Origin of the sequence: Microseira sp. BLCC-F43 (genome assembly GCF_041929235.1) — a bacterium.
Classification (GTDB): Bacteria; Cyanobacteriota; Cyanobacteriia; order Cyanobacteriales; family Aerosakkonemataceae; genus Microseira.
The window spans coordinates 1-57671 of record NZ_JBHFNP010000315.1 but is presented as its reverse complement, the minus strand read 5'-3'; the positions used below and the strand labels follow the sequence as shown (position 1 = coordinate 57671).

Genomic DNA, 57671 nt, shown 5'->3' with positions numbered 1-57671 from the left:
AAAGGCTATAAGTTTTCCACCTACGCAACTTGGTGGATTCGGCAGGCAATTACGCGAGCGATCGCAGACCAGTCTCGCACGATTCGCCTACCCGTTCACCTGTACGAAACGATTTCCCGCATCAAGAAAACTACCAAGTTGCTCTCCCAAGAAATGGGACGCAAACCAACTGAAGAAGAAATCGCCACTCGCATGGAAATGACGATCGAGAAGCTGCGATTCATTGCTAAATCCGCTCAGCTGCCTATTTCTTTAGAAACGCCCATCGGTAAAGAGGAAGACTCCCGATTGGGCGATTTTATTGAGTCGGATGGGGAAACGCCTGAAGATCAAGTCTCTAAAAATCTACTGAGAGAAGATTTAGAAAGCGTCCTCGATACCCTGAGTCCTCGCGAACGCGACGTACTGCGACTGCGTTACGGATTGGATGACGGTCGAATGAAAACCTTAGAAGAAATCGGTCAAATCTTCAACGTCACCCGCGAACGCATCCGCCAAATCGAAGCTAAAGCACTTCGCAAGCTGCGACATCCCAATCGCAATAGCATTCTTAAGGAATATATCCGCTAAGAATTTAGATTTTACCAGATTTAGACCCCGATTTCAAGAGTTATCGGGGTTTTTTATCATAGTTTGGCTCCAGAAACCCGGTTTTTCCAAAAAACCGGGTTTCTGCTGTAGCTTATAACCAAAAAATTGGGAGTTCTTCAGCGAACTCCCATTAATTAATTTGAGGTTGCCAGAGGTTGTTAAAACGGGCAGATTACATCAAACCCCAGAAGTGCAGCACGCCTTGACCGCTAACGAGTTCGATAATCAAAGCAGCAGCAAAGCCGATCATGGCAAGACGCCCGTTCAAATTTTCGGCTTGGGGAGTAAAACCAAACTTTGCTTCGTTGGGATTTTGACCTTGCATTGTCCGAACTCCGTTTAGTGAAGATTTGTAACTGTCTGTAAATTAGTGTAACTGAAACTTGGCAAAAGTGCAACTATCTGTTTTGAGATAGGCGCAAGTTTCCCGCCGCCTATGTAAACAAATGTAACGAAAGCGGCGGATGAAGAGACGGGGAGAGGGGGAGACGGGGGGAGGCGGAGAGAGTTGTGGAAAAATTCCCTGTCTCCCGGCGTCATCTGGTTGAAAGATTAGAAGATTTTATGATTGGAGGGTTTGGCTAAAGTTATCAGTCCCAGTCTATTTGGCAAAGATGGCGCTGCCAGTTTCGGGGTCAAATAGGTGGATTTTTGCGGGTGCGATCGCGAGCAGAAGTTGCTCGCCAATCCGCGCCAAGCGATCAGGGGGAATGCGGACTTGTAGGGGGGTATCTCCCAAGCGGACGGATAGATAAGTTTCGTTACCAAGCGCTTCCACCAGTTCTACCAAAACTGGTAAATTTTTCGGGGCGGGTAAGCTGAGGCTGAGGTGTTCGGGGCGGATACCCAAGGTTAGCGATCGCCCATCGTACTTTTTGAGCGTTCGTTCCCAAATATCGGGTAAAGTAAGGCGGAATAGGGGATGGGTAATTAAAAGCGGTGCTTGAAACTGCACGGGGATAAAGTTCATTGGGGGCGAACCGATGAATTGGGCGACAAATTGGTTCCCAGGGCGGTTATATAATTCCAAAGGATGAGCAATTTGCTGAATTTGACCTTGATTGATCACAGCGATGCGATCGCCCATTGTCATAGCTTCGGTTTGGTCGTGGGTAACGTAGATGGTTGTGATACCCAACTGACGCTGTAATTTTACAATTTGGGCGCGGGTTTCGGCGCGGAGTTTGGCATCTAAATTAGAAAGCGGTTCATCCATTAAGAATACTTGGGGATTGCGAGCGATCGCGCGTCCCAACGCCACTCGCTGCTTTTGTCCGCCAGATAGCTGTTTGGGGAGGCGGTGTAAAAGCGAGTCTATTTGCAATAATTGTGCAACAGCACGCACTCGTTCTTGGATCGCTTTTTCTCGGTCAGATATGTAGCGCAGACCTTTCGGGAGACTTCGCGTCATTCCCACCAACATATTTTCTGCCAACTGAGAAACTTTCCCCTCTGCTCCTCTGCTCCCCTGCTCAAGAGCTCCCCTGCTCGTGCGTCGCAGTCCAAAGGCAATATTGTCATAAACTGTCATGTGAGGATAGAGGGCGTAGTTTTGGAACACCATTGCGATATCCCGTTCCTTGGGGGGTAGGTCATTGACCAGAGCTTCGCCCACCCAAATATTACCGCCCGTTAATTCTTCTAACCCAGCAATTAAGCGCAGTAGGGTACTTTTACCGCAACCAGATGGCCCTACAAGTACCATAAATTCGCCATCGTGGATAGTCAAGTTGATGCGGCGTAAAACGTTGGTACTTCCAGATGAGGGGGAAGATTTGTCAGATGCGTCAGCTATTTCATCCCCTTGTGGGAGGAGGGGTTCTGCTTGTACTGGAATGACTGCACGTTCCCCTTTACGAGGGGAATAGCTTTTGTAGACGTTTTCTAGAACAACCTGTGCCACGATGGTTTACCGTTCCCTTTGCCAGCGGTGCGAGCTTCGCTAGTCTTTCCCCGATCCAATCGTACTTTGAGATGCATAGCGACCGCACCGTTCGTAGTAGGCGCTTGGGCGCCGTCCCGCACTTGAGTGGTTAAAATCGTCACCTGCTAAGAAACCCGTTTTTTTGAACAATACCTTCGCCAAACCGAAAAATGGACTATTTTGTAGGTTGGGTTGAGGTACGAAACCCAACGCAAAAGTTGGGTTTCGCTTCACTCAACCCAACCTACAAAGAAATGGCGAAGGTGTTGTTGAACAAACCCGGTTTCTTGGTTTTCACGATTTTTTTGGTATAAAAACATGCTAGCAAGCACCGATTCGCGTTAGGACTACGTAGATTGTTTTGGCAATAATTACCCAATCGTACCAAATACTCCACTTTTGTTGGTAACTCAGATCGAGTGCGACTACCGCTTCAAAATCTTGCACCGCCGACCGACCATTGACCTGCCATTCGCCTGTTATACCGGGTTTAACGTTTAACCGCTGCCAGTGATAATCGCTATAGTGAATTACTTCATCTGCGGTGGGGGGACGAGTGCCAACTAAACTCATTTCTCCCTTGAAAACATGCCAAAATTGGGGAAATTCATCCAGACTCGTTTGACGCAGAAATCGACCTACCCTCGTCACGCGGGGGTCTTTTTGGTTCTTAAAAATCAGCCCCTTGGCTTCGTTAGGAATTAGAGCTTTGAGGGCATCCGCATTTTGCACCATCGTGCGGAATTTCCAAATTTTGAAAGGTTTGCCATAAAGCCCGTAGCGCTTTTGGTTGTATAAAATAGAACCTGGACTATCTAATTTTATAGCAACGGCAATTGGAATAAAGAGCAAAGCTAGGATGAGCAATCCGACTAAACTACCGACAATATCAATCAATCGCTTAGAAATTGATTGCGTGGAAGGATGAATAGTTTTTAGTTTTAAAGGGAAAGATAATGTATTCATTGGTACGATCGTTCCATCCAGGTAGATGGTGCTCCAACTTTGCGAAGGTAAGACAACAGAGCAAGTAGGCACGGGTTAAAGGCCAGATGGGTGCCCTCAGAAACCGGGTTTCTTAAAGAAACCCGGTTTCTCGCTGTTCTGGTTATTTACGCCTATCTGCCGAGGATATAGGGTCGTAGGAGCAGGTTTTACAGACAATGTTAGCGTTTTGCAGATATTTCATCTAAAACTCAATCCTAGAAACCGGGTTTCTCGGTAGGGACAGGGCAATTATAAATATTTTTTTTATAAAATATTTTGGATGCCTTGTCCCTAAAACATTTCCGACGATTTTTCAGAGAAACCCGGTTTGTTTGCCTAATATTTCCCATCAATCCGCCTCATTGTAGGCAATATCGATTGTGTTTCAGTTGATTGGGGCAATATTTTTGAGTTTTTGGAGATGAGTTCTAAGTAAGCAAGAGGAAGAACAACAGGCCATAAAACTGTTGATATAATCAAGATTACTATGGCTAGGAACTTCTCTTCTGAAGTTAGTTGAGTATCTTGGTGGAAGACGGCTAGCCAGGTGGTGAAAACAGAACGGGCTATCAACAGGTAATAAACGACAACAGCGACTAGAATGTATTTCAACATTTTGGCTCCTTTTTTGGGTAATTTTGTGAAAACAAATAGGGTGGTATGGGAAAGGTTTTTGAGGTGCGATCGCATCAAGAGCAGGTGTTAGATCGACTGAGTTATCAAGATTCATCAACTGAGTTAGCTGGACAAGTCCAGTAAAATCGCATTCCGGTTAATTGCCCTTTGGCGATCGCACTTGATCCTAAACTAGCGATCGCACACCTCCACAGAAAGGCGATCGCGCTCGGAGCGCAGCTATTTTCGTTAAGATTAGGGGAGGCGATCGTGACATGAGCAAAAGGAAAAAAGAATGAATGTTGAACAAAGCATCGCACTTGAGAGTTTAAGAAACATATCAGTAGAAGAGTTTTTGAACCTGCTACGCCAGAAATCTGCGATCGCTGTGCAATTTGCCAACGGTGAATCGCTAATTGTACAGGCTAAGGTTGAACTAGCACCGTTACCCATATTGGATGGGTATGTACCGGAGGGTTGGAAAAAGGGAATTTACGAGCATTGAAATCACCTTGGTATTTTTAGATGCTGGAATCTTCATCGACGCTTTGCTCAGTATCGCAGTGATAGAATAGAAATATTTAGCCCAAAACATGAGAAAATGTCGATTCAACCTGTAATTTACGAACATATCGAAATCACTCCTGGTGTGTGTGGTGGTAAGCCGCGTATCGCTGGACATCGAATTAAAGTGCAGGATATTGTAATTTGGCACGAAAGGATGGGGATGTCTCCAGACGAGATTGTGTCGCAATATCCCACAATTAATTTGGCAGATGTATACGCCGCTTTGGCTTATTATCACGACCATAGGCAAGAAATTAGGCAACAAATTGAAGAGGGGGAAGCCTTTGCCAGAGAATTACAGGCTAAAACTCCTTCTATACTTCAACAAAAACTAAGGAATCGAAATGTCACAAACGATTCGATTTCACATGGATGAGAATGTTAATGGTGCGATCGCAGATGGTCTACGACGGCGCGGTATTGATGTAACGACCACGCCAGAAGAAGGACTGATCGGTGCTTCGGATGAGGAACATGTGGCATTCGCACTTTCTCAGAATCGGGTAATTTTTACTCAAGACGATGACTTTTTGCGGCTTGATCGTGCTGGTGTAGAACATGCTGGCATTACTTACTGTAAGCAGAATAGTCGATCAATTGGGGACATCTTGCGGACTTTAATTTTAATTTGGGAGGTGCTTGAACCGGAAGATATGCGCGATCGCATAGAATTCCTGTGAGAGTGGCGATCGCATTCAGGTTTCATCTGGCTCTCGTTGCGATATGCCTCCGGCACGCTTCGCGATCGCACTCCAATTGTAGGCAGTGCGATCGCACACCTCTACACAAACGCCTTGAAATCAATTTCAGGCTTAAAGCTAAAACCTGTTAAAGCAGGTTAAATCTGAGAGCGAGCGTGAAATATGACAGAAATTACATCAAGTTTTCCCCACCTGTAATTCCCTTGACTGTTGCTTAACTATACCCGCCATTGCAGCTTGCTGCAAGTTCATAAATGCGTCGATTTCTTCCCAGCCATACTTAGTTGTTTGGAGAAGTTGGCGCAGTCGGTTTTCGGCTTCAATTGTGAGATAACCAGTCAGAAGGGTTTGTTTAACTATTTGGCGAATTGACATCATATTGCTATCTCTCCAGGTCAGTGGAACAAGGGCGATCGCACTCCAATTGTATGCAATGCGATCGCACTCCTCTCTCATCAATCAATTGCAACTGAATTCAAAACTTTCTGTTGCTGCTTGCGTTTCAGCAGAGAAGTAGCACCGAAAGTACCAAATGCTAATAAACCCAATACAGAAGCAGGTTCGGGTACACGAGTAGGTTCTTGGGGTTCAACAGGAACTACGATGCTAGGTGAAGTTGCACCTGCAAAGCCTGTACCAAACCTTCCGTTGCGACCATTACCGCTCAAGTCTGATATCCAGGTACGACCGTTTTGCTGAAAGTAATCTTCTAAATTGAAGTTGTACAAAAGCTGCGTATTTGCATCTGGGGTCAGATCTCCTGTTGGTGCCTCGAAGCTATTGCCGGTGTATCGTGCCACATTGGAAATACTAAATGTGTCCAGGTGTCCGATAAAACTAGACGCGAATTTATCGTATATATTCGATGGAGCGTCTCGGAAAATTGCACCCAGGAAGCCACTGCCATCTGAGTCCCAAATGTCTCCAGTACCAGGGCGACTGCTCACTATCTGACCATTAAGGTAGAGCCGTTGCGTACCTCCACCTTGTACAAACGCAATATGATGCCAAGTATCAGGTGCAAGCGTAGTTCTACTTTTTAAAGCAGTCAGCGGCTCATTAGGATAGTTTGGATAGTTGTAACCAGCCAAACCATCTGGGCCTGCAGACAGCCATTTATCTTCAAACGACCACTTGAATTCGTCGAACACTACCCCGTTAGCACCAATGTCACTAGGAAAGTAAATCCGAGCTTCGTAGGTAGATTGATTACCAAGCACCGTCTGACCAGAAATTTGGATCGTGTCCGTTGGATTATTGAAAAAAATGTTTGGGCGATTGAAAGTTCCGTCAGTCGAATAAATAACATCTCTAGGAAGAGGCCCTTGTGTTAAGGTTGATGCAGTTGCTTCACCCTGCTGAATAACCATTGGAGTTGCCAATGTTAGCACTGCTAGTGTCAAAAGCTTTTTCATGAAATAACTCCTTTACGTTTTTGGAAAGTAGATTTGATGGTGGGGGTATTTTTTGGACCCGCATCCCTTCAAACAAAGGCGACTTCAGATCTTGCGCCGAGTGCTGTCACCCCGCCGTGGAATTAATTCCAAAGGCTTTTAGCTCAAGTCCACTTAAGTGGACTGAAGACACTTTTCTAGTCCTGTTGAGAGGACTTTTGCTATGAGCCAGAGAATTTATTCTCTGGCGGGTGTGAGGTTAGTGCAAGATCTATTGCGATCGCATCTCCTCTAGAAAAGCGATCGCTTCGACCTCTTCAATAACTAATTCGACAAAACCCAAATAGTTTTATGCAAATCAGATAAAATTTTTTCTGAATTGATTAATAATAAAATTTTGTAACAACCTTATATTTCGCAGAAAAACATGGTACAGAGGGGTGGATTTGCCACCCCATCACTATCTGAACACAACCGCCGATACTGATTTAGCTATTGTGGCAACGTATACCTCAAAAGAATACTCACCACTTCACCAGATTCACCCAAATTACCAGCTGCTACAGGTTTACTCCAAAAGTTAGCCTCAGCATATCCCTTGACATGCAACGTTTGAATCGTTCGCTTGACTACTTTGGGAGAGCCAACTAGCAAATGCTTAATCCGCTCTCGGCTTAACTGCACATCATTACCGCCGCCATCTAGGGAGACAAATTCTTCTGCCATAGTTCACCTGTGGATATATTGCCCTTGCTTCGCAAGGGAAGGATTTATTGGAAGCTAGCCACAGCACAACAGCAATAAAGCAATAAAGCAATAAAGCAAGTTAAAGGGGATTTACTTTGCTATGTGGCAAAATTGCTGAGTTAATCTACCGAGGGTAGGATGGCTAAGGCAAAAGTGGTGCAATTTAGGGCGCAAGTACCCCAAGATATCGATTTCCTGATTCGTGCGATCGCGCCTTTGAAGAATGCAGGTAAAGACTGGACGCTGAGCGATGTCGTTGTTGAAGCTCTAGCTGACTGGTTACGCAAACCAGAAAACCGTGAATTAGTTGAAGCGCATAATTTACTGGAAGCCTTGCAGCGTCGAGGTTTAACGACGAATATTTACAATGACCCCTAGTAGAAGCATAAAAACAAACATTTGTAACAAATCGGCGAATTTGCATAAAAGCTCCGCAGCGAACCCGAAACACAAATAGAGATTCTCTCGGCTGCGATCGAAGCCGGAAGTACCCATGACCCCTATTCACCTTACAAACATGGGCATAGTATCTAGAGATCTGAACCAGGGAGCCTACATGGAGAACCATGAAGAAACGCTGAAACAGCTTGCCATACAAGCCCAACAACACCCAGTCCAAAGTACGCAACGGCGGTTAGCTTTGAATAGGCTAGTGGGTGAAATTATGCGATCGCCCAAACTGGCTCGTCCCCAACAAGGAAATTGGCCTCGTCATCTTTACGAAGATTTTTATAATGAGGCACTCCAAAAAACCTTGCTAGAAATTTGTCAAAAGATTGACCAATACAACCCCAACTATCCTGTCATGGCTTGGGTCAACGAACTACTGAAATATCGATTCCTTGATGTTGTGAGAGACTATTATCGGGCAGCACCAACCGTTATTTTTTCTCTAGATGCACTTAATTATGACACTCCAGATAACCGCGAAACAGAGTTTGATGACATAACAGAAAAGCTGGCTCAGTTTCTCAAACAAGACCCTGAAAACCGCTTGCAGGTAGCTATCAGAGGTTATCCAAACGCGCCCGTCCTGCAAAACTTGCTTTGGGCTAAATATGTGGAAGGTAAAACCTGGAAGGAACTCTCGATTGATTGTGGTATTCCCATGCAGACGATTGTCAGTTTTGTCAAGCGTAATTTGCCGAATTTAAACGATTATTTTCCTAACAATTTATAGGGATACTTAACCAAGCAGGGAGATGTTAATGATGAGCCGACTTACCGAACGATTAACTTTTACAGTTCCGCTCTCTTTTGAAGCGCATTCCCTCGCCCAACAGTTGAGCAAACCGCTAGCGAATCAAAAAAAAGCCAAACAAGTTTATCTCAATACCCTCGCCGTGTACGCGGTTAATTTTTATCTCCAGTGCATGGCATTTGAGACGAATTGGGAAATCAGCGATAGTTACAATCCAGTCATGCTGAAATTTTTGGACGTAGCCGATTTAGAAATTAAACAAATCGGCAAAATAGAATGTCGTCCCGTCTTGCCAGATGCAGAAGTTTGTCAGATTCCGCCCGATGCTTGGTCAGATAAAATTGGCTACGTAGCCGTGCAGCTACACCAATCTTTGAAACAAGCAACCATATTGGGATTTACTCAAACTGCCGCTGAAGAAGTACCTTTGAGTCAACTGCGATCGCTGGAAGATTTGATTGAATTTTTGTCTCAAAAGTTACAACCTGAATCTGTCAATTTGAAACAATGGTTAGAGGGAATTATTGAAGCGGGTTGGTTGACAATTGACGAGCTATTAAGTCAAGAACAAATTGCTCTGGCATTTGGGTTTAGAGATGGCGTTAGCCTGACGCGGGGTAAGCAAATTGAGTTGGAAATGCAACTGGAAAAACAGTCAGTAGCATTGATAGTTATTCCCTCACCTGAGAGTGATGAGGAAGTAGATATCCGGGTGCAAGTGCATCCAGTTAAAGGTCAAACTTATTTACCACCGGGGGTGAAGTTGATAGTAAAAGATGCGTCGGGAGAAGCAGTTCTTGACGCTGAAGCCCAAGATGAGGATAATTTTATTCAACAGCGTTTTAGTGCAGAATCAGGAGAAAAGTTCAGCATCACTGTCGCGTTGAAAGAAGCAAGCATAACCCAAGATTTTTGCTTGTAATCTCGTTCCCAGGCTCCCGCCTGGGAACGCATAATTAGAGGCTCTGCCTCGTTATAGTCTCGTTCCCAGGCTCCCGCCTGGGAACGCATACCTAGAGGCAGAGCCTCGTTATATTTACAGGACTTACGCAGCGACACTAAATATGGTGGATGGTGCGTTACGCTATCGCTAACGCACCCTACGTGTATAAATTTTGCGTAAGTTCTAATATATTCTTTTCCTGGGAGGCCGGAGCCTCCAAATAGCATTCCCAGGTAGAACCTGGGAACGAGAATTCCCAGGTTCTACCTGGGAACGAGAAGACGAGAAGTACGAGAAGTGAGAAGCGAGAAGGTTTCTTATATGTCCCACAATTACAGCTACCAAAATCTACAAGGGAAATCTTTTAAAAGCGAAGATATTAGCAATTGCGATTTCTCCTATTCAGATATTCGAGGTGCTGACTTTACAGGTGCTATTCTCACAGATGCCGATTTTAGTTATGCTCAAGCGGGAATGAAACCCCAGTGGGAAATAACTATGTTAATTCTCGCGGCAATTCTATCAGCAGTATCGGGTGCGACTACTGTTTTTGCTGCTTATGAACCAGTCAAGTTTTTAATACCTAGACCTCCCGATCAGAGTCCGAATATTCCAGAATTTATCTGCTTTTTGCTGCTCTTATCTGTGAATTTAGCTTTATTATTCGTTTCGCTGCGCCAAGGCATCCAAAAAGCTTTCTCAATTGTCGCGGTTGCAGTTGCCATAGTCGTACCTGCAATTGGGATTTTAGCTGCTATTGGAACGGATCGAAATCAGTTTTTTAGCTGGGTTAGAGCTTTTAGAACTATCAACTTTATCGAAGCTGCCAGCGGTAGAACGGATGTCGGTATCGCTGCTATTATTGTGCCTTTAGCTATCTCTGTTGTAGCAACGCTGATTGTATTGGCTACTTTGTCTTTAGCCGTGGTTTTGGGAACGGTTGTCGCCGAGAAGTTTGAATTTTTAATTATGGCTGAAGCAATGGCTATTGCTGTCATCGCTACGGGAATTGTTACCCGAAATACAGCTAGATACTTTAACAATCTTCCCTCTCAAATTGGAGTTATTGCTTGAGCGACTATCTTTGCTGGAGTTTTGGCGATATTAAGTTATTATATTGCCCGAAAAGTTCTGGTAGAAGATGAAAATTATACTTGGTTTCGTCAGGTAGCGATCGCACTCACTGTTATCGGCGGAACCAGCTTTCGCGATGCCAATTTAACCGAGGCCAATTTTAGTCATGCTATCCTCAAAAGCACCGATTTCACAACAGCAAATACAACCCGCACTCTCTGGCATTTGAGTAAAAAGCTTGACTGGGCTAAATTAAGCCAGACAATATTAGAAAAGCCACAAATTCGCGATTTGCTAGTCAGCGGCGATGGCTGTAATAAATCTTATAGTAATTTTTCTCTCAGAGGCGCTAATCTAATCAAAGCCGACCTCAGCAATGCTAATCTCAAAGAAGCCGATCTGAGCGAAGCAACTCTCGAAGCTGCCAATTTAGAGAATGCCAATTTAACCCAAGCTCAAGCAATTGGGACTAATTTTAAAGAAGCTAAATTTACTGGTGCTTGTGGTTTGGGAACTTGGAATATTGACAACACTACTAACCTGGAATGGGTTGATTGTCGATATGTTTATTTGCTAGAACATCCCAGACCTCGAACCGACGATCGCGAACGTCGTCCTAATAGTGGCGAATTTAAACCGGGAGAATTTACCATGCTGTTTCAAAAGGTGGTGGAGACTGTCGATTTAATATTCCGCAATGGGATTAACTGGACGGCTTTTACCCGCTCTTTTAGTCAAGTACAAGTTCAAAACGAAGATATTCAATTATGCGTTCAAAGTATTGAGAATAAAGGCGATGGCGTTGTTGTCGTTAAAGTTCGCGTTCCTTCGGAGGCAGATAAATTTAAAATTCATAGCGAGTTTGTGCAAATATACGATACGCAGTTAAAATTAGAGGATAAATTTCAAGAATTAGAAGGATGGAGGCAACGTCAAGAAAGAGAAACTAATCAGATGAAAGCAGTAATTCAACAGATAGAAGCTACTTGTAAAGATAGGGTAGTGATGCTGAATTTAGATTAGGAAAAAGACTTTGTAATAGTTAAGGTACAAACTTGGTAAGATGAAAATCGTTATCCAGTCAAATTTGAGGGAAAATTGCCTGATGCGACAGAAGTTGTGAAGAATTATCAGGATTGGCGGGAAGTTTATTATAAAAATAGGGATGGAAGCGATCGCATCAAACCCAAACCCGCAATAACCAGACATTCCGAAACCGAACATAAGCAAAATTTGCACGAATTAGCCGCTAAATTTCAAACAAACTTTAACCTTTGGCTAAATTCAGAAATCTTTCGTCCAACAGTCAATAAACTCCGGGAAAAACTCAACCCGAATGACGAAATACGGATAATTATCGAAACAGAAAATCTCCAACTGCGACGCCTTCCTTGGAATTTGTGGGATTTTTTTGATAGCTACCCCAAAGCAGAAGCTGCTATCAGTCGTACAGCGGCAGATCGGGCGATAAAATTAGAGCGACACCGAACTAAAATTAGAATATTGGCAATACTGGGAAGCGATTCCCATCTCAACCTTGACGCAGACAAGCGATCGCTTGCTACCCTCCCGAATACAGAAGTTGTCTTTTTAGTCAAGCCTAATCGCGCCGAATTTAATAAATATTTATGGGACGAACAAGGCTGGGACATCCTCTGTTATTCCGGACATAGTTCCAGCACATGGGATGGTAGCGATGGATGGATAGAGATTAACGAAACAGAAAAGCTAACAATTGGTGAAATAGAACATGCTTTAAAAGCTGCGATCGCGCGAGGTTTGCAACTAGCTATCTTTAACTCTTGCGACGGTTTAGGATTCGCGCGTGGGCTGGCTAATTTGTACGTTCCCCAAATGATTGTAATGCGCGAGCTAGTGCCAGATATAGTAGCGCAAGAATTCTTCAATAATTTTCTCAAAAACTTTGCTATCGGTGAATCTTTATACGTCTCAATGCGACAAGCAAGGCAGATTTTACAAGATAAAGACTTTTACTTTCCCTGTGCGAGTTGGTTGCCAGTAATTTGTCAAAATCAAGCCGAAGTTCCCCAAAAATGGCAATACTTAGCTAAACCGTTCGATAAGTAACCGTTTACTTCTTTTGGTTGAGGAAAATATGAATAACTTCAAGCTTAAGTTTTTGCTAATTTACCTGGCAAAAAATCAGAATCAAGGATTTACTTTGCTAGAATTGCTGATTGTCATTTTTATTTTGGGTATTTTAGCAGCGATCGCACTACCTTCTTTCCTCAGAATGGCAGACAGAGCGAGAGAAGTTGAAGCCATAGCAAAAATTAACTATCTTAATAAAAATCAACAGAGTTACTACGGTGAAAATTCAATCTTTAGCAGGTCTATAGATTCGTCAGAAACAACCAATTACATCTATTTGGTTGTAATTTTAAATCGCGGTCAAATAGCGGTTCATGTAGCAATGCCTAAAAATGAACGTCTACCTTATTATGGCGGCGGCGTGTATTTTAAACAGGGAAGTATGGTGACCTGCGGCGCTTGGCCTGCTAAAACGGTAGATGAAGCGATCGCAACTTATTATGCACGATGTCCGTAATCGATGGTTGTAGGGGCACGGCACGAGACACCCTTGGGAAAGCAGGCAAAATCTCTCTCACGCCGTGCCCCTACATCGTTGGAACCCTGCAAAATCAACCTGCAAAACAGACAGGTGGGCGAAGCGCGATCGCTCGCTTCTGGGCTACTGTCGTATAAAAAGCCCCCCGCTGTGTTGGGGGGTTTGGGGGGAGCGATTTTTTCTCACGATTTAAAACCCATGAATACCCAATTAAAAACAGAAATACCAGTCCCAGTCCATGACATTATCGACATAGCCGAGACAACTTGCTGCATCGTCGGGGGTGGTCCTGCGGGTGTGGTTTTATCGCTGCTGCTGGCGCGCCAAGGCATTCCGGTGATGTTGCTGGAGACGCACAAAGATTTTGACCGCGACTTCCGGGGGGATACAATTCACCCATCAACGATGGAAATTATGGATCAACTCGGTTTGGCAGAACGCTTGCTGCAACTGCCTCACGCCAAGATGCGTCATATTACGGTAACAACCCCCAACGGTTCAATCCAATTCGCCGACTTCAGTCGCCTGAAAACTCGCTACCAATACATTACGATGATGCCCCAGGCGAAATTTCTGGAGTTTATTGCACAAGAAGCGAAACGCTATCCCAACTTCCAACTGGTGCTGGGGGCGAATGTGCAGGAATTAATCGAGGAAAATCGACTAATTCGAGGTGTGCGATATCGAGGACATGGGGGATGGCACGAAGTGAGGGCGCATTTAACAGTTGGTGCAGATGGTCGCCACTCCAAAGTGAGACAACTGGCGGGTTTTCAACCGATTGAAACTTCGCCGCCGATGGATGTTCTGTGGTTTCGCTTACCCCGCAAACCAGAAGATGGGGAAGGTGGAATGGGGCGCTTTGGTGGCGGTCGAATTGTAGTATTGCTCAATCGCGGTGATGAGTGGCAGATTGCTTACGTGATTTCCAAAGGCGGGTATCAACAGTTGCGTGCTGCGGGTTTGGAGGTGCTGCGAAAATCGGTCGTTGAGGTGGTACTGGAATTGAGCGATCGCGTAGAACAATTACAAGATTGGTCGCAAGTTGCCTTTCTCTCCGTCGAATCTAGCCGCCTCCCCCGCTGGTATCGTCCCGGACTGCTTTTAATAGGCGATGCTGCCCACGTCATGTCCCCAGTTGGGGGAGTTGGTATTAACTATGCAGTTCAAGATGCAGTTGTAACCGCAAATATATTAAGCGAACCGCTCAAACGGGGTGGATTGCATCTGTGGGATTTAGCCGCAGTTCAACGACAGCGCGAGTGGCCTACTCGGATTATCCAGGCATTTCAGTCTTTAGTCCAGCAGCAACTTCTTGCCCGCGCCCTCGACCCCAATCAATCGTTAACTCCACCAGCATTTTTGCGCCTACCCATTCTGCGCGACCTCCCAGCACGCATAATTGGTTTAGGGATATGCCCTGTGCGCGTTCAATGCTAACCAGAGAAACCCAAGTTGCTAGTTATAAGCTTTCCAGGTGGTAATTGGTAATTGGGTTGGTAGTAGGTGCTTAAGCACCTACTACCAACCCATTCATAAACAAAGGTGATGCGTCGATTTCTCCCTGTCAAACCCACGATTTTGAGCGAGCGCCAAAGTTTCTTTGTCAAAGGATGTAACTAGCAACTTGGGTTATTATACCCTCAGTGTTGCGCGTGGAGAATTTAAGCAAGTTTGGCGGTCATCTACTCCGGGTAATAATCGGGTGTTGGGGAGGTTTGACCCTATGCCAAGAAGCCAATCTTGACAATCATGTCATGTCCTCTTGCAACGGTTGTGTAACTGCTAATAGCTAATCGCTAATGGCTAAATCAGGAAAAATACTATAATTAGCAATTAGCAATTAGCAATTAGCCATCCATACACTACCGATACGTAAGGACATGATATCAACCAGAACCACAAGTTGCTACATGTTTACGCTCTTAGCGATCGCGAGCTATCGTGGACATAAGAGGCTAAAACTTGCCCAATTCCTTTCTCCGGTGTTTAACTTAAATGACCTCCCCAATTTCAAAGAAATCATTCCCCACGGTCAGAAAAGCTGCTGTGTTACTCGCAGCAATTTCGATTGTGACACCATTTGGTGTCAAATCCGCATCGGCACAACCGATTGTACCAGCACCAGACGGCACAAATACGGTTGTCACGCCCGATGGTAACCGTTTGGATATTACGGGCGGGCAAACTTCAGGCGATCGCACCAACCTCTTCCACAGTTTCACTCAATTTAACCTCGACTCCGGTCAAACTGCTAACTTTATATCTATACCTGAAATTCGCAATATTTTAGGTAGAATTACTGGCGGCGATCCTTCCCGCATTAATGGTTTAATTCAGGTTGTTGGTAGCAATGCCAACTTATTTTTAATCAACCCCGCTGGGATTATTTTTGGTTCTAGTGCAAGTTTAAACGTTCCCGCTTCTTTTATTGCGACGACGGCAAACGGGATTGGGTTTGGAAATAATTTTTTTAATGCGACAGGTACTAATAATTATAACATTTTAAATGGTACGCCGAATGCATTTGCTTTCACGATGAGTCAACCGGGAAGCATTATCAACGCCGGAAATTTGACCGTAGGAACTGGGCAAAATTTGGCGTTAGTTGGCGGTACGGTTGTTAATACGGGACAGCTGACAGCACCAGCGGGACAAATTACGGTTCTCTCTGTACCGGGAGAAAGAACGGTGAGACTTTCTCAACCGGGATTTTTACTCAGTTTGGATGTGACAGCACCGGGTGGAAATCAACCGAATCAATGGACGTTACCAATTTTATCTTTGCCGCAATTGCTCACAGGTGGAAGTGGGGGAAATGCCACGGGTGTAACCCTTAACGAAAAGGGACAAGTCATGCTAACGGGTTCGGGAATTTCCATCCCGACAGATGCGGGTACAACGATTGTAGCGGGAAATTTGGATACTTCTGGAAAGACCGGAGGAACGGTACAAGTTTTAGGCGATAAAGTTGGATTAGTTGGTGCCAATATTAACGCTTCCGGGACAAATGGCGGCGGGAATGTTTTGGTTGGGGGAGACTATCGCGGACAAGGCACTGTCCCCAATGCGTCTCGCACTTTTGTAGATGCAAATTCGGCGATTTCGGTTGATAGTTTTACGGTAGGAAATGGCGGCAGGGCGATTGTTTGGGCGGATAAAGCCACGGATTTTTATGGCAGCATCAGTGCTAAAGGTGGCAGCAATTCGGGGAATGGTGGATTTGTAGAAATATCGGGGAAAGATACTCTGTTTTTTGCCGGAAAAGTCGATTTGACTGCACCGAATGGCAAGACCGGGACGCTGTTGCTCGACCCGAAAGATATCACAATCGTCGGCGGGGGTGGAGCAACTAACGATGGCGAATTGGCGGATAAGCAAATCCTGGCAGGTGATAGTCCAGGTGCAACTTTCACCATATCGGAAAACGCACTTGAATCTTTACCAGATGACGCCAACATTATTTTAGAAGCAACCGATAATATTACGATTGAAAGTTTAAGCAACGGCGTTCTTAACCTCAAAGCTATTACTGGGTCGATTGCGTTTAAAGCAGATACAGATAACGATGGAGTTGGCTCTTTTTCGATGAAGTCGGGGCACACTATCCAAACACAGGGGGGTGCTGTATCGATTTCAGGTGCTAGCTTAAATATTGGAGCTATTACAGTCGATAATCGTACCCCTTTGCCCAAGGGCGGCGATATTAACTTGACCGCTACAAAAGGTGGGATTAATATTGCAGGTAAAGTAATTACCCTGGCTGAAGTTACCACCCCTGCTGGCAGTGGGGGTGCGATTACTATTAAAGCTAACGGCGATATTGTGGCAAGCAACCCGATACAATCTCGCTCTAGAGATGTTCCTGGTACAGGTAAGGCGGGCAATGGCGGACCGATTAGCATTACCACAACTAACGGTAACATTATTGTCAATAAATTACATACATTTTCTGCTGTTTATACAGGTGAAAGTACACCAGGCAACGGTGGAAATATTACGGTAGATGCCAGCAACGGCAACATCATCATTAAGGGAGAGATATTGTCTCAATCGCTCAACGTTCCGAATAATAATAGTGGAGAGGGTGGAGCGATTAATTTGACCAGTCGTGGGGGTTCGATTACGATAGATGGGCAAGTAAACAGCAGTGCTGAAAGTGGAAATGGGGGAGCAATTCGGCTCCAAGCTGATAATGATATTACGGTGAATGGTAATATCAACTCGACTTCAATTAGTGGCACTGGAGGCGCGATCGCTCTAACCGCCAAAAACAATATTACCGTCTCTGAACTATCTTCCTACACATCTGGATTGGGCAATGGCGGTAATATTACCCTAATTAGCAAAGCAGGAGCAATTAATGCCAAAGGAAATGTGCTAGCCGGTTTTACCACTAAAGGCAATGGCGGTACAATTACCTTTGAAGCTTTTGGCGATATTACTAATAGCAATATTTTATCAGCAGACACCGATGGTGCTGGTAAAGGCGGCGATATTATCCTTAGTAGCAGTGGGGGAGCAATTAATATCGCTGGTGCGATTTTGTCCGCCGACTCTAACAGCGGCGATGGCGGCAATATTACGATGAAAGCTGCTGGCAATATCACCACAGGTTCGACTCATTCGCGAGCATTTGGTAGCGGTAAGAGTGGGGATATTAATATTATCAGCAGCGGCGGCAATATCGATACTACTGAGGGGAGTTTAGAAACTAAATCGGACAAGGGGAGTGGAGGAGCGATCGGATTAACTGCCACCTCTGGTAACATCACTACAGGTCTGATAAATTCTACTGCTCCTATTAGTGGCGGCAATATTACCCTCAATGCTGGCAATACTATTACCACCGATAGCATCGATGCAACAGGCGCACCCGGTAGTGGTAATATTAGCCTCAAGGCTAATGAAATTGACTTTGTTGGGTTGGCAACGGAAACTACCCCTACAATCAAGGGTAGGGGAACGCTCCAGCTGCAAGCAGCAACCCCAAGTCAAAATATTGCAATTAACGGCATCAGCGATACCGGCAAAGATACCTTAGACATTACCCAATCTGAATTAGCTTCTTTAGTTAATGGCTTTGGGGGTATTATTATCGGTGGCAGCAGCACCAGCGGTGCTATTACTTTAGCCAATGATGTTACCTTCAACGATCCCATAATTTTGAACGCTTCTGGTGCAGGGGGTTCGCTCTCGACGAATAGTTTTACCATTAGCGGACAAGACAACGCCAGCATTCTCCTGAAAGTCGATGGAAATATTACCACTAACAATATTAATAATCCAGGTCGCCCGATTACTATAACCAGCACCAGCGGTAATATTAATACCAAGGCAGGCACAATTAAGTCTGAAATTTCCATCGGCAACGGTGGTTTAGTTTCTTTGACAACTTTATCCCCCACCGGCACAATTACCACCGGCGATATTTTAACTGGTTCTGCCGATGGAGATGGAGGAAGTATCAGCATCACTACCGCTGGCGGTGCTATCTCTACAAGTAATCTAGAATCGCGAACTTTCTTTGTAGGTAGTGGCGGTAACGTTACCTTGGATGCTAAAGGCGGCAGCATCACCACGGGTAATATCGACAGCTATTCTAACGTCAGTTCTAAAGTTGGTGGCGATATCCGGATCAACAATGCCAGTAGGATTACGACAGGCAATCTTAACGCTGCTAGTGGAGGCATTTTAGATGCACCCAAAGGCGGTTTGATTTCCCTCAACGCTACCGATAATATTACAACCGGAAATATCCAAACGCGAGCCAATAATGTTGAATTAAATGCCCCGATTGCTCTAACAAATAATTTAGCCGTTTGTATTATTGGTCCGGATTACATCTGCGGCAACTCTTCGGGTAATATTACCTTTGGCGGTACGGTCAATGGCAAGTATAACCTGCTGCTAGATGCGGGGAAGGGGGACATCACATTTAAAGGTGCTGTCGGTAATACCGTTGCGTTGAACAATTTGATTCTTAACAGCACCGGCACAACTCGCTTTGACAGTACAGTTAATGCTGCTAGCGTCACTACTAATCCCGGTGGAACGACTCAAATCAAGGGTAACGTGACTACAACCGCAGATGCGGGTCAAATTTATAACGATAACGTCGAAATTGTCGGTAATATCATCCTTACGGGTGACGAAATTAACTTTGGCGGTACGGTGGCGGGGAAAGGTAACCTGACTTTGCAACCTTTGGCAAAAGATCGAGCGATCGCACTCGGCAGTGCTACCGACACAGGTGCTGCAACTCTCGACCTAACAGCAGCAGAGATTAACGCTTTCCAAGATGGCTTTAGTTCGATTACCATCGGTCGTACAGATAGCACCGCCAGCATTACCATCCCCAAGGACGTTACTTTTAAAGACCCCGTAACAATTCAAACAGGATCGGGAACGATCGCCGCCACCGCAACCATTACCGGAAAGGGTAACGCCTCCATCACCATGAGTGCGAATGGAAACATAAATACTCGCAATATTACTGCGCCAGCGGGGATGGGAATTACCAGCACTAGCGGGACGATCGATACCAGTGCAGGGAAGCTGGATGCTTCTAATAACGAGGGGAATGGGGGAGCGATCGCGCTGAATGCAGCTGGCAATATTACTACAGGTAACATCACTTCCAGTTCCACAGCGGGTGCTGGCGGTAACATCACCCTCAAGAGTGAAGCGGGAGTCATTACAGCGGGAAATCTCAATGCATCCGGCACTACCAAAGGTGGGACAATTACCGTTCAAACACCCGTTCAAATTACCACCAGGGAAATCAATTCCAGTGCCAGTATCGGCAATGGCGGCAACGTCTCCCTCGATCCCGAAGGCGACATCCAAGTTGACTCGATCAACGCCCAAGGTGGCGAAAGGGGTAGAGGCGGTAGCGTGGACATTACCACCGCACGGTTTTTCCGCGCTTTGGGTATTTTCACAGATAGAAATGATATAGAATCTAGCATCTCCACCGCCGGAGGAACTGGCGGCGGGTCGATTGCAATTCGACATGGGGGAGGGGCAAACACCGCCTTTGTCGTGCAGCGCGACCCGAACAACGGCAACACGGTTGATACTACGAATAACGGCACCAGAGGCAACATTACAGCTGGCACTGGTTCGGAAGAAACTGTAAGACCCGGATCTTATTTTGGACCTTTTACCCAGGGTTTAACCCAAGTCATTACAACCCCCGGCAACAGTCCGCTTCCAACTAATCCGACTAATCCAACTAATCCAACTAATCCCACTAATCCAACTAATCCAACTAATCCGGGGAATCCCACTAATCCAACTAATCCAACTAATCCGGGGAATCCAACTAATCCAACTAATCCAACTAATCCGGGGAATCCCACTAATCCAACTAATCCAACTAATCCAACTAATCCGACTAATCCAACTAATCCAACTAATCCAACTAATCCAACTAATCCAACTAATCCAACTAATCCAACTAATCCAACTAATCCGGGGAATCCGACTAATCCAACTAATCCGGGGAATCCAAACAATCCCACCAATCCGACTAATCCGGGGAATCCAAACAATCCCACCAATCCGACTAATCCGGGGAATCCAAACAATCCGACTAATCCGACTAATCCGGGGAATCCAAACAATCCGACTAATCCGACTAATCCGGGGAATCCAAACAATCCGACTAATCCTAATAATCCGGGTGGCGGCAATAGTGGCGGTGGGCAAGTTGCAAACGAAACCAGAATTGGAACCGACCTTGAGGGGGAAACGACTGCGCCGATTGAGGCAAACAATGCAGTCGCGAGCAGAGTATCTATTGATACTACTGAGCCTATGCGAGACAATATTACTCAGGCACTGCAAAGGGGGAACATAGAACAGGCAGTATCGCTGATTGAGCAACTCAGACAACAAGAATTTGCCAATTACTTTGAAGGGAATATCTCGCAACTGCCTTTGAGTCCAGTATCGCTGGAAAAAATAGGGGAGATTTTGGGCTTAATTGCCGAACGCACGGGGAAAAAAGTGGCTGTTATTTACGTATTGGCTAGCCCACAACAATTAGATTTAGTGTTAGTCACTCCCAATTGCAAATCAATTGACAGAAGCGTGCCAGAGGCGAGGCGCGAGGTTTTGCGCCGCAATTGCCAAACCGTTTACGTTAGGGTTCCAGAGGCGAAGCGCGAAGTTGTGCTGCAATTGGCGAGAGAATTTCGTCAAACGATCACCGATCCCAACGAAAGGGACACTGATAGTTACAAAGCACCGGCGCAACAACTATATCAGTGGTTAATTGCACCTTTGGCAGCCGAATTGCAAGCGAGGGGGATAGATGCGATCGCATTCTCATTGGATGCTGGTTTGCGAACTCTTCCCATCGCCGCTTTGTACGACGGGAAACAGTTTCTGGTAGAAAAGTACAGTATCAGCTTAATTCCCAGCATTAATTTAACCGATACTCGCGTTGGCGATATCAAGAGCGCCCAAGTTCTGGCAATGGGTGCATCAGAATTTAAAGAGTTAAATCCGTTACCTGCCGTCCCAGTAGAATTATCTACCATTACTAACGAGTGGTCGGGTAAAGGATTTCTCAACGAACAGTTCACCCTGGCAAATCTTAAATCCCAACGTGCAGCTACACCTTTTGGCATCATTCACTTAGCAACTCACGGAGAATTCAAACCCGGAAAACCCAATAACTCTTACATTCAGCTGTGGGACACCCAACTCAAATTAGACCAATTGCGGCAATTGAGATGGAATAAACCACCTGTGGAATTATTAGTATTGAGTGCCTGTCGCACAGCGGTAGGAGATGAACAAGCTGAGTTGGGGTTTGGAGGATTGGCGGTAGCATCGGGCGCTAAAACAGCGTTAGCCAGTTTGTGGTATGTATCCGATGCCGCCACGTTAGCACTGATGAGTGAGTTTTATCCACAATTAAAGCGAGTTGCAATTAAAGCAGATGCACTCAGGGAAGCACAAATTGCCATGCTGAGGGGACAGGTACGCCTGCAAGGGGGTCAATTGCAAGTTCCGGGATTGTCCTCTGTTTCCCTCCCGCCAGAATTAGCACAGTTGGGAGATAAAACTTTGGCACATCCCTTTTATTGGGCAGGTTTTACGATGATTGGAAGTCCTTGGTAGGGAAGGGGATCGATCCCCCCCAACCCCCAATGCCTTGGGGGGCTACGGGGGGATCCCCCCAACCCCCCAAGGCATTGGGGGCTACGGGGGGATCTAGGAAAAATCATCGATTTGGCAACCAGAGATTTTGACAGAAACAAAGGTAATGACCTCGGCGCGTAGACGACCGAGAAACCGGGTTTCTGGCAGCGCTCTCTGATTGCAAAGCGATGATTTTTCCTAGAAACAAAGGTGATTTGCCTCGGTTCTGGTTTGTTTGCAGAAACCGAGAAACCGGGTTTCTGCCAGCGCTCTCTGATTGCAAAGCGATGATTTTTCCTAGAAACAAAGGTGATTTGCCTCGGTTCTGGTTTGTTGGCAGTTTCCACTTTAGTCGTGTAATAATTTTATCCAAGTGCAAGGATAGGGCGACTGGGAGCATCATCGATAAACAAGCTGCTAACTCGAGGCAAGAGTTGGTTCGAGCTACTAATAATTCCGCATCTTAACTGGGTACATCCATATGCGCGTAAGTCCTAGCCCTCATAATTCCGTATCTTAACTGGGTGCATCCAGCGAGATACCTGATTCCAGTTGAGATAATTACTATGTCCAATAATCCATTCAGCGTTGGTCAACCAGTTCCCCCAGAGCGATTTGTGGGGCGAAGCTATGAAATTGCGGCGGCATTCGACCAAATCTATAATCGCGCTCATTTGGCGCTTTGGGGAGGTCCTGGAATGGGTAAGACCTCCTTTTTGCAGTTGCTGGCGTCGCCGCAATTCTGGAAAAATAACGGATTAGATCCATCTAAGGCTGCGATCGCTCTACTTAATTGCGAGAATATCATTCCCTTCACTCCCTCTGGCTTTTGGCGGGAAGTCTTGAGCTTAATCAAAAATAACTTGGTCAGCGAACCTGAATTACAGGGTGAAATTGAAACGTTATTGCAAACGGATACAACAACCAAAGATAGCCTGCGCCAGATATTGGGGAAGCTTGGGAAAAAAAATAAATTCTTGGTGCTGCTGGTAGATGACTATGATGCAGCTCTGCGCCCAAACGAGCAGTACACTGAAGCCAACGTGGAACAATTCGTCACCGAATGCCGTAGTTTGGCTGTTCACTGCAAGGAGAGCAAATATCTCTCGATGATAGTCGCTTCTCTCAGGCGCCTGAATGAACTTGGACCCCCCCTGCGAGCAACTGCTTCACCTTGGTATAACCACTATCTTTTCCAGTCCCTCAAGCCATTTAATCAAAATGAAATTGCTCACCTACTCGGCATCCCAATGACACCAGAATTACGGGATGCGATTGAAGAAATTGCTGGTGGACACCCGCGTTTATTACAGATAGCTGGTTATTTGCTTTACAGAGAACTGCGAACCGGGAAAGTCCCTGATGTGCAAGCTTTTGTTCAGGATTTTGAAAGCTCTACCCAGCCATTTTTTCACAGTATTTGGGCCAGGAGTTCTGAACCAGAGCAGACTTTGTTGATGCTGATGGCTCTGTTTCATTTAAAAGGTCGTCTGCATAAGAACAAACAGTTTGATTTGCGGGGCATGGATCTAATTTTCACCCAAAGAGAGCGCGAGTTAACCAAACTAGAAGAACAACTTGTAATTACCCGCGTTAACGGTGGAAAAGTGCCATACAGCTTCACTTCATCAATCATGGAACGATGGGTGATTCAAGAGATTTGGAATGCGGATAAGGCTTTCCTGCAAGAACGACAAAAGGTGTTTCTCAACCTCATGAGTCACTCTCAAGTCAAAAAATTCCAAAGCTCAATTAACTGGCTATGGACGAATAAAAATGAAGTGCCGTCTACTCTTGAATGGTTGGCTAAATTAGTAGCCGCTTTGAACGGATTGATATAGCGGCTTGCACGCGCATGAGGTACACCTGAGTTTGTCAAGCGCGCACCCTTAAGGGTGCGCGCTTGACAAACGAAGCCAAAAGGCTGTACCTCATACGGCTGCAATCTGCTGTAATTTGATTCCTTTGAACAACTGGGTTTATTCAACAATACCTTTGCCAAAATCCAACAGCCACTAAGGGTGCGGCTATAGGAGCAAAGGCTGCCAGAGCAGCCTGGATTTGACCAACCCATCACCTTTGTTTCTGCGTCGATCTCTAGTTAAAAAGCGACATTTTTCCGAGAAACCCGGTTTCTTTAGCCGGTGCCTGCTACGCCTAAGACTAACCCATCACCTTTGTTTCTGCGTCGATCTCTAGTTAAAAAGCGACGATTTTTCCGAGAAACCCGGTTTCTTCAGCCGGGAAAATTGACCAAGGTATTGTTGAAAAAAACCTGGTTTTTCAATAGCTTAAATAACTTTGACAAACTACTGGAAACCTGTGGAGATAGAGAATATGGTTGGGAACACAAATCCTAGAAATCCTTACATTGTCGGTGTTCCTATAACAGATCCGAACAAGTTTTTTGGTCGAGAAAGTCTGTTCGCCTTTATTGAGGACAATCTGAGGCAGAATGTAAAAGTTATCTTGTTGCACGGTCAACGACGTATAGGTAAGTCGTCTGTACTCAAACAGATTCCCAACAAAGTTGGGAATAATGAGTTTGTTTTTGTTCCTTTTGATTTGCAAGGTCACAGTCAGTCAACTCTGAGTAGTATACTGCATGACCTAGCTCAGGAGATTGTCCAACACCTTGAGCGACAAGATATGGTGCTGCCGAATATTCAAGACTTAGAAGGAGATACAGATATATTATCTCGTGATTTTTTACCCACAGTTTATCAGGCAATCGGCGATAAAAATCTGGTGTTGTTGCTGGATGAGTTTGATGTTGTGGAAAGCCAAAACAACATACTAAATAATGGCGCTGGTTTTTTTAAATATTTACAATCGCTCACTAGCAACCAGGAAAAATTATTTATAATTCCGGTAGTGGGACGGAATGTGAACGATCTGACAAATCTGCTTAGTTTGTTGGGAAGTGCGCCTCACCAGGAAATAAGTTTTCTAGATGATACAAGTGCTAAACGACTGATTAGGAACCCAGCGCAGGAAATTATGACATACGAAGAGGAGGCGATCCAAGAAATTCGGAAACTATCGGGAGGGCATCCGTATTTTACCCAAGTAATCTGCTCTTGTCTTTTCACGAAAGCAAATTTGAACAATAATTGGACGGTCACTCGTGCAGATGTAGAGAGTATTGTAGACAAGGCAATTGAAAGTGCTGAAGGTGGCTTGGCATGGTTCTGGGATGGACTGTCTATACCAGAGAAAGTGATTTTTTCAGCGGTAGCAGAATCTCAAAAGATAGCTATTGATAAAAATCAAATAGTTCCGGAAAAACCTTTAACGTTACTAAAAAAGCATCGAATCAGCACAAAAATTTACCTGTTGGATGCAGTAAAAAACCTAGTCATAAATGGTTGGTTGGATGACATAGGACTGAGAGTGAAAGTTGAATTAGTTCGCCGCTGGTTGGTAAAACATCACCCACTTACGCAGGTAATGAATAATGAACTGAAGGAACTTAAAAGTCAAAATAGCAAAGTCGCGATCCTGTTTAAAAGTCAACGAATTCTGATAGGCTCAATAGCAGCCGCAGCGATCGCTGTAGGTTTCGGAGTTTATCGAGTGGCAACTCCTTGCCCCGCAGGTGAACACAAAGCATTATTAGGTATTCGATGTGAAGCAGATACGGGAAGGATTAGTCGCGGCGATCGCAGGTTTTTTCCCAATAATCAAAACCCCAATCGCGACCGTGGCATTGCCGCATTCAAACAAGGCAATTACTCCCAAGCAGCGCAATTCTTTAAACTCGCTGTTGAAGATAATCGCAACGATCCAGAAGTGCTAATTTACTACAACAATGCACTGGCAAAGCAACAGGGTTCTCCTATAACTTTGGCAGCAGTCGTGCCAGTAGATAACCGAGAAGGAATAACTCAAGAAATTTTACGCGGTGTGGCACAGGCACAAAATCAGTTTAATCAAAAAAGGGGATTAAACGGTCGCTTACTGGAAATTGTCATCGCCAATGATGGTAACCAACCAGAACAAGCTAAACAAATAGCTCAGGCGTTGGTGAAAGACCAATCTGTACTGGGAGTAATCGGACACTACTCTAGCGATGCTACCAAATCGGCACTAAATGAATACAAAAAAGCTGAAGTAGCCACTATCTCTCCCACCAGCACCAGTACATCTTTGCAGCGTGATAATTTCTTTAGGACAGTTGCTTCTGATGCTGCTGCTGGAAAACAGTTAGCTGAATATGCCAGAAAATCCCTGAACTTAAACTCAGTTGCGATTTTCTTTGATCCTGAGAGTTCCTACAGCGACAGTCTCAGGGAGGAATTTACAAAGAACTTTGAAAAACTAGGAGGTAGCGTAGTGAGGAAGATTGATTTGACCGAATCGCAATTCAATCCACAAACAGAAGTTGCAAAGAGTCTGTATAAAGATAAGGCACAAGCAATTGTGTTGTTTCCGGACGCAAAAAACACTGATGTGGCGATGAAAATTGCTACAGCTAACGCCCAGCAGACGACTAGGCTAAAGACTAGCTCCCAAAATCCACAAAGACAAGGGCTAAAGTTGTTAGGAGGGGATGCTTTATATAGCCAGACAATTTTGGATCAAGGCGGTCAAGATGTTGAAGGGTTGATTCTATCTGTATCTTGGTTCAGGGAAGCACAACAAGCAAAAAAATTCGCAACAGCAGCAGCGAAGCAATGGGGAGGAGAAATTAGCTGGCGCACTGCTAGTAGCTATGATGCAACTCAGGCTTTTATTAAAGCTTTATCACCTAATCCCAGTCGCGCTACAGTTCTGCGAGGACTTCAAAATATCAATATTTCAGCCAATGAAACTTCAGGTGATTCTCTCAAGTTTACTCCTGAAGGAGAACGACAGAATCAACCCAAGCTTGTTAAGGTTGAGGGAGGTAAATTTAAGCTCCTACAATAGACTTCCTCAATGGCGGGCAGGATGCCCACCCCACAAGAGTTGTGCCCCTGATGATATAGTACGGTTGGCAAGACCTGCACTTAACGCCTGTGGACAATTTGGAGCCGACTCCCTTGGTTGAAGCAGGCAGCAGACCCTCTAGAAGTTATTTCTGGTTGAATGGTAAACTTTAGATAAGTTTAGCCAAGTTCTGTAGAGCAGTGTCAGTGCATTTACGCTATCCGCTAAACACTGGACAAAACTGGACAACCATTAGCAAACGGTGAAGAGATAGCCAGCCTAAGCGAAAGCTACGTTTTGAGAGTCATGACACCTACAGGTGCTTTCCAGTCTGTGGCTCTGTCGTCAAAGATTAAACAGGTCTATTTAGCTAAGCTAGTGTCTTTGACAAAACACAAGCCCTCAAAACATTGGCGAGGAAAACATTACCCCGAAAGGGAGGACATTTATGTCTAATTTTGTCTTTGTTCTAGATACCAATTTTCAACCGCTTGACCCAGTACCACCAGGACAAGCAAGGCGATTGTTAAACCAAGGAAAAGCCGCTATCTATAGGCGTTACCCGTTTGCAATCATCTTAAAACACGCAGTTCCAAGCCAGAAAACACAGCCGCATCAACTAAAAATTGATCCGGGTTCTAAGGTTACTGGGTTAGCAATTGTACAGGGCAGTAAAGTTATCTGGGGTGCCCAGTTAACCCACAGAAGACAGCAAATTAAGAACGATCTAGAATCGCGTCGCGCTATTCGTCGCCACCGCAGAAACCGTAAAACTAGGTATCGCAAGCCACGGTTTTTAAACCGGACTCGGAAAGCAGGGTGGTTACCACCCAGCCTGCGATCGTTGGTGGAAAATGTACTAACTTGGGTGATGCGGCTACGTCGATATGTTCCGATTACTGGCATATCTCAGGAGTTGGTCAAATTCGATACGCAAAAACTACAAAACCCTGAAATATCAGGCATAGAGTACCAACAGGGAGAACTTGCAGGGTACGAGATTAGAGAATATTTACTCCACAAATGGGGTAGGAAGTGCGCTTATTGCGGCAATCAAAATGTACCGCTTGAAGTCGAACACATCCAACCAAAATCGAGAGGAGGAAGCGAGAGAGTTTCTAATTTGACCATTGCTTGCCATCAATGCAATCAAGCAAAAGGAAATCAAGATATTCAAGATTTTTTAGCACAAAAGCCGGATGTGTTAAGTCGGATCGCAAAGCTTGCCAAACGACCATTAAAAGATGCAGCCGCAGTAAATGCTACTCGCTTCGCTCTATTGAACAGATTAAAACAGACATGCCTGCCAGTTGAAACCGGAACGGGCGGCAGAACTAAATACAACCGCACTGTGTTGGGACTGCCTAAAACTCATTGCTTAGATGCTGCTTGTGTAGGAGTAGTAGAAAGCTTGCAAGTATTGACCTCTAATCCATTGTTGATTGTGGCTAAGGGGTGGGGAAATCGCCAAATGTGTACGCCTAATAAATACGGCTTTCCAACCAAACATAGAACGCGGTGCAAGACGTTCTTTGGCTTTCAAACTGGCGATATGGTGCAAGCGACTCTACCCGCAGGAAAGTTTGCAGGCACTCATGTTGGTAGGCTAGTAGTTAGAAAAAGCGGAGTTTTTGAGCTGATTTCGCCGAGAGGAAAGGTTAGCCCAGTGCGCCACAAATACTGCAAAGCAATTCATCGTAACGATGGTTATATGTATGGGTTTTCCACCTTTGTCCAGCAATTCGGCGATGCTTAGGTGTGGCGATCGCAAAAATCCTGACATGATTGGTGTTCCTATTTATGAGATATTCATTGGCTGGCAGAAATCCTTACATCATCGGTCGTCCAATCAATAACGCGGAATTCTTTGTCGGGCGAGAAAGAATACTCCGCTTTGTTGACGATAATCTGAGATTTGGTGAAAAAGTTATCTTGTTGGACGGTCAAAGACGTATCGGGAAGTCGTCTGTAGTGCGTAATATTCCCAAGTTTGTTTCATCAGATGAGTTTGTCTTTGTTCCTTTCAACCTGGAAATCTACAGCCAAGCAACCCTCAGCACAATCTTGGTAGACCTGGCTAAAGAAATCATCGCACACCTGCAACTGGATGAGCGGATAAAGCCGCCTTCAATTCCAGATTTAGAAAAAGACCCATATATTTTTTATAGCCAATTTTTGACCCAAGTATATCAGGCATTGGGCGAAAAAAATCTGGTTTTGTTGCTGGATGAATTTGATATTCCAGGCAGTGATTATTCAGTTCCAGTAGTTCAAGAGTTATTCCCCTATTTACATTCTATCTTAGAGGTAGATAAGAAACTATTCACGGTTCTATGTTTAGGACGGCAATCCCCAGATCTGCCGAATTTACTCAGGTTATTTAAGGGTGCGCCATACCAGGAAATTGGTTTGCTAGATGAGGCAAGTACTAAATATTTAATTACTAAACCAGCTGAGGGAGTTCTGACATACGAAGAGGAGGCGATCAAAGCCATTCTGGAACTGTCGGGCGGGCATCCTTATTTTACCCAAGTAATCTGCTTTTCTATTTTCGGGCAAGCAAGGGATTTAGATAACTGGACGGTGACTCGTGCAGATGTAGAAAGGATTGTAGGCAAGGCAATTGAAAGTGCTGAAGCTGGATTGGCATGGTTCTGGGATGGACTGTCTCGTCTAGAAAAAGTAGTTTTTTCAGCGGCAGCAGAAGCTGAAACAATAGCTAGTGAAAAAGCAGATAAATTTCCAGAAAACCTATTAAAGCTGCTCAAAAGCTATGGAGTTCCCAGAACAGAATCCCTCGTTGAAGCAGCAAAACAACTGGTGGCAAGGGGTTTTTTGGATGACAAGACACGCAAAGTAAAAATAGAATTAGTCCGCCGCTGGTTGTTGAAACGTCACCCAGTCGAACAAGAGGTACGTGAATTAAAAAAACTAGAAAAGGTTGAAGCAAAAATAGTTAATAGCAGAGCGATTGGCGGGCAATTATCAGGACAAAAACAAGATCTAGCGATCGCACCTATTATTCCCGCCGATGCCCCAGTTGTAAACAAGCGAGTTCTGTTAGGAACGGTGGCAGCAATAGGAGTAATCTCTGCTGCTGTAGGTTTCGGCGTTTATCGTTTGGTAACTCCTTGTCCACCAGGTCAAGAGAAAGTATTAGGTATTAGTTGCGTAGCCGATGGGAGTAATATTAGTCGCGGCGATCGCACGTTTTTTCCTATTACTGGTAACCCGAATCGCACCCGTGGCATTGCCGCATTCAAACAAGGCAATTACTCCCAAGCAGCGCAATTCTTTAAACTCGCCGTCGCAGATAATCGCAACGACCCAGAAGTGCTAATTTACTACAACAATGCACTGGCAAAGCAACAGGGTTCTCCTATAACTTTGGCAGCAGTCGTGCCAGTGGATAACCAAGAACCAATAGCTAAAGAAATTTTACGCGGTGTGGCACAGGCACAAAATGAGTTCAATGAAAAAGGAGGATTAAACGGTAGATTATTGGAAATTGTCATCGCCAACGATGCTAACACCCCGGAACAAGCTAAACAAATAGCAGCTGATTTGGTGAAAGACAAATCTGTACTGGGAGTAATCGGACACTACTCTAGCGATGCTACCAAATCGGCACTAAATGAATACAAAAAAGCTGAAATAGCCACTATCTCTCCCACCAGCACCAGTACATCTTTGCAGGGTGATAATTTCTTTAGAACAGTGCCTTCTGATGCTGCTGCTGCTCAAAAATTAGCTGAATATGCCAGAAAATCTCTAGACTTGAACTCAGTTGTAATTTTCTACAATCCTGATAGTTCCTACAGCGACAGTCTCAGGGAGGAATTTACAAAAAACTTTGAAAAACTAGGAGGTAGCGTAGTTCGGAGGATTGATTTGACGGAATCGCAATTCAATGGAGAAACAGAAGTTGCCAAGAGTCTGTATGAAGATCGATCGCAGGCAATTGTGTTGTTTCCCGACGAGCAAAATACTGATGTGGCGCTGAAAATTGCCACAGCTAACGCCCAGCAGACACAAGGGCTAAAGTTGTTAGGAGGGGATGCTTTGTATAGCCAGACAATTTTGAACGAAGGCAATCGAGATCTTGAAGGCTTAATTTTAGCTGTATCTTGGTTTAGGGAAGCACCACAAGCAAAAAAATTCGCAACAGCAGCAGCGCAGCAATGGGGAGGAAATGTGAACTGGCGCACAGCTAGTAGCTATGATGCGACTCAGGCGTTTATTCAAGCTTTGTCGCCCAATCCCACTCGCGCTACAGTTATGCGAAGACTTCAAAATATCAATCTTTCAGCCAGTGAAACTTCAGGTGATTCCCTCAAGTTTACTCCTCAAGGGGAACGACAGAATCAACCCAAGCTTGTTAAGGTTGAGGGAGGTAAATTTAGGCTTCTACAATAGACTTCTGCAACAAAGAAACTTCCTAGACAGGCGAGACGCCTATCCCACAAGAGTTACTTGGAGATGCAACTGTGCGATCGCATCTCACTCATGAATCCTTGAATACCAATATTTCCCGTGAATTTCCACCTCTGTTATCAGGAGATCGCTAGAGCGAGCGTGACTTCTAATAAAAGAAGTTTCATTTGTTACTTGCTGTTTCTGACTCGTCAGATTCTAGCACGACATCTTCATACAAAAGTGCGATCGCGCACCTAAAATCAACGCTACTTAAATAAATTTCCTCTCCTTCTGCATAGGTATAAAGCTCCCAAATTCCTCTATCATTTAATCGAAAAACTTCAACATTCATCTGTTCCGCACCGATCAAAACGTATTCTCTGAGAGTCGAAATGCGGCGATATTGTTGGAACTTTTTCCCCCGATCAAAACTTTCTGTACTCGGTGAAAGAACCTCAACAATTAGACAAGGATGATAAATTACTTTGTCGGCGTTTCTGTCCCTTTCGTCACAACTTACCATTACATCAGGATAGTGAAAGGGGCCTTTTTCAGATACACCTACTTTGGCATCAAAAACGAAGTGACGACAAGAACCACCTCGCAGGTGATTTTTCAACTGATAGAACAGGTTACCAGCAATAGTAGCATGGGCAAGCGTTCCCCCAGTCATGGCAAACACTTCGCCGTTGATATATTCGTATTTAATTGGTTGCTTTTCTTCCCATTCTAGATATTCTTGGGGACTCATGTATTTAGGTTCGGGAGTAGCTACCATAGTAAACCTCCTGGTGCAGTTAAACGAATTTAGAGATGCGTTAGCGCAGCGTGACGCAGACATATCGCTTATCTTATATCCTCAATTATACAACTTTAATAAATGCCTTTTACCCTCGCATATTTTTTGGCAAAAAAGGGGGACAAGCGAATCTGAAAATATCAAATTGCATTGAGCGAGCGCATTATCCCCAGAAACCTGAATTTCCCAGTACTTAACTCCCTAACTGTTCCACAAAACTTTGATGTTCTGGCGTTGCCAACCCTATCTGCAACACAGACTGCACCTCGCCTAAACTCCCTGCAATTAAAGCCGGAACTGCTAACCATAAACCTGGAAAAACTTCGCTTCTAACAATTCCCGATTCATCTCCTAATAAAGAAACATATTCGACTTCTCTTAAACGAAACCAATCAATTCTTTGTTCGTAAACTTGCCAAATTAAATATTCTTGAACCCCGGTGCGCCGATAAACTATCAATTTATCTCGCAAGTCATAAGCAGCGCTACTCGCCGCTATTTACGCAATAAATTCCGGCGCACCTTCAACATAATTATCTTCAGTAATAATAGATTGTCCGCCAACTTCAATTCGCAACAGTGCATCGGGTTGAGGTTCGTTATCTGGATCGAGGCGTACTGTCGTATTGTCTGCTAAGTTAACCCCTGGCGTGGCAATCCAGTAAATTCCTAACCAAGTCATAATTAGCGCATGTGGTGTGCCGTGAATAACTCGGACTGGCGATCCCATGTATACAATTCTTTCAATTAATTCGGCTTTCTTCAAGTTGGGCATGGCATCGTAGCGTCGTTCAAATTCTGCCCTTGTGATGCGATCGCCGTTTTCCAGTGGTAATATTTTCGGCATGATTCCTGTCATGATTCGACCCTCAACCATTTGTTCCGATTGTGCCATATCGCTTTTTTGTGCATTGATGGGTTTTGTGCGTTGGCGGTAGCCTGTGCGGCAGCACGTATCGCTTTGATATAGATCCAGAGGCGGGCAAGATGCCCACCCCACAAGCATTTTTTGGCTTTGTGGAGTAGGCGGCGGGCAAGATGCCCACCCCACAAGCATTTTTTGGCTTCTAAACGCCCCCCAAGGCATTGGGGGTTGGGGGGATCGATTTTGGCTCCTAAACGCCCCCCAAGGCATTGGGGGTTGGGGGGATCGATATCGACAAATTAACGTCCCGATTTTCTGATCGCTAATTTAATCCGTCGCCGTTTGCGGTAACGAGTAAGAATGCTTACCACCTGACCAGGTTTTCCCGTTGGTTGCGGTGGACTCCACTCGTCTACTCGGGCAAAGTCTTTTGCGTACAAGGTTTGGATGGTTTCCATCACCCCGTCGGGAGAACTGATAATCAACACCCGCACGACTTCCCGAGTGTCTTCGCCTGCGTCAGAATTTGGACGAACAGATGCGCCAGAGTCTTGCAAAAACTCTTGGGCCATGATATTTTATCCTGATTTTTTGGTTTTCCTCAAAAAAGCCAAAAATCTAGCCACCCCGCTGGCATGAGAAAGCAGGGTGGCTACAGAGAAAATGTTACAATTCTCGATTAGCCTCCCGACTGGGTATGACAGTTTGGGGGGTGAAGCTGTCCATTGCTGTTGCTAGCGGCTTTGGGCAGCGAAACTAGATTTTCCAGCCATATAGGTTGCCGTCCGGTTTAGGTCTGGCAACCTATAGTTGTTGAGCATAGCGGCAATGAAGACAATCGTCAAGAGGTGCGCTCGGGAATGATGGGTGGGGGTGCGCTCCGGGTAAAATATGCGAGCGATCGCTCAATAAACTCCTGCAAAAACTCTTGTGGGATAGGCGACACGAGCAGTCTTTGGCTTGATTTATTGGAGAGGTCTATTAACGCAAGTTGCTAGTGATGGAATATTGGTATTAGATGCCAACAAATCAAGAGGATAAATTCATGAAAAAGTCACATCTGTTTCTAGGCATTCTCACTGCCATCATCATAATTGTAGGAATTGGTAGCAAGGCTTTTCTACAGCCATTGCCTCCCTTGCCACCTCCGCCTCAGAATTCTCCACTACCGATGCAAAAACCCAATCAGGAACCCTCATTGCCGAGTGAGAAAGTTACATTACCAAATCCAGAAACTTTGCTAGATATCGCAGCCAATCTGGCGAGCGAAAAATACCAAAATGCTTCCTGTGAAGACTTATCCAAGATGAAACCCCAATCCAAAAAGAGTGCGCCAACAGGGGGGACACCGGAAGCAGTACTCCAGACTAAGGCGATTGAAATGTTGCGGCAGAATCCTGAGATCCGTAAAGAATTTATCAATCGCGTGGCACCACCCATCGCCAATAAAATGTTTGACTGTAAAGTTATTCCCTAGAGAGGAGGACTTGATGAAAAAGTCTCATCTGTTGTTTCTAACTGCTTTGATTTCTATAGCAATATTTGTCAGTTCTTGTGCCAACTTTACATCCAAGGAAGCTTTGTTGGATATAGCTGCCAATCTCGTCATCAACAAATACCAAAATGCTTCCTGTGAAGAGGTCGCTCAGATGCAACCTCAGTCTAAGTCCGCAACAAGTTCACAAGCTGACGGCGGGAAAGAAGCGGATCTCCAGGCAAAAGCGATCGAAATGTTGCAGAAGAATCCTGAGATGCGTCAGCAATTTATCAATCGAGTCGCTGGGCCAATTGCCAATAAGATGTTTGAATGTAACCTAATTCCCTAGCTTTCTATTTGGCTCTCCCGTATTTAGGGCTATCAATTTATCTAATCATATGATGTCCGGCTTTTCGCCCTTAATTAAAACTCCCTGGTTCACCACTCTCCCTTGTCACCGCGTCATTCTTAACTATGGGTATTCAAGCGGACATGATATCATTCGTAGGTTGGGTTGAGCATCGCGAAACCCAACTTTCTCAGGATTTATGGTGCGTTACGCTATCGCTAACGCACCCTACATATGGAGTTTAAATCTGGATTCATGGTGCGTTACGCTATCGCTAACGCACCCTACATATGGAGTCTAAATCTGGATTCATGGTGCGTTACGCTATCGCTAACGCACCCTACATATGGAGTAGGGGCGAAGCATTCTGGCGACAATTGATCGCGATCTACAACAATCTTTCTTCCCGAATGCTTCGCTCTGCCGAGATCTAGATAGAATTCAAACTATGCCCCTTTTGTCAACCTCTTTTAATCGACTGGGGCTCTAGGGACTAATGACTACCTGAAAATAAAAGCCGGAATCTTGAGCGTTTTCACCTCTGTCCCTTAGGTTAATTAAGGGATAAGCGTAATCAAGGCGCAAGTTTACTTTAGGAATTGGTTGCCACAATAACCCTAAACCTACTCCGGCTAAAAATCTTTGGTCTGATGAGGAATTGGGATTATTTGATCCGTTCCAAACCGAACCAAAATCGATAAATGGTGCTACTTGGAATATCGCGGCACCATCGGCATCCCGTTGTAAGGTAATGCGGTCTTCGATTGAGAATCTGAAACCATTATCACCAGATCGAATGTTTTGCCGATAGCCGCGCAAGGATTGACCGCCGCCGATGACAAATTGCTGCGATGGTAATAAGCTGTTTGGTGTTAGTTGTACGTCGGCTTGTAAAATTAGCAAATTAGATTCTGAAAGCCTTTGTACGCGCTGTAATTGACCCAGCCAACTGAAAAAGCGAGCATCTGGAATTGGGTCGGGATTGGTGGTGGCGTCGAATAAACTGGTGCCGAAACTAAATTGACTTCGGACTGCTGTTGCTCCCATTGCATCTCGGCGAATATAGTCTTGTCCAAACTTGAATGTGCTGGTGCGGCTTCTACCTTCTTCATCTGGTCCAATGCCAAAACCAAACGGGCGATCGCCGATAAATGTTTGACCTTCTTGAAATGTAAAACCAATCGATAAAGCAAATTCTTGACGCACAGAGCGAATCAGCGGCTGTCGGAAACTAATTTCGTATAATTGAGAATCGCCGTTAATATCTAATTCATCAAATTCTGGGGCAGTTACTTCAAACCAATTCGGTGCAGCACGCAATTGTAAAGTGCCTTCTCTTGCATTCAACGGGATACGATAGATAAAGTCAAGGGCATTTGAACCTCCAGTTGTAGAACGGTAATAAGAAGCAAAAATTTCATCTCCCAAGCCGGTAAGATTGCGATAAGTTAAATTAACGCCCAATCGTTCCGAACCAACGCTAGGCGGCGAGTAATTGTCAAGGCTAAAGTTACTTCTAAATTGGTCAGCTTCTGTAATGCGAACTCGCAGAATACTTTGACCTAAACTTGTCCCCGATCGCAGGTTGGCTTCTATATTTTCCAATAGAGGATTCGTCCGCAGCAGTCGGAGTTGGTCTTCTAATTCGGCGGTATTGAGGGGCGTACCCGTTCCCAAGCGCACGCGCGAGCGCACATATCCACGATTCAACCGGCGCGTTCCTTCAATCTCAATCCGCTCTACACTGCCTTCAATGACGCGAATTTGCACTATCCCATCGGCGATCGTTTGGTCTGGCAAAACCGCTCTGGAGGTAATATAACCCCGGTCGATGTAAAGTTGAGTAATCGCATCCGCAACGCCCCTCAGTTCTTCTAAAGTCACTTCCCGTCCTTCATACTTTTGGATGATGCGATTAAGCTCATCTTGAGAGAAAATAGTACTACCGCTAACTTGAATTTTCCGCACAGAAATCCTCACCGGAGGGGTTTCTGGCGAGGGTGTAGGCGTGGGAGTCGGTAATATGGGTTCGTCTGGTTCGGGGGTTGTGGGTTGGGGGGTTGGGGCGGGTTGCAGGAAACGATCTTCGTTGGGGTTGGGTTGAGGATTAAATGGTGGAACCGGCAGATTTTCTCTTGGTTGAGTATTATCTATTGGCGGTGCAGTCTGGGCGATGGGTTGTGTCGCCGGGGGTATTTCAGCCGCAGGGAGGGATTTGGCTGTGGCGATTTGCGTCGCAACGGCAACGCCCTTCGCACCAGTCAGACAAATACCACCGATCGAGAGTTGAAGCAGCAAAAAGCGGGAATACACTAGAAATCCTTTCCTAAAGGAGGCTATGCGGAAGGCACCCACCTACAGAAGCACAATTATTTTATTGCGATTGACGACCTGCAATAGTTTACGAAGTTTGCAACGGTTCTCAAATTAAATGCTATGTGTATATTTGAATATGGGATTTGGAACGATGATGAACATCACAAACAAGAATGATTCAGATCGCGTTGTGCCTGATGGAAACGGGTAATACTAATAGACAACTGAACTCTAGCCGAGTCATCGACAGGGAACACACGAGCCGCCGACAGTTTCTCCAAGCAGACTGTCGGTTTTTTATTTGAATTAGGTAATGGGTCATGGGTAATGGGTAATGCGTAATGGGTCATTAGACATGTGGCAAAAATCACACTGGAGGGGCTTTCCTGCCCATCCCACAAGAGTCATTGTTTCTTGTGGGGTAGGCGTCCCGCCTGCCCAAGAATTTGATCAAAGGGACTTTTGCCAGATCAAGACTGACGCAAACACCAAAGTTTCTATGAAAAATCGTCGGTTTGGCAACTAGAGATCCCAGCTGGAAACTTTGGTGATAGGTCTCCCAAGCGTAAGTCCTGAAGATGTCTATTGCAAAGACGCTTCTCAAGCATGACCGATGACCCATTACCAATTACCAATTACCAGTGACCCAATTAAAATTTCCCCACCGCCTGGCGGTACTCTGACACAGCTTATGCCAGGAAGCACCGCCAAGGGTGGGGAACTTAGCTAAGATCAAACAAGAGGTATCGGTCAAAGCAGCTTCTCGCCGGTTTTTGGTGCTGCTGCCAAAGCGAACTTAGGACATTGACTGAATGATATAGTCAAAGTAAGGAGCTGCTTCGGTGGCGTCTTCCTCGGAAAGGAGTGCTAAAGAAGCTTTTTTCAGACAGCGGATCGATTCAACCATGCCGGGGACGGGGACGCCCAGGGAATTGTACATTTCCTTGACGCCAATCAACCCAATTTTCTCAATCGGTTCTTTGTCTCCGGAGAGAATTCCGTAGGTAATTAGACGCAGATACCAGCCGTAGTCTCTCAGACAAAGCGCCCGCTGACGCTGTCCGTAGGCGTTTCCACCCGGTGCGATAAAATCGGGACGTTTCTGCCAAAGCTGTTTGCTGGCTTCTTCTACTATCTTTTTCTCGTTTTCGGCTAATGTGTTGGCGATCCGCACCCGCTGTTCGCCGGTTTGAAAAAAGTCTTTGATACCTTTGAGTTCGCCGCTGCTGGGATATCGAAGTTCGTCGTCGGCTTTGAGAATAACTTGGCTAACTACACTCATGATTATTAGAGGTTGGGTGAATATCAATTTGTAGTTTAACGATTGAGTGGGACACAAATAAAGGGAGGGGAGCAGGTGAGCAAGCGAGCAGGTGAGCAGAGGACTAGAGGGGCAGGGAAGCAGGGGGGAAAACCTAATCGCCAATCGGATCCCCCCCTGCCCCCCCTTCACAAGGGGGGGAGCGACCATCACAAATCGGATCCCCCCCTGCCCCCCCTTCACAAGGGGGGGAGCGACCATCGCCTGACGGCTCCCCCCCTGGCTCCCCTGAAGAAGGGGAGGAGCGACCATCGCCTGGCGGCTCCCCCCCTGGCTCCCCTGAAGAAGGGGGGGAGCGACCATCACAAATCGGCTCCCCCCCTGGCTCCCCTGAAGAAGGGGGGGAGCGACCATCGCCTGGCGGCTCCCCCCCGGGCTCCCCTGAAGAAGGGGGGGAGCGACTATGACAAATCGGCTCCCCTGAAGAAGGGGAGGAGCGACCATCACAAATCGGCTCCCCCTCTGGCTCCCCTGAAGAAGGGGGGGAGCGACCATCGTCAGGCGGCTCCCGCCGTGGCTCCCCTTCACAAGGGGGGGAGCGACTATGACAAATCGGCTCCCCCTCTGGCTCCCCTGAAGAAGGGGGGGAGCGACCATGACAAATCGGCTCCCGCCCTGCCTCCCCTTCACAAGGGGGGGAGCGACCATCGCCTGGCGGCTCCCCTCCTGCCCCCCCTTCTTCAGGGGGGGAGCGACCATCGACAATCTTCTCAATGGCAGCAGGGGGAATTGGTGGAGGTGACGATTACCGATCTGACTGATGAGGGAGATGGGGTGGGGCGCACTCTTGAGCGGGTGGTGTTTGTGCCGGATACTGTAGTGGGCGATCGCATTCTCGCCCGCCTAGTCCGGGTTAAACCCGAATACGGTTTTGGCAAATTACACCAAATTCTGGAACCTTCGCGCGATCGCATCCGCCCTGGTTGCATTGTGGCGGATAAATGCGGCGGCTGTCAGTGGCAGCACATTAACTATGAATATCAGCTAGAAGCGAAGCGAAATCAAGTTATTCAAGCTTTAGAACGCATTGGCGGCATTTCTCACCCGCCTGTCGCTCCGGTGTTAGCGGCGAATTCGCCTTTGGGTTACCGCAACAAAGCTACCTATCCCTTGGGAATCTCATCTACTGGTGTTGTGCAAGCGGGATATTACCAAAAATCGAGCCACCATCTCATTAATTTAAATCAATGCCCGGTGCAAGATTCGCGATTAAATCCTTTGCTGGCAAATGTAAAGAAAGATATCGAAAACCGGGGTTGGCAGGTATACGATGAAAAACGCCACAAAGGGCAGGTGCGCCATTTGGGTCTGCGAATTGGGCGGCGGACTGGGGAAATGCTGCTAACGCTGGTAGTTAAGGATGGGGATTTACCGGGAATTGAAGCGCAGGCTCAAGAATGGTTGCAGCGATATCCTAATTTGGTGGGAGTGTCGTTAAACCGCAATCCTCAACGCACGAATGCGATTTTTGGCAATGAAACTCGCTGCATTGCGGGAAAACCCGATTTGGTAGAAGAATTTGCCAATTTGAAATTCCACATTCGCCCGGATACGTTTTTCCAAGTTAATACAGAAGTTGCCGAAGCACTGGTGCAGGCAATTACAGATGAGTTAAATTTGCAAGGCGATGAAGTGCTAGTGGATGCTTATTGTGGCATTGGTACGATGACGTTACCCCTAGCAAAACAAGTGGGTCAAGCAATCGGTTTGGAGGTGCAAGAGGAAGCAGTTGAACAAGCAAAGGCAAATGCAGAATTAAATGGGATAAATAATATCAATTTCCAGGTAGGAGATGTAGATAAATTGCTGCCGCAGTTAGAAGTAATGCCGGATATTGTATTGCTCGATCCGCCGCGTAAGGGATGCGATCGCCATGTCATCGATATCCTATTACAAATTAAACCCCAGCGCCTTGTCTATGTCAGTTGCAAACCCGCTACCCTCGCCCGCGACCTGAAATTATTATGTCAGGATGGGGAATATCGATTAACGCGGGTACAACCTGCTGATTTCTTTCCCCAAACCTCTCACGTTGAATGCGCTGCTTTCTTGGTGCGACAGCAAGCGATCGCTCTGTAGGGGCACGGCAGCAACTTTCTTTGCTGCATCCCTGAAATATTTTCCCCCGCCTGTAGGGGCACGGCACCAAAAAACTTTGCTGCATCCCTGAAAGATTTTCCCCCGCCTGTTGGGGCACGGCATCAACAAGCTAAGTTGCATCCCTGAAATATTTTCCCCCGCCGTGCCCCTACAATTTCTCCCACCCGCCCCCGTCAGTCGGCGGGTGGGAGCGATTTATGCAACCAGGGAAATTAGTCTCAATTCCCCTTCGCGTTATCCACCTTAAGGTAGAAGCCGTAACCGCTCTTTAGGGGTAATTTTATTAGGTACCCTATAGAGTTGGGAAAATAAATTGAGATTAAAAAGCTGATAAATGAGAGCGCATCTGGGTGCATCGGTTGGGAAAAAATAGCGCTAAATCAGCAATTTTACCAGCAAAAATCCGATAAATTCAGATGGGGAGGGAAGGGGAAATGCTATGTGAGAACAAACAAGAAAGGTTGGGGAAATAAAATTGGAGAAAAGGCGATCGCTAGCAAAAAAATAGGTCATGATGACACAACAGGAAAGAACCATTCTAATTGTTGAAAGGGGTCTTCAAGACCGGAAAAGATATCGGAATTGCCTGCTGGCAGATCCGGAGTATTCCTATAGGATTTTAGAGGAAAAATCGGCAGAGGGAGCATTGGCGTTGTGTCGCGGGCAACTGCCAGACGGGATATTAGTGGATTTTTGGCTACCAGAATTTGATGGGTTGGAGTTTATAGAAAAGCTGAAAAAGCAGGCAGGGAGGAAATGCCCGCCTGTGGTGATGATAAGCGATCGCGAGGATACAACTGTTGCAGTAAAGGCGATCAAAAGCGGAGCAGAAGATTACTTAATTAAACAAAAAACAACGCCGGATGAATTGCGAAGTGCGGTGCGGAGTGCGATTGAAAATGCCGAATTGCGCCAAAAATTACAAGACAGTGAGGAGCGGTTCCGCACTTCTGTAGAAAACATGCTCGATTGTTTTGGCATTTATTCGGCAATGAGAGATGAGTCGGGAAAAATAGTAGATTTTCGCATCGAATATCTCAACACAGCTGCCCTGGAAAACAATCGAATGACGCGGGAAAATATTGGGCAACGACTATGCGAATTGCTACCCGCTCATCGGATGAGCGGACTGTTTGCCGAATATTGTCGGGTAGTAGAAACGGGACAACCATTAATTAAAGAATCCCTGATTTATACCGATGTATTTGGCGGTCAAAAACTTACCAGAGCTTACGATATTCGCGCCAGCAAGTGGAATGATGGATTTGTTGCTTCCTGGCGAGATGTGACGGAGCGCAAGCAAACAGAGTCAGCGTTGATCAATGCATACGCCCAGTTAGAAGATCGCGCTTCGGAGTTAACAGAAACCAACCAAGAATTACAGGTGGCGCTAGAAGAAATGCACTGTTTTCAAGAGGAACTGCACCTACAAAATACCGAACTGGAAATGGCTCGCGCCTCCCTCGATATTGAGCGTCAGCGGTATCGGGATTTGTTTAATTTTGCGCCAGATGGATATCTGGTAACGGATAAATTGGGGATAATTCAGGAAGCAAATTGTACCGCTGCTGCTCTGCTATCGGCAAACCAAGAATTTTTGATTGGGAAACCCTTATTTACGTTCGTTTCCCCACAAGTGCGTTCTGGGTTTCGCAGTCAATTTAACCAACAGGTAGATCTGAAAAGTCGCACTAAGTCATTGCAGTCAAGGCAGACTTGGGAGCTAATATTGAAACCGCTCAAAGGTGAGTCTTTTCCGGCGGAAGTTTCGGTGATTAGTGCAGATAACAAGGAGGGAGAAGCGACTGGTTGGCGCTGGTTGATTCGGGATATTACAAAACGCAAGCAAGCGGAGGAGGAATTGCTGGCGAGTCGGGAATTGCTCGGGCAAATTGCCGATACCACGCCCGGTATTCTGTACCTTTACGACCTGGTCGAACAGCGAAATGTTTATGTAAATCGGCAAGTTACCGAATTGCTTGGATACTCATCAGAGCAAGTTCAGAGAATGGGAGCAAACCTGTTACCCACCCTGATCCATCCAGAAGATTTTGCTCGCACTCCTGACCATTTGCAGCGACTTTCTGCGGCACCTGAAGGCGCAATTTTGGAAATCGAATACCGGATGCAACGTGCCAATGGGGAATGGCGCTGGTTCTGTAGTCGAGAAGTTGTCTTTAGCAGAAATGCCGATGGTTCGCTGCGCCAAGTTTTGGGAACAGCTTTAGACATTACAGAACGCAAACAAGCAGAAATTGAATTATGCCGCGCCAACGAGCGATATGAATTAGCAGCGACGGCGGTGAATTGTTTGATTTATGATTGGGATTTGCAGAGCAATAGAGTTGAAAGAACTCGCGGTTTAAACGAGCTTTTGGGATATGCGCCAGAGGAAGCAGAACCCACGACGCAATGGTGGATGGATCGCATTCATCCAGAAGACATTCACAAAAAGACTCCAGAAAAGTTCTTTGCCGAAATCGCAACGATAGACCGCCATTGCATTGAATATCGCGTGGGGCACAAAAACGGTCACTATGTGTGGGTAGAAGATCGAAAGTTTGTGGTGCGAGACGAGGCAGGTCGTCCGATTAGAATTGTAGGGAGTACAACGGATATTAGCGATCGCAAACAAGCACAAGAAGCTTTGCGACAAAGCGAAACTAGACTCAAACAACTGGTGGAATTAAATCTGCTCGGCGTCATGTTTTGGGATGCAGACGGAACAGTCCTCGATGCCAATGACGCCTTGTTGAACATGGTGGGATACACGCGGGAAGATTTGCAAGCAGGAAGGGTGAATTGGCGGGCGATGACGCCACCAGAGCAATTGGATTGGAGCGAGCGATCGCTGCAAAAAATGCGGCGCAAAACTTCTGACACCCTAGAGAAAGAATACATCCGCTTTGATGGCAGTCGCGTCCCCATTTTGCTGGGTGGCGTAATGTTTGAAGGTTCCCAAAGTCGGGGCGTTAGCTTTGTTGTTGACTTATCGGAACGCAAGCAAATGGAAGATGAATTGCGCCGTCGCGAACGACAGTTTTCGACCTTGGTAGAAAACTTGCCAGACGTGATTTTCCGACTCGATACCAATCTGCGTCACCTTTATATCTGTCCCACTGTAGAGCAAGTATCTGGGATGGCACCGCAGCAGTTTATCGGCAAAACTGGACGGGAATTGGGGTTGGAAGAAGAGATCTGCGACTTGTTTGAAACCAAATGCCACGAAGCGATCGCCACCAAACAAGTAACGCCGATGGAATTTAGCAACAGAGGTCGGCACTATTACTCGCGGATTATTCCAGAATACGCGCCAGATGGTTCGCTCGAATCGCTGATGGGTATCACGGAAGATATTACAGATCGCAAACAAAGCGAAGCATTATTTAGAGGAGTATTCGAGTCGGATCTGATCGGGATTTTATTTTGGAATATAGAAGGACAAATTACCGATGCCAACGATGCGTTTATTCGCATGACAGGTTACAGCAGAGAAGAATTGCAAGCTGGAAAAATATACTATCGCGACATTACTCCAACCGAATATTACGAAACAGATAATGAAAAATTAAAGCTGCTGCATACCGTAGGCAAATACGAACCATTCGAGAAAGAATACATTTGCAAAGACGGACGTCGCATCCCAATTTTGCTTGGTTGTGCGTTCTTGCCCGGATATCGCGATCGCGGGGTGGCGTTTGTCTTGGATATAAGCGATCGCAAGCAATTAGAGCAAGAAAGGGAAGAACTTTTAGCAAGGGAAAAAGCTGCCAGAGAAGAAGCAGAACATGCCAACCACACCAAAGATGAATTTCTGGCAATAGTTTCCCACGAATTGCGAAGTCCGCTTAATTCTATTTTAGGTTGGGCAAAGTTGCTGCGAACTCGCACCTTTGACCAGGCGGTGGTTAATCGTGCCTTAGAAACCATCGAACGCAACGCCCAAACCCAATGCCAATTAATTGAAGATTTATTAGATATTTCCCGAATGATTCGCGGAAATCTGCGTTTAAACGTCGCACCAGTTAATCTAAATTATGTAGTTGAAACTGCTATTAATACAGTCCGTCTCGCGGCAGAACATAAACAAATTTACCTGGAAACTAGAATAGAGGGCATCTCTTGTCAAGTATCCGGCGATCTAAATCGCTTGCAGCAAATAGTCGGAAACTTACTCAACAACGCCATCAAATTTACTCCATCTGGTGGAACAGTAGAAGTAGAATTATCAGTCGTAACAGGCGCTCAAAATAGCCAATTACCAATTACCAATTATGCTCAAATTACCGTCACCGACACCGGCAAAGGTATAAGTCCTGACTTTTTACCTTACGTTTTTGAGCGCTTTAGAAGAGCAGATAATACTACCACCCGATCTAAAGACGGATTGGGATTAGGTTTAGCAATTGTACGGCATTTGGTAGAACTGCACGGCGGTAACGTTTTTGCAGAAAGTGCGGGAGAAGGACAAGGTGCGACGTTTACAGTCAGAATACCGCTAATATCTTGCCCCGTTTCTGCTTCTCCTGCTGGCTTAGATTCTGAAGTTTCTCTCGCAGGAGTACGCATACTCGTTGTTGATGATGAAGCCGATATTCGCGATTTTTTGGAGTTTGCATTAAGCGAGTCGGGAGCAATTGTAGAAAAATCTGCATCGGCGCGGGAAGCACTAGCAAGTTTTAACCAATTTAAACCAGATATTTTAATCAGCGATATTGGAATGCCAGAGGAAGATGGCTATTCATTAATCCGGCAGTTGCGGTTAGAACAAGCACAAAAGGGAGAAAGAAAAATTCCGGCGATCGCGCTCACAGCGTATGCTAGAAAACAAGATAGCGATCGCGCAATCGAGGCAGGTTTTCAACGCCACATTACCAAACCCGTAGAACCAGGCGAATTAGTGGAAGCGATCGCCAGCTTGATGGCAGTTCGTAGTATTTGACAGTTCGACGATCAGTTTGGCGTGGGTAGATTTATTGTTGCCGTTCGTTAAATCGAGCAATTAATTCCTCGCGGGATAATTGCAGCAATAAGGGGGTAAATTCTTCTGGTGTCAAAGTCAGCAACGGGTCAATAACCGCTGTCAATTGCTCATCCAATAACCCAAAACGCACCCGCAGCAAATTTTCCACCACTAGGCGTTCTCCTTGCTGCATACCTTGCTGTATTCCCCGTTGTTCTCCTTCCCGGATTGCTTGCTCTCTGTCTTGCTCATACAAAGGTGCTAATCGCATAATTAACTCCCTATCTTCTGCCTCTAAAGTTTGATTAATTCCTAGATTTCTCTGCAAGTTATACAGTAATTTGAGGGCGTTGGTACGCCCGGGGCGATCTACTGGCAGTGCTGCGAGTTCATCAATTGCCTGCTTTTGTACAGTTCCTTTCCCCAAAATTCTCAACCAAAGAGTTTCGGGGGTACGCGGTAATTGGTGAATCACAATGATGGCAGTTCTCAGATAGTCTGCCATGAGGTACACCCCAGGCAACCAATTATTATCTATTATAGCGCGAAATCCCGATAAAAGAGGAGCTGAAGCAGTGGGTGTCAATATCCATAAGATTGGTAAATCAGATTCTTGTAAATTGGTATTATTCCGATTTGCTTCTCGTTGGAATTCTCCTCGAATTTCTAAAAGTTTTAATAAGCAATCGCAAATCTCTTGGGGAGTGACAGCGTTGCGGAAGGGTTCAAAAATTGCCGCTGTTGTTGCTAATCTTCCTAATAATCCCAGAGGTTGGATAGCAGCGGCAGATTGAGGTAAATTAGGGGTAAACCACACATCGATTTGTCTCATTTCTCCTGAAACGCGACGGGGTGCTTGTACCTCGCCTAGTGGAGTTAATAACTCTTCCAGGTAGTCCTTGGCAAATTGATCGTGGATAAATCTAGTCACTGAGTTAGTCTCCCTCTTGCTCTTGATGCTAATTAATTAAAGATCGTTGTAAGTATCATATTGTACCTTTCCATAATCTAGCTTAATTACTCTATCTGCTAGGTGAAAATAACGGTCATCGTGACTAATAACAAATACAGTTTTGCCCCGCTGTTTTAGTTCCGTCAATAGCTGTTTATAGAAAACATCGCGAAAAAATGGGTCTTGATCCGAAGCCCATTCATCAAACAAATAAATCGGACGATCCTCCAAATAAGCTGTTAACAAAGCGAGGCGCTTTCGCTGTCCTTGAGATAGTGCTGTTGTAGAAATAAGTCCATCTTTTACCTGAACTTTATGGTCTAAATGAAATTGCCGCAGATAATCTTGCGCTTGCATATCGAGGTTGGGATGGCTAATTCCCAAGAGTCGATCGAATAGATAAAAATCCGAAAAAACAACTGAAAAATGCTGCCGATACCATTCTCTATTTTCATTTGTAATTGGCTGACTGTTTAATTTAATCGCTCCAGTTTCAGGGATATAAAGCCCGGTGATAATTTTAGCCAGAGTAGATTTGCCGCTACCGTTACCGCCAACGATAAATACTAATTGCCCTGGATAAAATGTTAAATTTAACTCTCCCAAAACAAAGTTGCTGTCTTCTCCTGGATAGGTATGGGTAACTTTCTCTAGTTCTAAGGATGTCCAGTCAAGTGATTTTGGTTTGTGGATTTTGGCTTGTGGATTTTGACTTTGCTCTTCCGATCTATCCGCTAATGCTAAACCCATTTTTTCTATTTTTTGTAGGGCTACATTGGCTCGAAATAAAGCGGGAAGCCGATCTAACATATTTTGCATCGGCGTCGTTATATAAGCAAGCGTCAAAACGTAAGCGGCTAAAAGAGTCGGGGTAACCGATACAAATTTTGGCAAAGCAAACACCAACAAAGCCATAATGGTAAAGAAGAGTAACTGTCCCCATCCGATAGCGATCGCACCCATCCTCAGTGCTGCTATATTATGATTCCGCGATGCCGCGACGCTGACTTGCAACTCCTCAGAAAAAAATTCCTGACGGCGTTCTGAATGTAATTTTAGTTCTTTAATTCCTTCCGTGATACTGCGAAAGTGTTTGAATAATCTATCTTGTTCCTCTCGCGCCAGATTGAAATATTTTCTCATTTGATTCAGCAAGATTTGAACGATAGCAATGGCTGTACCGATACAAGCTACCGTTACGACGAATACCAGTCCGGAAAGCCAACTCAAGTAAACCAAACATCCGATAATAATAGCAAAGTCAATGCAGAGGAAAGGAATAACAAACACGGTATTAGAAAGGGTTTGCACATCATCTGTTAAAGTTGCTAATAAACGGTTTGCTCCCAATTCTTCTAAATGCCGTAGCGGTGCAGATAAAATACCATGACTGAGGCGCAATCGTAAGTTATAAACTGCACCTTGAGCTAGGTCGATTAATAAAAATTGGGAAATAATACTTGTCAGCAGGGCAAGGAATGCCAATCCCACAAAGTAACCAATTAAATTATCGGTTGAATTGCCGCTCACGGCGCGGTTAATCAGCGCTATTAATTGAGCGCTACACCCACCGCTAATTAAGCCGTTTAGGATAGCAATCGCAACATTCAACCCAGAAGCTTTTATCAGCAGCCAGATGACATTCATAATCGTCCATAAACCCAATCTATAGGATAGCTGATCTAACTTTTCACGGCAATAATAGAGATTTTTTTGGTAGAATTAGGTAAAGGTAGGAATATCATCATGACTACAACCGCTAAACGGCTTACCTTTGAAGAGTATCTCAAGTACGAAGATGGTACGGATACTCGCTATGAATTGGTAGATGGGGAATTAGTTCCAATGAGTCTTGGTAGTGGACAACATGGGGCGATAACGGAATTTCTCAACGATGAATTTCGAGGCGAAATTAAACGGTTACAGCTTGACTGGACATCTAAACAAATGGCTATTGGTATTCGTTCCCCTCGTGGTGGTAGATGGGAAACATCTCGAATTCCAGACATTGTTGTAATTCCACTATCTCAATGGCGAGAATTAAGAAACCGAGAAGCAGTTATTGAACTGAACGAACCCCCGCCTTTGCTGGTAGTAGAAGTTGTCAGCGAGTCAACTAAAACTACAGATTATCGCTCCAAGCGGGTTGAGTATAATGTGCTGAATATTCCAGAATATTGGGTTGTGGATTTGTCAAATAATAAAGTAACCGTTTTCACTTTAGTTGAGGGACTGTATGAAGCAGCAGAATTTGTTGGTTCTGATCGCATTGTGTCCCAGACTTTCCCTGAGTTATATCTGACAGTTGACCGCGTGTTAGCAGGGGGAGAGTAATCATTTCATTGGAATAAAAACCCCATAAATAACAAAGGCAAAAGTAAAAGCGCCGAGATAATTAAAACCAGGGTTCCAGCATCGATATTAAGCGTTTGTTTTTTTGGGTCTTTCATCTCTAACTGGTTGAAAAAATAGAGCTATTAACCCAGTTTAACAGATGTTGTCACCTTATCCTCAAAGGCGGGCAGAATGCCCACCCCACAAGAGTTTTTGCAGAAGTCTATTAGCCATTAGCCATTAGCCATTAGCCATTAGCATTTCGGCAACAATTTTTCCCGAACTCATCACCCCAGGAATACCCGCGCCGGGATGAGTTCCAGCACCGACAAAATAAAGATTTGGAATATCTTCACTTTGGTTGTGGGGACGAAACCAAGCAGATTGAAATAAAGTTGGCTCTACAGAAAAAGCACTTCCCAAATAACTATTTAAACCGTCGCGGAAGTGCAATGGATCGATATAACGTTCTGTCACAATATGTTCGGATAACTTTGGTAAGTACCGCTGTTCCAAATACTGAACAATTGCATCTCGATAAGGTTTAGCCTGAGTTTTCCAATCAATTTTTCCACCCAAATGAGGAACGGGTGCAAGTACGTACCAACAATCGCAACCTTCAGGCGCTAGCGATGGATCGGTTGCCGTAGGTCGGTGCAGGTATAATGAGAAATCATCGGGTAAATGCTTGCGAGTAAAAATATCTTCGATCCAGTCTTTGTAACGTCGCCCCATGAGAATTTCGTGGTGTGCCATGTGGTTGTAACGACAATTGGTGCCGAAATATAGCACGAACAAAGACATGGAATATTGCAGGTTTTTAATGCGGCGATCGCTCCACTTTTTCCTAAACTTTTCCCCAATCAAATTCAGATAGGTAAACGCCACATTTCCATTGCTAACAACTGCATCCGATGGGAATAACTTTCCATCCTTAGTTTTCACTCCGGTAGCGCGTTTAGTCTTTTCATTAATAACAATTTCAGCCACTTCTGTATTGAGTAACAATCGCCCGCCAATCTCGCAAAAAAGCCGCGTCAAAGCTTGTACCAAAGCACCCGTCCCGCCCATGGCAAACCAGATGCCAAATTCTTGCTCTAGTTTGTGAATCATGGCGTAAATTGAAGTACTCTGAAACGGATTTCCACCAATTAATAAAGGATGAAAGCTGAAGGCGATTCGCAGCCGTTCATCTTTGATATATTGATTAACAAACCCGGCTACCGATTTAAACGATTGCAACTGAACCATATCAGGTGCAACCTTGAGCATATCTGTAATTTGAGTAAAAGGTTTGGTCATCAAAGGCAAGCCTTTTTTAAACACTTGTGACGAGGCTTGATAAAATTGTTGATAACCTTCTACATCTGCTGGATTAAACTGCTGAATTTGTTGGATGATTTGGTGGCGATCGCCGCTATAATGAAAAATCGATCCATCCTCAAACCGAATATTATAAAACGGGTCTAAAGCAACCAACTTGACATAATCGTCAGTTTGCTTACCGCATAACTCGAATAATTCCCGAATTAGCCAAGGCGAGGTAATAATAGTAGGACCAGCATCAAAGCGAAAACCATCTTGTTCGTAGACATAAGCGCGCCCCCCCGGTTTGTCGCGCTTGTCTACAATTGTCACCCGATGTCCCTGCGCTTGCAGTCTTATTGCTGCTGAAAGTCCGCCAAAACCGCTACCAATGACTAGAATATCCATTAATTCCTATCCTTTGTTCGATTATCTCGTTGCCAAAATTGGGTATATCCCCCTATATTTAACCTACATTTAACTGCTTCTCCACAAGAAATGCACATTTGGGATTTACTATTAATCGAGTGGTTCCAATAGAATCCGTTCAGCTTTCGGTGTGGGAGTGCAATCAACCAGGTGTCTTTAGTTTAATAAAAATTAAACTTTCTTCACAAAAACAACCCGGTGTTTGCCAATCCCTAATTTAACCAGGACTTACGCAAAGAAACAAAGGGCGCTCCGAAAAATCGTTGGTTTTGCAACCAAAGATTGACGAAGAAACCGGGTTTCTGGCAACGCCCAAGCGTAAGTTCTGTTAACTGCAAAAAAGCTCTTCATAAACCAGGAATATGCTGTATGACTTTCGTACTTAGTATCCTAATTTAGCTGACGATATCGAAGTAGAGCCTCAATGAAATAGTAGTCAGCATAAATTAGTGAAACATCGATCTCGCCTCCGTGAGGAAACGAACCAACACTGTGTTTCAAGATAGCGCTCTCGTTACTTCCTTTGGTTAAATATTGGGGCGAACAAAGAGTAATTAAGATATTTTTAGCCGTTTGCAAATACTTTTCTTTCTCTTTGGGTTGAGAAACAAGGGTGCTGAGTTCTAGCAATGATGATGCGGCGATCGCAGCAGCTGAAGCATCACGGTTTGTGTTCGGAATATCTGGTGACTGAAAATCCCAGTAAGGAATATAATCTTCTGGTAAGTATTTAATGAAATAGTCAGCTAACTTTTGGGCTGTGTTGAGAAATCGGCGATCGCGTGTTTCTCTATAAGCGACAGTAAAACCATAAATCGCCCATGCCTGACCCCGCGACCAAGTAGATTCAACTGAGTAACCCTGCCATTTAATACGCTTGATGACTTCACCTGTAGAAGAATTATAATCAACAACTTGATAAGTGCTGCCATCAGAACGAACATGATTTTCCATCGTCTTGAGTGCATGGCTGACTGCCAGATCGTACCAAGTGCGATCGCCTCCATTTTTGGCAGCCCAAAAAAGCATTTCTAAATTCATCATATTATCAATAATCACAGGAAAATCCCACCGATCTTTGCCCCATGTCCAAGAGCGAGTACAACCCACTTGAGGATTAAAAAGTGACGCTAGGGAGGTAGAGGCTTGCAGAATGACTTCTTTATATGCCTGATTCCCAGTCAGGCGGTATCCATGTCCAAAGGTATTGTAAATAATGAAGCCAATATCGTGACCAATACCTGGATGTAATACATTATTCTTTTGCTCTGATAATCCGACAGTCCATTTTTCAGCTAATGCTTGGATGCCTCGATCGGGCATTGCTTCATACAGATACCATAAACTACCGCCGAAAAAGCCACTCGTCCATTTTTCTGCCTTACTTATCTGCCATTCCCCATTAGTTAAACCAATACGGGGATATCCATCCGCTGGGTTTAACTGCTGGGCAGAAGTGGTAAACTTTGCTTTAGCCAAAGTAATTATATTGTCAATTTGAGCATCAGTTAGTTCCCCGTTAACTTGCTCAATACCAGCCATTAAAACCTGGCTTTTTTTCGCTTTATCTGTTGATAATTCATTAATTGAATTAGCACTGCCACACATTAAAATTAGCAGAATAATAGAAGCTGAATAAGACTTGAGCAACATAGATTTTTTTCAACTCTCTGAATCAAACGATAGCCTACTTGGTGAAGTTAATTTTTTCACTGAAACAGATCATCTGTTCCCCTACTTTATAGCATCTAAACACTGACCGTCAATCTGAACCTTTGTAGCGACATCAGCTGGCAAAGTCATCACTACAAAGAAATTATCTCCACCCTTTGCATTCATACCCATCAGTGATGTTTTTTTGTTTACTCAGTACATATCCGGCAAAAAATAATACACAATAAATACAAGTACAGCATTTATACTGAATTAGCAAATGGCAGAGGCAACTTAGTGAACTTGATTCACAGAAAACTGGGTTTTTAGAGATACCAATCCCAAAAGATCCGCGAAATCTTCTCTTCCTTCTCTTCCTCTGCTTCCTCTGCGTCCTCTGCGGTTCATTAAAAAAAACCAGGTTTCACAAATCAACCAAAATTGCTACATTGAGAGCTTGCACCAACCTCATATCCCGCCAGAGAATCAATTCCAAAGCTGATAGCATTTAGTCGGTTTTAACCGACTTGTAGAGACGTTACATGTAACGTCTCTACAATCCGGAAATTGATTTCCGGGCGGGCTATGAAACTGAGGCAAGATCTGATTACATCAGGACTTATGCACGCGGGGCCAAAAACAGAGGTGATGCGTCAATCTCCCGACTGGAAACCTACAATTTTTCGGAGAAACCAGGTTTTTTTGCGTCAGTCCTGTTTATGTTTTTCCATGATGCAGAATAGCGCTTTGGGCCGCGGATATAACCTACCGTAGTAAACGGTTTGCTCGATGGAAATGATATTAAATTGAGGGCTAAACATATCCTCAATTTCTTCCGGACTAAATCGATATGGGCCTTCTTTCCTTGTTTCTAAATGGCTAAAGCATTTTAAAAATAGATAACCTTTCGGCTTTGTCAAATTATTAACCGCCCGCAGGTAATCTTGTCTTTGATCGGCGTGGAATACGTGAAAACAACCCCGGTCCAAGATTAAATCAAATTCACCGCTAATCTGAGTGTTCAGAATATCATCCTCCTGCCAGGAGATATTTAACCCCTTTGCTTGGGCTTTGGCTTGGGATTGTTCAATTGCTGCCTCAGAAATATCGGTGGCTGTGACTTGAAAACCCCGCTGTGCCAATGCCATTGCTTGCGTCCCTGGTCCCGTTCCGATATCCAATACCGTCCCCGTTTTCAGGTTCAGCTTGGTTAAGGCTGAGTCAATATCCGGATCTAAATCTGGGTTGAACCAAGGCATCGATTCTACTGGAGTGTCCTGATATATTTGTTTCCAGTTGGCTATTTGCCGTTCTTGATTCATGTGATTTAAATTTGGCTAATGTATCATTGTTTAATTATAATCTCAAGGCGTGGAAATTTCAAGCAAGAATGAATCCTATCGTCGCTTTTAAAATTGAGCTAAAATCATTGAATAGAAACGGTTATAATTATTAAATGCTGTGATTTGTGAAGTGGGAATGTTGGCGCAGAAACTTGAGCAACTCAAACAAATATTTACGGCAATGGATCGGGCATTAATTGCCTATTCTGGCGGGATTGACAGCACGTTGGTGGCGAAAGTTGCTTACGATGTATTGGGCGATCGCGCACTTGCGATCACCGCCGAATCTCCCTCCCTGTTACCGGAAGACCTAGAAGAAGCGCGCATCCAGGCGGCGGCGATCGGAATTCCCCACGAAATTGTCCAAACTCACGAAATGGACAATCCCAATTACACCGCAAATCCCGTCAATCGCTGTTATTTTTGCAAAAGCGAATTGCACGACACCCTCAAACCCTTGGCGTTGCGGCGGGGTTATCCCTACGTCGTCGATGGAGTCAATGCAGACGATTTGCAAGATTATCGTCCCGGAATACAGGCGGCGAAAGAAAGGGGTGCGCGATCGCCCCTCGCCGAAGTCGGCGTCACCAAAATCGAAGTCCGCCAACTTTCCCAACAATTAGGACTTCCCTGGTGGGATAAACCCGCCCAACCTTGTCTGAGTTCGCGCTTTCCCTACGGCGAAGAAATCACCGTCGCCAAATTGCAGCGAGTTGGCAGGGCAGAACTTTATTTGCGGAAACTGGGGTGGAAAAATCTGCGGGTGCGATCCGAAGGCGATACCGCCAGAATTGAGTTGCCTCCAGAGCAAATTAAGGAGTTTGTCTTAACCACCGATTTACCTCAGTTAGTGGCGGCATTTCAAGAGTTCGGTTTTATCTACGTAACCCTAGATTTAGAAGGGTTTAAAAGCGGCAAATTGAATCTGGTTCTCGATCGGGAAGTCTTGAGCCTCAAAGGTTAAAGTAAAATTTGTAACTAGCTTACTCAGTAGAGGTACACCTTCGTTTGTGTAGCGGCAGCATTAATGCTGCCGCTACACAAACTTGCGCGATTGCGCTGTACCTCACGCGGCTCTTCGCCGCTGTAAACTTTATTCTCAAAGCACGAACTTGTCTTAATTAACGCAAATAATCTTAAATAAAAAATCCATAGCTTTTGCCAACCTGGTAAAAAAAGAGTATCAATACTTACAGAAAAAATCGCACATCGCTCCTCTCAGGACTCACAAGAAGGATGTGCAATTGATCGAGAATATTGCAGATGTGAAGTAAAACCTAAGTAACAAAGAGGGGGATAAAATGAATGCAATCGCGTCCCACCTAGATTCTTGCAACCCGAACAACCTGAATTGGGAACTCGATACTTTTGCCCAAGAGATAGAACCAAGCAAAGACAAAACGTTTGGACTAGAGTCTTTAGGCATCAAAAACATCGGTCGAGTGTATCGGAACCTATCAGTAGCAGAGCTAATAGAACACATTCTAGCGCGGAAAGAAGGCTCTTTAGCAGCAAACGGCGCGCTGTGCGTTAAGACGGGGAAATATACTGGGCGATCGCCCAACGATAAATTCATCGTTGCCGAACCAGAAATTCTCGATGAAGTAGATTGGAACGCAATCAATCTTGCGCTTTCTCCCGATAAATTTGAACAGCTTTACAAGCGGATGCTTGCCTACATCCAAAGCAGAGATTTGTATATTTTTGATGGATATGTAGGCGCAGATCCAACATACCGCTTGGGTGTGAGAGTCATCAACGAATTTGCTTGGCACAACTTATTCGTTCACCAATTGTTTTTGAGGCCAACCGAACGCGAATTAAAATATCACCGTCCCGACTTTACTGTAATTGCCCTTCCAGGTTTCCAAGGCGATCCAGACATCGACGGCATCCACAGTGAAGCGTTTATCGTACTCAACTTAGTCAAAAGAATCGTCTTAATTGGCGGAACGCACTATGCCGGAGAAATGAAAAAATCGGTATTCTCGTTCCTCAACTACATGATGACGAAGCAGAACGTTTTGCCGATGCACTGTGCCGCCAACATGGATGCATTTGGCAACACGGCGCTATTTTTTGGACTGTCTGGAACTGGCAAAACTACCTTATCTGCCGATGTTTCCCGGCGGTTAATTGGGGATGACGAACATGGATGGTCAGATCGCGGCGTCTTCAATTTTGAAGGTGGATGTTACGCCAAAACCATTCGATTATGCCAGAAAAACGAACCGCAAATTTGGGAAGCACTGCGCTTTGGATCGGTGCTAGAAAACGTAATTCTGGACGAACAAACCCGAATTCCAGATTATGACGATGACAGCATCACCGAAAATACCAGAGCCGCCTATCCTGTAGATTATATTCCTAATTGCGTCGTTCCGGGCGTTGGCGGTCATCCCAAGGCAGTCATCTTCTTAACAGCAGATGCATTTGGCGTTTTACCGCCTATTTCCAAACTCACTAACCGGCAGGCAATGTATCATTTCCTGTCAGGATATACCAGTAAACTAGCAGGAACAGAACGCGGCATTACCGAACCGCAAGCGACTTTTTCATCTTGTTTTGGTAGCCCGTTCTTGCCACTTGATCCAACAGTTTATGCTGAGATGTTGTACAAACGCCTCATCCAGTACGATGCGGATGTTTACCTAGTAAATACAGGTTGGACGGGAGGGCCTTACGGCGTCGGTAACCGGATTAAGATCGAATATACTCGTGCGATGGTATGGGCGGCGCTTTCTGGCGCATTAAATAAAGTCACATTCCATCACCATCCAATCTTTAAAGTGTTAGTACCCGAAACAGTTCCAGGGGTTGACAGCAATATTTTAGACCCCCAAAAAACTTGGATCGATCCAATTGCTTACGAACGACAAGCTAAAGATTTGGCAAGGAGGTTTGTTGAAAATTTCCGCAGGTTCCATTACGTTCCTTTAGAGATGATGGAAGCATCTCCCGCATTTGAATAAATCCGGTTAGGGGAGAGGGTGCAAAACTTTTTTCCCTCTCCCAATTAGAAAAAATTGTAGGCAGGAATTACGCAAGTCATTGGGCAATGGGGCATAGATATTTGCAATAGTTTAAAAGCAAACCTGTAAACTGTTGGTGAGGGATCGCATAGTTAGGCCACGAAGTTGCTTGTTAGGGTGTAGTTTAGAGATAGCGATCGAGGTAATTGCCCAGCAATATGTTTGCTGGAACCGCTTTTGTTTGCAATCCATCACCTTGTAAGCTATACCTGTGAAGAAGTTTGCTTGAGGTAGCCCATGACGCTGGATTTACTGACCGAAATCTACAGTTCTTTTGAACCGTTTCAGCCCCCACCCAAAGAGGCGTATGTCGATTGCCAAGAAGTCCGTGGTGGCTGGGAGGTTGTACGAGAATTAGGTCGGAAGATCGCACGCTCCAAGAAACCTACATGCCAACTTTACTCTGGGCACCGGGGAGTAGGCAAGTCCACAGAACTATTGCGTTTGAAAGAATACTTGGAACAGCAGAAGTATTTTGAGCCGCTCCTCGCTCTAAAGAGACGAGGAATCAGGCCAGGAATTAGAGTTAGCTTTTCGCTCATTAATAGCTATCTGGCTAACCGTTTCTGGCTTCATGCAGAACTGCTCTAAGGGTGAATGACTCAGCCTACTTTCG

General features: G+C 45.1%; 40 protein-coding genes and 1 pseudogene (1 of these 41 running past the window's edge). 24 read left to right on the top strand and 17 right to left on the bottom strand.

The window, feature by feature from the left end; genetic code table 11:
* A protein-coding gene (gene rpoD, locus ACE1CM_RS42470; protein ID WP_226589996.1) for an RNA polymerase sigma factor RpoD crosses the window boundary here: on the top strand, positions 1–570 show its 3' portion. The gene continues 552 nt to the left of window position 1, outside the view; only the last 570 of its 1122 coding nucleotides appear in the window; the start codon falls outside the window, past its left edge; its stop codon occupies positions 568–570.
* Positions 571–763: 193 nt separating this feature from the next.
* Here the strand turns inward: rpoD and ACE1CM_RS42465 are convergent, their stop codons facing one another.
* The 4 genes from ACE1CM_RS42465 to ACE1CM_RS42450 form a co-directional block, all read right to left on the bottom strand.
* Complete coding sequence (locus ACE1CM_RS42465; protein ID WP_226589993.1) at positions 764–916, bottom strand: chlorophyll a/b-binding protein; 153 nt, start codon at positions 914–916, stop codon at positions 764–766.
* Positions 917–1192: 276 nt separating this feature from the next.
* Positions 1193–2494: an ABC transporter ATP-binding protein gene (locus ACE1CM_RS42460; RefSeq protein ID WP_374885339.1), complete on the bottom strand. Its 1302-nt coding sequence runs from the start codon at positions 2492–2494 to the stop codon at positions 1193–1195.
* 342 nt (positions 2495–2836) lie between these two features.
* Positions 2837–3481 carry a sugar transferase gene (locus ACE1CM_RS42455; RefSeq protein WP_374885337.1) on the bottom strand — a complete coding sequence of 215 codons (645 nt, stop codon included), beginning with the start codon at positions 3479–3481 and terminating at the stop codon, positions 2837–2839.
* 357 nt (positions 3482–3838) lie between these two features.
* Positions 3839–4117 carry a hypothetical protein gene (locus ACE1CM_RS42450; RefSeq protein ID WP_374885336.1) on the bottom strand — a complete coding sequence of 93 codons (279 nt, stop codon included), beginning with the start codon at positions 4115–4117 and terminating at the stop codon, positions 3839–3841.
* A 295-nt stretch (positions 4118–4412) separates the two neighbouring features.
* Here ACE1CM_RS42450 and ACE1CM_RS42445 point away from each other — a divergent pair, with 295 nt between their 5' ends.
* The 3 genes from ACE1CM_RS42445 (at position 4413) to ACE1CM_RS42435 (ending at position 5364) form a co-directional block, all read left to right on the top strand.
* Entirely contained in the window at positions 4413–4622 is a 210-nt protein-coding gene (locus ACE1CM_RS42445) for a hypothetical protein (protein ID WP_374885335.1), read from the top strand.
* 96 nt (positions 4623–4718) lie between these two features.
* Entirely contained in the window at positions 4719–5060 is a 342-nt protein-coding gene (locus tag ACE1CM_RS42440) for a DUF433 domain-containing protein (protein ID WP_374885333.1), read from the top strand.
* Positions 5029–5364, top strand: a complete 336-nt coding sequence (locus ACE1CM_RS42435; protein WP_374885331.1) for a DUF5615 family PIN-like protein — start codon at positions 5029–5031, stop codon at positions 5362–5364. The genes ACE1CM_RS42440 and ACE1CM_RS42435 overlap by 32 nt, the downstream gene beginning before the upstream one ends.
* A gap of 198 nt (positions 5365–5562) precedes the next feature.
* On the opposite strand, the gene ACE1CM_RS42430 is transcribed toward ACE1CM_RS42435, so the two are convergent.
* From ACE1CM_RS42430 to ACE1CM_RS42420, 3 genes are all read right to left on the bottom strand, one after another.
* Complete coding sequence (locus ACE1CM_RS42430; RefSeq protein WP_374885353.1) at positions 5563–5763, bottom strand: hypothetical protein; 201 nt, start codon at positions 5761–5763, stop codon at positions 5563–5565.
* A gap of 77 nt (positions 5764–5840) precedes the next feature.
* Positions 5841–6800 (bottom strand): LamG-like jellyroll fold domain-containing protein, encoded by a 960-nt coding sequence (locus ACE1CM_RS42425; protein ID WP_374885329.1) that lies wholly within the window; start codon positions 6798–6800, stop codon positions 5841–5843.
* 471 nt (positions 6801–7271) lie between these two features.
* Positions 7272–7505: a hypothetical protein gene (locus ACE1CM_RS42420; protein WP_374885327.1), complete on the bottom strand. Its 234-nt coding sequence runs from the start codon at positions 7503–7505 to the stop codon at positions 7272–7274.
* A 159-nt stretch (positions 7506–7664) separates the two neighbouring features.
* Between ACE1CM_RS42420 and ACE1CM_RS42415 the strand changes: the two genes are divergently transcribed.
* The 13 genes from ACE1CM_RS42415 to ACE1CM_RS42355 all read left to right on the top strand — a co-directional run bounded on the left by ACE1CM_RS42415 (position 7665) and on the right by ACE1CM_RS42355 (position 31817).
* Positions 7665–7904, top strand: coding sequence for a hypothetical protein (locus ACE1CM_RS42415; RefSeq protein ID WP_374885326.1), 240 nt, complete (start codon positions 7665–7667; stop codon positions 7902–7904).
* 178 nt (positions 7905–8082) lie between these two features.
* Positions 8083–8706 (top strand): sigma-70 family RNA polymerase sigma factor, encoded by a 624-nt coding sequence (locus ACE1CM_RS42410; RefSeq protein WP_374885325.1) that lies wholly within the window; start codon positions 8083–8085, stop codon positions 8704–8706.
* Positions 8707–8734: 28 nt separating this feature from the next.
* Positions 8735–9649 (top strand): DUF1822 family protein, encoded by a 915-nt coding sequence (locus ACE1CM_RS42405; RefSeq protein ID WP_374885323.1) that lies wholly within the window; start codon positions 8735–8737, stop codon positions 9647–9649.
* 342 nt (positions 9650–9991) lie between these two features.
* Positions 9992–10744, top strand: a complete 753-nt coding sequence (locus ACE1CM_RS42400; RefSeq protein ID WP_374885321.1) for a pentapeptide repeat-containing protein — start codon at positions 9992–9994, stop codon at positions 10742–10744.
* A 21-nt stretch (positions 10745–10765) separates the two neighbouring features.
* Complete coding sequence (locus ACE1CM_RS42395; protein ID WP_374885320.1) at positions 10766–11767, top strand: pentapeptide repeat-containing protein; 1002 nt, start codon at positions 10766–10768, stop codon at positions 11765–11767.
* Positions 11768–11842: 75 nt separating this feature from the next.
* Positions 11843–12832 carry a CHAT domain-containing protein gene (locus ACE1CM_RS42390; RefSeq protein ID WP_374885318.1) on the top strand — a complete coding sequence of 330 codons (990 nt, stop codon included), beginning with the start codon at positions 11843–11845 and terminating at the stop codon, positions 12830–12832.
* 28 nt (positions 12833–12860) lie between these two features.
* Positions 12861–13313, top strand: a complete 453-nt coding sequence (locus ACE1CM_RS42385) for a prepilin-type N-terminal cleavage/methylation domain-containing protein (protein WP_374885316.1) — start codon at positions 12861–12863, stop codon at positions 13311–13313.
* A 78-nt stretch (positions 13314–13391) separates the two neighbouring features.
* Positions 13392–14774 carry an FAD-dependent oxidoreductase gene (locus ACE1CM_RS42380; protein WP_374885315.1) on the top strand — a complete coding sequence of 461 codons (1383 nt, stop codon included), beginning with the start codon at positions 13392–13394 and terminating at the stop codon, positions 14772–14774.
* Positions 14775–15332: 558 nt separating this feature from the next.
* Complete coding sequence (locus ACE1CM_RS42375; RefSeq protein ID WP_374885313.1) at positions 15333–22469, top strand: CHAT domain-containing protein; 7137 nt, start codon at positions 15333–15335, stop codon at positions 22467–22469.
* A gap of 587 nt (positions 22470–23056) precedes the next feature.
* Positions 23057–24331, top strand: coding sequence for an ATP-binding protein (locus tag ACE1CM_RS42370; RefSeq protein ID WP_374885312.1), 1275 nt, complete (start codon positions 23057–23059; stop codon positions 24329–24331).
* A 496-nt stretch (positions 24332–24827) separates the two neighbouring features.
* On the top strand, positions 24828–27401 hold the full coding sequence (locus tag ACE1CM_RS42365; RefSeq protein WP_374885310.1) for an ABC transporter substrate-binding protein: 2574 nt from the start codon (positions 24828–24830) through the stop codon (positions 27399–27401).
* Between the two features lie 448 nt (positions 27402–27849).
* Positions 27850–29157 (top strand): RNA-guided endonuclease IscB, encoded by a 1308-nt coding sequence (gene iscB, locus ACE1CM_RS42360; protein WP_374885308.1) that lies wholly within the window; start codon positions 27850–27852, stop codon positions 29155–29157.
* A gap of 44 nt (positions 29158–29201) precedes the next feature.
* Complete coding sequence (locus ACE1CM_RS42355) at positions 29202–31817, top strand: ABC transporter substrate-binding protein (RefSeq protein WP_374885307.1); 2616 nt, start codon at positions 29202–29204, stop codon at positions 31815–31817.
* A 181-nt stretch (positions 31818–31998) separates the two neighbouring features.
* On the opposite strand, the gene ACE1CM_RS42350 is transcribed toward ACE1CM_RS42355, so the two are convergent.
* From ACE1CM_RS42350 to ACE1CM_RS42340, 3 genes and pseudogenes are all read right to left on the bottom strand, one after another.
* Positions 31999–32595, bottom strand: coding sequence for a Uma2 family endonuclease (locus tag ACE1CM_RS42350; protein WP_374885306.1), 597 nt, complete (start codon positions 32593–32595; stop codon positions 31999–32001).
* 214 nt (positions 32596–32809) lie between these two features.
* Positions 32810–33475: pseudogene (locus ACE1CM_RS42345) on the bottom strand (Uma2 family endonuclease).
* A 305-nt stretch (positions 33476–33780) separates the two neighbouring features.
* On the bottom strand, positions 33781–34053 hold the full coding sequence (locus ACE1CM_RS42340; protein WP_374885305.1) for a hypothetical protein: 273 nt from the start codon (positions 34051–34053) through the stop codon (positions 33781–33783).
* Positions 34054–34526: 473 nt separating this feature from the next.
* Between ACE1CM_RS42340 and ACE1CM_RS42335 the strand changes: the two genes are divergently transcribed.
* Positions 34527–34958 carry a hypothetical protein gene (locus ACE1CM_RS42335; protein ID WP_374885304.1) on the top strand — a complete coding sequence of 144 codons (432 nt, stop codon included), beginning with the start codon at positions 34527–34529 and terminating at the stop codon, positions 34956–34958.
* Between the two features lie 13 nt (positions 34959–34971).
* On the top strand, positions 34972–35307 hold the full coding sequence (locus ACE1CM_RS42330) for a hypothetical protein (RefSeq protein WP_374885303.1): 336 nt from the start codon (positions 34972–34974) through the stop codon (positions 35305–35307).
* 486 nt (positions 35308–35793) lie between these two features.
* Here the strand turns inward: ACE1CM_RS42330 and ACE1CM_RS42325 are convergent, their stop codons facing one another.
* Positions 35794–37620: a ShlB/FhaC/HecB family hemolysin secretion/activation protein gene (locus ACE1CM_RS42325; RefSeq protein ID WP_374885302.1), complete on the bottom strand. Its 1827-nt coding sequence runs from the start codon at positions 37618–37620 to the stop codon at positions 35794–35796.
* A 799-nt stretch (positions 37621–38419) separates the two neighbouring features.
* Positions 38420–38905, bottom strand: coding sequence for an allophycocyanin subunit alpha-B (locus tag ACE1CM_RS42320; protein WP_226594120.1), 486 nt, complete (start codon positions 38903–38905; stop codon positions 38420–38422).
* A gap of 705 nt (positions 38906–39610) precedes the next feature.
* Here ACE1CM_RS42320 and rlmD point away from each other — a divergent pair.
* Together rlmD and ACE1CM_RS42310 are read left to right on the top strand one after the other, a co-directional pair.
* Positions 39611–41023: a 23S rRNA (uracil(1939)-C(5))-methyltransferase RlmD gene (gene rlmD, locus ACE1CM_RS42315; protein WP_374885352.1), complete on the top strand. Its 1413-nt coding sequence runs from the start codon at positions 39611–39613 to the stop codon at positions 41021–41023.
* Between the two features lie 532 nt (positions 41024–41555).
* Positions 41556–45986 (top strand): PAS domain S-box protein, encoded by a 4431-nt coding sequence (locus tag ACE1CM_RS42310; RefSeq protein WP_374885301.1) that lies wholly within the window; start codon positions 41556–41558, stop codon positions 45984–45986.
* Between the two features lie 31 nt (positions 45987–46017).
* On the opposite strand, the gene ACE1CM_RS42305 is transcribed toward ACE1CM_RS42310, so the two are convergent.
* Both ACE1CM_RS42305 and ACE1CM_RS42300 read right to left on the bottom strand, forming a co-directional pair.
* Positions 46018–46938 carry a hypothetical protein gene (locus tag ACE1CM_RS42305; RefSeq protein ID WP_374885299.1) on the bottom strand — a complete coding sequence of 307 codons (921 nt, stop codon included), beginning with the start codon at positions 46936–46938 and terminating at the stop codon, positions 46018–46020.
* A 36-nt stretch (positions 46939–46974) separates the two neighbouring features.
* Positions 46975–48606: a cyclic peptide export ABC transporter gene (locus ACE1CM_RS42300; protein ID WP_374885297.1), complete on the bottom strand. Its 1632-nt coding sequence runs from the start codon at positions 48604–48606 to the stop codon at positions 46975–46977.
* Positions 48607–48705: 99 nt separating this feature from the next.
* Between ACE1CM_RS42300 and ACE1CM_RS42295 the strand changes: the two genes are divergently transcribed.
* The gene (locus ACE1CM_RS42295) at positions 48706–49293 is read left to right on the top strand and encodes a Uma2 family endonuclease (protein WP_374885296.1); all 588 of its coding nucleotides are present in this window, start codon (positions 48706–48708) and stop codon (positions 49291–49293) included.
* A gap of 240 nt (positions 49294–49533) precedes the next feature.
* Here ACE1CM_RS42295 and ACE1CM_RS42290 read toward each other — a convergent pair whose 3' ends face one another.
* The 3 genes from ACE1CM_RS42290 to ACE1CM_RS42280 all read right to left on the bottom strand — a co-directional run bounded on the left by ACE1CM_RS42290 (position 49534) and on the right by ACE1CM_RS42280 (position 54002).
* Positions 49534–51006, bottom strand: a complete 1473-nt coding sequence (locus ACE1CM_RS42290; protein ID WP_374885294.1) for a phytoene desaturase — start codon at positions 51004–51006, stop codon at positions 49534–49536.
* A 411-nt stretch (positions 51007–51417) separates the two neighbouring features.
* Positions 51418–52680 carry a glucuronyl hydrolase gene (locus ACE1CM_RS42285; protein ID WP_374885293.1) on the bottom strand — a complete coding sequence of 421 codons (1263 nt, stop codon included), beginning with the start codon at positions 52678–52680 and terminating at the stop codon, positions 51418–51420.
* Between the two features lie 707 nt (positions 52681–53387).
* Entirely contained in the window at positions 53388–54002 is a 615-nt protein-coding gene (locus ACE1CM_RS42280) for a class I SAM-dependent methyltransferase (protein WP_374885292.1), read from the bottom strand.
* Between the two features lie 157 nt (positions 54003–54159).
* Between ACE1CM_RS42280 and larE the strand changes: the two genes are divergently transcribed.
* Complete coding sequence (gene larE / locus ACE1CM_RS42275; protein ID WP_374885351.1) at positions 54160–54987, top strand: ATP-dependent sacrificial sulfur transferase LarE; 828 nt, start codon at positions 54160–54162, stop codon at positions 54985–54987.
* Between the two features lie 337 nt (positions 54988–55324).
* Positions 55325–56995, top strand: coding sequence for a phosphoenolpyruvate carboxykinase (ATP) (gene pckA / locus ACE1CM_RS42270; protein ID WP_374885291.1), 1671 nt, complete (start codon positions 55325–55327; stop codon positions 56993–56995).
* The last annotated feature ends 676 nt before the right edge of the window (positions 56996–57671 follow it).

Bases quoted from the DNA above. Each gene is read 5' to 3' on its own strand.
- ACE1CM_RS42280 (WP_374885292.1), bottom strand. From the start codon at position 54,002: ATGAATCAAGAACGGCAAATAGCCAACTGGAAACAAATATATCAGGAC.
- ACE1CM_RS42400 (WP_374885321.1), top strand. From the start codon at position 9,992: ATGTCCCACAATTACAGCTACCAAAATCTACAAGGGAAATCTTTTAAA.
- larE (WP_374885351.1), top strand. From the start codon at position 54,160: ATGTTGGCGCAGAAACTTGAGCAACTCAAACAAATATTTACGGCAATG.
- ACE1CM_RS42355 (WP_374885307.1), top strand. From the start codon at position 29,202: ATGAGATATTCATTGGCTGGCAGAAATCCTTACATCATCGGTCGTCCA.
- ACE1CM_RS42415 (WP_374885326.1), top strand. From the start codon at position 7,665: ATGGCTAAGGCAAAAGTGGTGCAATTTAGGGCGCAAGTACCCCAAGAT.
- ACE1CM_RS42455 (WP_374885337.1), bottom strand. From the start codon at position 3,481: ATGAATACATTATCTTTCCCTTTAAAACTAAAAACTATTCATCCTTCC.
- ACE1CM_RS42320 (WP_226594120.1), bottom strand. From the start codon at position 38,905: ATGAGTGTAGTTAGCCAAGTTATTCTCAAAGCCGACGACGAACTTCGA.
- iscB (WP_374885308.1), top strand. From the start codon at position 27,850: ATGTCTAATTTTGTCTTTGTTCTAGATACCAATTTTCAACCGCTTGAC.
- ACE1CM_RS42405 (WP_374885323.1), top strand. From the start codon at position 8,735: ATGATGAGCCGACTTACCGAACGATTAACTTTTACAGTTCCGCTCTCT.
- ACE1CM_RS42290 (WP_374885294.1), bottom strand. From the start codon at position 51,006: ATGGATATTCTAGTCATTGGTAGCGGTTTTGGCGGACTTTCAGCAGCA.
- ACE1CM_RS42310 (WP_374885301.1), top strand. From the start codon at position 41,556: ATGATGACACAACAGGAAAGAACCATTCTAATTGTTGAAAGGGGTCTT.
- ACE1CM_RS42335 (WP_374885304.1), top strand. From the start codon at position 34,527: ATGAAAAAGTCACATCTGTTTCTAGGCATTCTCACTGCCATCATCATA.
- ACE1CM_RS42295 (WP_374885296.1), top strand. From the start codon at position 48,706: ATGACTACAACCGCTAAACGGCTTACCTTTGAAGAGTATCTCAAGTAC.
- pckA (WP_374885291.1), top strand. From the start codon at position 55,325: ATGAATGCAATCGCGTCCCACCTAGATTCTTGCAACCCGAACAACCTG.
- ACE1CM_RS42370 (WP_374885312.1), top strand. From the start codon at position 23,057: ATGTCCAATAATCCATTCAGCGTTGGTCAACCAGTTCCCCCAGAGCGA.
- ACE1CM_RS42450 (WP_374885336.1), bottom strand. From the start codon at position 4,117: ATGTTGAAATACATTCTAGTCGCTGTTGTCGTTTATTACCTGTTGATA.
- ACE1CM_RS42425 (WP_374885329.1), bottom strand. From the start codon at position 6,800: ATGAAAAAGCTTTTGACACTAGCAGTGCTAACATTGGCAACTCCAATG.
- ACE1CM_RS42440 (WP_374885333.1), top strand. From the start codon at position 4,719: ATGTCGATTCAACCTGTAATTTACGAACATATCGAAATCACTCCTGGT.
- ACE1CM_RS42365 (WP_374885310.1), top strand. From the start codon at position 24,828: ATGGTTGGGAACACAAATCCTAGAAATCCTTACATTGTCGGTGTTCCT.
- ACE1CM_RS42340 (WP_374885305.1), bottom strand. From the start codon at position 34,053: ATGGCCCAAGAGTTTTTGCAAGACTCTGGCGCATCTGTTCGTCCAAAT.
- ACE1CM_RS42430 (WP_374885353.1), bottom strand. From the start codon at position 5,763: ATGATGTCAATTCGCCAAATAGTTAAACAAACCCTTCTGACTGGTTAT.
- ACE1CM_RS42375 (WP_374885313.1), top strand. From the start codon at position 15,333: ATGACCTCCCCAATTTCAAAGAAATCATTCCCCACGGTCAGAAAAGCT.
- ACE1CM_RS42465 (WP_226589993.1), bottom strand. From the start codon at position 916: ATGCAAGGTCAAAATCCCAACGAAGCAAAGTTTGGTTTTACTCCCCAA.
- ACE1CM_RS42300 (WP_374885297.1), bottom strand. From the start codon at position 48,606: ATGAATGTCATCTGGCTGCTGATAAAAGCTTCTGGGTTGAATGTTGCG.
- ACE1CM_RS42385 (WP_374885316.1), top strand. From the start codon at position 12,861: ATGAATAACTTCAAGCTTAAGTTTTTGCTAATTTACCTGGCAAAAAAT.
- ACE1CM_RS42420 (WP_374885327.1), bottom strand. From the start codon at position 7,505: ATGGCAGAAGAATTTGTCTCCCTAGATGGCGGCGGTAATGATGTGCAG.
- ACE1CM_RS42435 (WP_374885331.1), top strand. From the start codon at position 5,029: ATGTCACAAACGATTCGATTTCACATGGATGAGAATGTTAATGGTGCG.
- ACE1CM_RS42285 (WP_374885293.1), bottom strand. From the start codon at position 52,680: ATGTTGCTCAAGTCTTATTCAGCTTCTATTATTCTGCTAATTTTAATG.
- ACE1CM_RS42330 (WP_374885303.1), top strand. From the start codon at position 34,972: ATGAAAAAGTCTCATCTGTTGTTTCTAACTGCTTTGATTTCTATAGCA.
- ACE1CM_RS42350 (WP_374885306.1), bottom strand. From the start codon at position 32,595: ATGGTAGCTACTCCCGAACCTAAATACATGAGTCCCCAAGAATATCTA.
- ACE1CM_RS42445 (WP_374885335.1), top strand. From the start codon at position 4,413: ATGAATGTTGAACAAAGCATCGCACTTGAGAGTTTAAGAAACATATCA.
- ACE1CM_RS42410 (WP_374885325.1), top strand. From the start codon at position 8,083: ATGGAGAACCATGAAGAAACGCTGAAACAGCTTGCCATACAAGCCCAA.